Origin of the sequence: Pseudomonas sp. ADAK7, from assembly GCF_012935675.1 — a bacterium.
GTDB lineage: Bacteria > Pseudomonadota > Gammaproteobacteria > Pseudomonadales > Pseudomonadaceae > Aquipseudomonas.
The window spans coordinates 1,481,241-1,537,577 of the sequence record NZ_CP052861.1 but is presented as its reverse complement, the minus strand read 5'-3'; the positions used below and the strand labels follow the sequence as shown (position 1 = coordinate 1,537,577).

Here is a 56,337-nt window from a genome sequence, read left to right as displayed (position 1 = left end):
CACCAACGTCGATTCATCAATCTGCGCAATTGAAGTCACCCCGGTCAACGTCATGGCCACGCGCATTTCCCGGGCGAAAATATCCAGCATGTTTTCCACCCCGCGCTGTCCATCCGCCGCCAGCGCATACGCCATCGAACGCCCCAGCAACACGCCTTTCGCCCCCAGCGCCAACATCCGCACCACATCCAGCCCCGAGCGAATCCCCGAGTCGACCAACACCGTCAGATCATCGCCGATGGCTTGCATGATCGCCGGCAAGGCCTTGGTGGTCGACAGCACGCCATCCAGCTGCCGCCCACCGTGGTTCGACACCACGATGCCGTCCGCGCCAAAGCTGACCGCATCTTTTGCATCCTGAGGATCGAGAATGCCTTTGATGATCATCGGACCTTCCCAGAAATCCCGAATCCACTGCAGATCGGCCCAACTGATCGACGGGTCGAAGTTCTTCGCCAGCCAGCCCATGTAGTCTTCGAGCGTGACGGCTTGGCCCAGATACGCCGAGATATTGCCCAGGTCATGCGGCCGCCCCATCAGGCCAACATTGAACGCCCAGTCCGGCCGGGTCATCGCCTGCAACATTCGCCGCGACGAAGCGAAAGGGCCGGACATGCCCGAATGCGCATCCCGATATCGCGCGCCGGGCGTGGGCATGTCGACGGTAAACACCAGGTTCTTCACCCCGGCCGCCTTCGCCCGCTCCAGGGCGTTTTTCATGAAGCCCCGGTCTTTCAACACGTACAGCTGAAACCAGATCGATTGTTGGCTTTGCGCCGAGACTTCCTCGATCGAACACACTGATACCGTGGACAGGCACAGCGGAATGCCTTTGTTCTCCGCCGCTCTCACCGCCTGCACCTCACCACGCCGGGCAAACATGCCCGTCAGGCCCACCGGTGCGAGGATGATAGGCATGGCCAGGGGTTGGTTGAAGAGGGTGGTTTCAAGGCTCAGGGTTTCAACGTTTTTCAGAATGCGCTGACGCAGGCTGATGCCCGTCAGGTCGGCACTGTTGGCCCGCAGCGTGTGCTCGGCGTAGGCGCCGCCATCGATGTAATCGAACAGGAATCGCGGAAGTTTACGGCGTGCTGCCTCGCGGTAATCGGATGCGGATGAAATGATCATGGGGCCTCGTTTTTTGGAATGGCGGGGCTGAAATGTTCATTGAGCTTAACCTGTGGCGAGTGACTTGTAGCAGCTGCCGAGGTACGAGGCTGCGTTCGGCTGCGAAGCAGTCGTAAAACCTGAGCACTCGATCTTCCTGAAACACCGCGCCGCCTGATTTCACGACTGCTTCGCAGCCGAACGCAGCCTCGTGCCTCGGCAGCTGCTACAAGCCGAACGCAGCCTCGTACCTCGGCAGCTGCTACAAGCCGAGCGCTTGCGGGCTCGGCAGTTGCTACAGAGCCCGCGCATTTCTCGGTATCAGTTCTTATCCAGATCCACGTTCTTGGTCTCGCGCAAACAAATCAACCCCACAATCAAACTCACCCCGGTAATCACCACCGGGTACCACAGTCCATAGAAGATGTCCCCGGTGTACACCACCAACGCAAACGACACCGTCGGCAGGAATCCGCCGAACCAGCCATTGCCGATGTGGTAGGGCAGGGACATCGAGGTGTAGCGGATGCGCGTCGGGAACAGTTCGACCATCAGCGCCGCCAGCGGGCCGTAGCACATGGCGGAGATGATGATCAGCACGACCATCAGCGCCACGATCATGGTTTTGTTGACCTGCTGAGTGTCGGCTTGCGACGGATAGCCCGCCAGGGTCACCGCGCCACGCAGGGCCGCTTCGTCGTAGCCATCGATTTTTACGTCGCCGATGCTGACCTGCACGGCTGCGCCAGTTGGGGCAGCGGCGCTGGTGTAAGGCAGGCCTTGCTTGACCAGGAAGGTCTTGACCTTGTCGCACGGGCTATCAAATTTCGCCTTGCCCACCGGGTCGAACTGGAAGGTGCAAGTAGCCGGGTCGGCCATGACAGTGATCGGTGCCTGTTGGCGGGCCTGGTCGACCGCCGGGTTGGCGTAGTGGGCGATGGATTTGAAGATCGGGAAGTACAGCGCGGTGGCCAGCAGCAGGCCGATCATCAGCACCGGTTTGCGCCCGACCTTATCCGACAGCCAGCCGAAAAAGATGAAGAACGGCGCGCCGATAATCACGCTGACAATCAGCAAACTATTCGCCAGCGCCGGGTCCATTTTCAGGAACTGGGTGAGGAAGAACAGCACGTAGAACTGCGCGGCGTAAAAGGTCACCGCTTGCCCGGCGTTGATGCTGAACAGGGCGATCAACACGACTTTGAGGTTTTCCCATTTACCGAAGGAATCGCGCAGCGGCTGCTTGCACAGCTTGCCTTCTTCTTTCATTTTCACGAAGGCCGGCGACTCGTGCAGGCTCAGGCGAATCCAGGTGGAGATGCCCAGCAGCACGATGGAAAACAGAAACGGAATACGCCAGCCCCAGACTTCGAACTGGTCGCCGGTGAAGTAGCGACAACCGAGTACCACCAGCAGCGACAGCAGCAGGCCGAGGGTGGCGGTGGATTGAATCCAGCTGGTGTGGAAGCCGCGTTTGCCCATCGGCGCATGTTCCGCCACATAGGTCGCGGCGCCGCCGTATTCGCCGCCGAGGGCCAGGCCCTGGAGCATGCGCAGCACCACAAGGATGATCGGCGCGGCGATGCCGATGCTGGCGTAGGTCGGCAGCAACCCGACACAGAACGTCGCCAGGCCCATGAGCACGATGGTCGCGAGGAAGGTGTATTTACGCCCGATCATGTCCCCCAACCGACCGAACACCAACGCACCAAACGGCCGCACGATGAAGCCGGCGGCAAACGCCATGAGCGCGAAGATAAACGCCGTGGTGTCGTTGACCCCGGCAAAGAACTGCTTGCTGATCACCGCCGCGAGGGCGCCATAGAGGAAAAAGTCATACCACTCGAACACCGTCCCCAGAGACGAAGCGAAGATGACTTTCTTGGTGCCGCTGCTGACGCCCGCGCTGCGCGTGGCTTCCAGGGGCTGAACGTGTTCTGACATATCGGTATCCCTCACAGTGATTGTTTTTGTTGTTCCACTGTCGGCGCCAGCCTTGTGGGCGGGTGCCGCGTTTATCCATAAAGCGGGGTGTACTCGTTCCCTGTAGGAGCAAAGCTTGCTCGCGATGGCGCCTCTGAAATCGCCATCGCGGGCAAGCCATGCTCCTACAGGTGTGTGATTCAGGCGTTACTTAACAGTTCCTTCTCCGGGGCGAAGCTCCTGGTGTCAGGGTCAAGGATCAACTGCGCAGCCTTCTCGGCAATCATCAGCGTAGGCGAGCAGGTATTGCCCGAGGTAATACGCGGCATGATCGAGGCATCGGCGATACGCAATCCAGGGATGCCACGGACATTCAACTGTGCATCCACCACCGCATCCGCGTCGTTACCCATCCGGCAAGTCCCCACCGGATGAAAAATCGTCGTGCCAATCCGCGCCGCCGCTTCATGCAATTCTTCTTCGCTCTGCAAACTGTCCCCCGGCAAATACTCGACCGGTTTGAACGCCGCCAGCGCCGGCGCGGCAACGATGCGCCGGGTCAGGCGAATCGCATCCGCCGCCACCCGCAGATCCTCAGGATGACTCAAATAGTTGGGCTGAATCAGTGGCGCCTCCTGCGGATCAGCACTGCGAATCTCAACCCGACCACGGCTCTGCGGCCGCAAATCACACACCGACGCCGTAAACGCAGGAAACGCATGCAGCGGCTCGCCAAAACGCTCCAGCGACAGCGGTTGCACGTGGTATTCAAGATTCGCTGAAGTTTGCTCCGGCCCCGAGCGGGCAAACGCCCCCAGCTGGCTCGGCGCCATGGACAGTGGCCCACTTCGGTCATACAGATAACGCAGGCCCATGCCCATCTTGCCCCACACGGTGCCGGCGATTTGATTGAGGGTGCGGGCGTTTTCCAGTTTGTAGATCAGCCGCAGTTGCAGGTGATCCTGCAGGTTACCGCCAACACCCGGCAGCTCATGCACCACGCCGATCCCCAGGCGTTGCAGCAGCGGACGCGGGCCGATCCCGGAGCGTTGCAGAATGCTTGGCGAACCAACGGAGCCGGCACACAGGACGATTTCCTTGCGTGCCTTGAAGGTTTTCGCCTGGCCCTGCCAGCGGGTGACGACCGCTGAAGCACGACCGTTTTCCAGCAACACGCGGTCCACTTCAACCTCAGTCAAAACCGTGAGATTGGCGCGATTTCGGATCGGTTTGAGAAACGCCTTGGCCGCGTTCCAGCGAATCCCGGCCTTTTGATTGACCTGGAAGTAACCACAGCCTTCGTTATCGCCCTGGTTGAAGTCATCGATGCTGGCGATGCCGCTTTGCTCGGCGGCGCTGCGGAAGGCATCGAGAATCGGCCATGACAGCCTTTGACGTTCAACCCGCCATTGCCCGGTGGCACCATGAAATTCCGAGTCGCCGGCAAAATGGTTTTCGCTTTGCTTGAACAGCGGCAGCACGTCTTTCCACGCCCAACCGGGATTACCATCCGCCGCCCAGCCATCGTAATCGCCAGCCTGGCCACGCATGTAAATCATGCCGTTAATCGAGGAACAGCCACCGAGCACTTTGCCCCGAGGGTAGCTCAGCGTGCGGTCTTGCAAACCGGGTTGCGCCTCAGTCTTGAAGCACCAGTCGGTGCGCGGATTACCGATGCAGAACAGGTAACCGACCGGAATATGAATCCACGGATAGTTATCGCGCCCGCCGGCTTCGAGCAGCAGCACCCGATGTTGCGGGTTGGCGGACAATCGATTGGCCAGCAAACACCCGGCCGGCCCGGCGCCGACCACGATGTAATCGAATTCATCCTGAGAGGTCTGCATCCCTTACCTCGTCTTGTTTTTGTTGTTGGGCTTCATCCTAGTTGTTAGCTTTCGTATAAAGAATGTTAGTTTTTGCGCAGCCGCTGTGCGTTTTCAGACAGCGTAGCCCTAAGGAAGCATGATGTTCGATTGGAATGACCTGCGGTTTTTTCTCGAATTGCAGCGCAGCGGCCGCTTGCTCACCGCCGCCCGCCGCTTGAACACCACCCACGCCACCGTGGCCCGGCACATCGAGGCGATTGAAAAGAGCCTCGGCACCGCGCTGTTCGTGCAGCACGCCCAGGGCTATCAACTGACCCCGGCCGGCGAGGCGCTGCTCAAACACGCCGAAGCCATGGAAAACGTCGCGCTGCTGGCCCAGGAAGAAATCACCCAATCCACCGCGCCGCTCGGCAAAATCCGCGTCGGTGTGACGGAAGGGCTGGGCATCATGTTCCTTGCCAGCCGCATGAACGGCTTGTTCGAACGCTACCCAGGCCTGGAAGTGGAACTGGTGGCCGTGCCGCGCTTCGTCAGCATCCTCAACCGCGAAGCCGAAATCAGCATCCACCTCGAACGCCCGGCCGCCGACATGCTCGTCACGCGCAAACTCACCGACTATCGCCTGGCGCTCTACGCCAGCCAGGCCTACCTCGACAAGGCACCGCCGCTCAACAGCCGCGAAGACCTCGGCCGCCATGCGTGGATCGGCTACGTCGACGACCTGTTGTTCAGCCAGGAACTGATGTTCCTCAACAGCTTCTGCCGCAACCCCCAAGTCGTGTTCCACAGCACCAGCGTCATCGCCCAACAACAAGCGGCGCGGTCGGGGCTGGGGATTGCGGTGTTGCCTTGTTACATGGCCAGTGCCGATCCGGAACTGGTGCCGTTGTTGCCGGATGAGAGCATTCAGCGCAGCTATTGGATTAGTACGCGGCGGGAGTTGCACAAGTCGGTGAGGTTGCGGGTGTTGTGGGATTACGTGGTGGAGTTGTGTGAGCGCGAGCAAGCCTTATTGCTAGGCGCAACCTGATCGGTGCGCCCGCTCACACCTCAAAACGTTCCGACGCTCTTTGCAGTAAAAGCCAACTTAACGACGTTGTTGGCACCGCCCTGCAACGTTGGCGCTTTGGTCGAGTCAGTGTCGTCGCGCACAATGCACTTCCACTCCACATCTTTGCTGTCGTCCGCGCCGGGGAAAAGTACTTTTCCGGTCCATGTGGAGCCAGCATTGTTGAGCTTTATGGCCTTGGTCGGGTCCCAGTTCCCCGGGTTTGGATGGTTGCCGACGACATACACGCTGGAGCCCGACTGCGCGACAGCGTTGTCACATTGGAAGGTCACTTCGTCTCGTATGGGCGTCCACTGGCCGGCGTGGGCATCGTGGAACACCGGCAGCATCGCCAACAAGAGAACGCCCAGTGGCAACAGGTAACGATCGTGAGACACGATGAACACCTCAATTCATTCCAGCGCTCGCAGCTTATTCCAGGCTGAATTGGAAGTTACCTGTCATAAATGACAGTTGTTTAGAACGCTTCGCGATAATTTCGATGGTTGCTTATTAGCAGGGTTCGTTACGCGCCATTTCAGTCAAAAAGGGACGATGAAGTAAACTCCAGCACCAGCCGTTTATCGGAAAATCACGCAGACCTGTAATTTCTGACAGTAGTCAACCTTTCCTGATCGAGCGCTTGATACCCCCATGGTCGCGGGTTATCACATCGACAGGAGCACACCATGAGTCAGCCATCCAACCCAACGAACGCACCGGGCCTTCTCGCACTGGACTTTCTCACCATTCCCGGCTCGGTATCCCCGATTCAGCCCCCGGGCCTGGCTTTCTTGGGGGTCCCGATTCGCGTCGCTGAACCGCCGAGCCCCACCCTGGGCATGCTATGCGTCATCGACCCATGGCCGGATAGCGTATTCGCGGTGTTGGCGACTTTTGATACGGTCAGCCTCCACGTCAATGGCAGTGCTCTGGCCGTGGACAGCAAAACCATCCTTCCAGGGGAGGAGATTCAACGAATTTCTCTCTACGTGCCCGTAGGCACACTGCGCGATGGGGTCAACCAAATTCAGTACAAGGTTCAGCGCATCAGTGGTAACCATGACGAATCGCTCCCGATGGATGTGCTGTTCTATCGCCCGGGGCCCTCGGGTTTGCGCCTGGTCTTGCCCGCCGATGTGGTGAGGGATGGCGTCAATGCCGCACGCGCTGCGCAAGGAGTTGTGTGCGAATGCCATTTCACCCCAGTGCATCTTTATGACAAGGTCGTGCTCACCGGCAATAGCGCCAATGTCGACGTACCGGAGCGGCAAACCTCCCCCCTGTTGATAACGCTGAAAACCGATTTTTTCCGTCGGGCCGGCGACAACCCGAGAGCCGAGTTCTTTTTCACCGCCACGGATCAGCTGGGCAATCAAGCGCGTTCCTCTTCCGTTTTCATCGATATTCACGTCGGTCGCGTGGACCTGGACTTGCGCCCGCCGGTCGTACTAGAAGCGAAGGAAGCCAGTGGTGCACGTTTGAACTTCCAGAAAGATTTCTACGAAGCGGATTTCGCTACTGTGACGGTCAATTACACCGGTTCCGCGCCCGGGCAAACCGTGAAGGTGTACGCCATTGGCCGCGCCAATACCTACGGTTCGGGCATCCAGACCGTTCAAGTCACCGGGCAAACTTTGACCTTCAGGGTTCCGCGACTGGAAGTGGTTGACTCCATTGGGGCGCGCATGACGTTCTACTACACCGTCAGGCTGCCGGGCACGAGTGAGGACTTGCCCTCCAGATCGCTGGAGATCAGCGTCACCGGTCAACCTCTTCACCTTCCCGAACCAACACTTAATGGCAGCAGGAACAATGCCCGGGTGTATTACCCAACATTGGTTGGCGAATACAGAGTGCGGCTCCGGTTATACGGTGTTGTTATCAGGGATTCCGACGAAATCTATATCAATCGGCCCAATTACATGGATGTCGCCATCCCGTCAAACTGGCTGACGGAAAACATGAGCAGGGACGTTATCTTCAATTACACGCTGAGAAAAACCGGTACGAATGAACTTATCCAGTTTTCCTGGTGTTTGAGAGTGCGCCTGTAACGCGGCATCTAAAAATCAACTTACGCCCTTCTAATAAAACTTGAATACGGCGGGTCTTCGAACGTCGTGTTCAGGCAAGGACTTGTCATGCGCAAAATAATTGCACTGTTATTAGTGGCATTAATGGCCGGTTGCGCCCAGCAACCTGTTATTGACACAACTGCTCCGATCACGTCATTGAGTCAGACATTATCCGGCCCGGAAATAGCGGCTCAACTGAACACGTTGTATGGTCGTCGATTTCCCAATTGCAATAATTCGAACTCGCAACCGGCATTTCTGTGTTCTGGCGTGACCTTGCGTGTCACCGTCAAAGACCCGGCCAATAAATATAAAGTCTGGGACCCCAGCCCGACGTCGGTGGCCAGCGGTGGTGTTTCATTCTCCTACTTGCGTGCTGATTCCAATTTTGGGCAATTGGCCTGGGGTAATACCAACGGGTTGATCTTTTATCCGATCTTCGAAGCGCCGAACGACAAAATTGACGTGGAGTATTTGTGTGCGTACCCCATGGATGGCTGGAATTGGTACCGGACCTCGCCGTGTGGCATCTACGCCCCATACCCTGACAGCGGGGCCTGTCACAACGCGGGGGTTACCACCGCCGAACAATGGCTAGCCAAGTGGAACGGTTGGGCATCGGACAAGAACCGCCACCAGTGCAGTTTCGATATCCGGGATGAAAGAAATGCCCTGGCTGGCCCCGCGTTCTACCAATTTGTGCGGGCCAAGGGGCTGCTAGGCACTGTGGGGTTCCGTGAGCAAAACGAGATTGTGGTCAAAACCTGGACCGCCGGTCGGCCTAACACACTGCCGTTGATGGCGTTCTTTTACGTGCAGGGGGGGCCTAATACCGCACTGGCCGATGCCCGATACAATCAACAGGATTTCTACAACTCCACCAACCCGCACATCACCGTGCCGATTATTCGTCTGACCTTGCCTGCCTCGTCGACGGGGACCGCGAACTTTTCATATGTCGCGGCCGATCAGGTGCTGGCTCCATGAACCCGCATCGGAAGGAGAGCAGGGCGATCTCCCGGTGGACCCGGTGGCGTATCCAAGCAAACAAGCTGCTGGCGGTACTCGGGTTCAGTGTAGTGGTTGGGTGCAGCCAGACGTCCTCACCACCTGACAATGTGCTGGTCGGCGGCTTGACGACCAGCACGGGATCCGCCGTTGCGGCGAGGCTCCAGGCCCTCTACAACGATAAAAAGGCGTATTGCGGCGTGACGTCTGCACCGGCGTTCTTGTGCTCCGGCGTGACGCTAAGAGTCACCCGTCAGGACAACAACTATCACGTTTGGGACCCCAGTCCCACGTCCGTCAGAACCGGAGGTGTCCATGTGTCCTACCTCAGGGCGGATTCCAATTTCAGCAAAATGGCCTGGAGCAATCCAAAGGAAAACAGCAACGGTTACATCCTGTACCCCTTTCTAGAACAGCCTGCAGGGAAACTCCATTTGCATTATCTCTGCGCGTTTCCCGTTGATGCTTGGGGCTGGTATCGCCAGGCACCCGGTTGCGGCCCCAGCAGTAACTATCCAACACAGAGCAGGGCCTGCAATACGATTGGCATTACCACGGGCGAAAGATGGCTACAGCACTGGAACACGCCAGGTGTGAGCCCCAGTTTGTATCAATGCGGTTTCGATACTCGCGACGCGATGAACGTCCAGGGTGCACAAGGTTTTATTGAGTCCTTGCGCGCAAAAATCCTGCTGGGAAACCGGGGGTTTACCGAGCAGAACGACTTGATCATAGCGACCTGGGCACAGGGCCAGCAAAACGTGCTGCCGATCATGGCATTTTTCTACATCGCCGGTAGCCCACCCGTTGGGCTGACAGATGCTCGGTGGAATCAACGCGACTTGTACAACTGGACCAATCCGCGAATCGTGGTGCCAATCATAAGAGTGACGCTGCCAACCACGGCCAATGAAAAAGCCCGGTTTGAATACATCGATGCAGACCAGATTCACCGATAGAAGAGTCACATCCCCGTAGGCGCGAAGCCTGCTCGCGAAGGCATCAAGTCTGGTTACCCGCGTTATCGTTTTTCGCGAGTAAGCCGAAACGCCGCACCGCTCGCTCCTGCGGGGATTGCATTTCAGGGAACAAATAGAGAAGTTAAGCAAAAAAGGAGTTTGCACCATGACCGATGATTCAAAAACAAAAGGCCCGGCGTCGTATTTCCCCTCGATTGAAAAAAAGTATGGCCAACCCATCGACCACTGGCTGAGTCTGCTCGGAACCGTGAGCGACAAGAAGCATATGGAATTGGTGGCGTGGCTGAAGGCTGAGCATGGAATGGGGCATGGCCATGCGAATGCGTTGGTGGCGCATTATTTGGCGGGCGCTAAATCGTGAACTCTATGTAAGCGGCATGCCGTTAGATGGATGCCGGATGTGCCGACGTCTTCGCGGGCAAGCCTCGCTCCTACAACACAAATCAATGCTCCCAATTCGAGCAAAGCATGATGCTGCACAGATTGGTGCGCTGAAACCCCGGATCCTTGAACGCCAGGAAGTCATCGTTGAAGGTCCCGAATGTACTGGCAGGCCTGTGTTTCATCCCGAGGTAAAACTCGTCGATCATCTTGTGCGCGAAATCGGGCTCGCGGGGATATTCGGTGATCACCGCTTCACGCTGTTTTTCGGTGAATTGCTCAAACCCACGGCCCGCGACGTCCATGCCCGCACCAGCCTGCAACAACGCAATCTCTGGATGCATGTGCTCTGGAATGCCCGGTGTCGTGTGCAGCGCGATGGCATTCCAAACCCTCTCTAAATCCCCCTCGCCAATCCCCCGAGCGCGCAGAAAATCACGCGCGGCATTTGCACCATCCACCTCAAAGCGAAGTTGGCTGTTGTGGTAGGCGCAAGTCAGGCCGATGTCATGGAACATGGAGGCCGCGTAGAGCAGTTCGGGGTCAACTATCAGTTCTTTCCGTTTGCCGATCAGGGCGGCCCAAAAGTAGACACGCGTGGAGTGGGCAAACAGCAATTCACTTTCGGTGTCGCGAATGAGCTGAGTCACCTCGCGGGCTAATGAGCTGTCGGGAATGCTGACGCCGAAAAGATCGTTAACTGCCATGATTCTTTATCCCAATCATTTGAGGTATTAGACGTTGAATACCCTACGGGGCGTCTGTGTGGTGATGAAGTGCAATTTTCATAAGATGAAAATGCATGCGCTGCATTTTGATAACAAATCAGGCCTGCCTATCCGCCACATGCTGTGCCGAGTCAGCCAGCCTGTTACGCAGCCATTCGTGCCCGGAATCATGAGCATGCCGCTCATGCCAGACCATCTGCATGGCGCGTGGAGGAGAGTGCCAGGGCAGCTCCGAGGCGCACGCTGTTCCTGATTGCTGGAAAACCTTCGCCAGTGCGGCCGGCACAATCGCGGCCATCTCTGTGCCGTTCAACAGGCTGGGAATGGCCAGAAAATGCGGTTGGACGAGCTTGAAGTCTGGCGCCTTGCCAATCGAGTTGAACGCGGACTTCAACGCCGCGCGATCAAACATTTCAGTGCGCCGCGTCAACCCGCGCTCGGACAGCAAACCCTCCTCCGAACCGCCAGTCGATACGGTCAGCAACGGCAGGCGGGAAAGGGCTTCCAGTCCAATGTCGGTGCCGGCGAGCGAGTGATTCGGGGCGACCACCAGCATGTCCCGCTCCTCGAATAGCACTTGTTCGCGCAGCCGATGAGGAATGCTGGAAAAAGAACCCAGGGCGATGTCCACGCGCCCGACATCGATCTGCATGCTCAGGTCGATCCTGCTGGCAGGCAGGACGGTAACGCTGGCATGGGGTGCGTCGATGGACAGGGTCCGCAGAAAATGTGGCAGTACCACCGCCGTCATATAGTCGGTCGCGGCGATACAGAATTGGCGGTCAGTGACGCCAGGATCGAATTGATGAGGCCCCAGTGCACGCTCGATGGTGACCAGTGCATCGCGCACCAATGGCGCCATCTCCAGCGCCCGGACGGTCGGCTCCATCCCCGCGACTGTACGCACAAACAACTCGTCCTTGAGCAATGCCCGCAGTCGCGAAAGCGCATGGCTGACGGCTGAAGGGCTGAGACTGATGGCTTCGCCGGCGCGCAGCACATTCTTTTCGCGGATGACGGCGTCGAACACCCGCAGCAGATTCAGATCCAGATTTTTCATTGCGCGTCACCACGAGGCTGAAAGCAGCATCATGACATGCACGCCATGCATTCATCAGCGCTTCAACCTGCGGGTGGCGGTTCCCGGGTGGTTCGCTGCAACGGGTCATGTGGCTGGCCGTCGGGAATCGACAGCGTCGCGCGCAACCCGCCTTCCGGCCGATTCACCAGTGTGATCCGCCCTCCCAGGCGCGTCGCAATGGTGTTGACGATCGTCAGCCCCAGCCCAGCCCCTTGCGCATTGCCGCGACTGTAAAAGCGTTCGAACAAGCGCCCGCGATCCGCTTCGTCGATGCCCGGTCCCTGGTCCTCGACACTCAGGCAATAGAACCCGTCCACCTGACTTAACTGCACGGTAATCACGCCCTGTTCGGGGGAAAAGTTCGCTGCGTTGCTGATCAGATTGTTCAGCGCTATGTCGATCGCGGCGGCGTCAGCGACGATGTTGAAGGGGCGGTCGCTGACATCAAACGCCAGCTCCAGATTCTTGCTCAGCAGCCACGGCGTCAGCTGAACCAGGCTGTCGCGTACGGTTTCGGCCAGGTCGATGCGATGCAGCACCGGCGCCACGGCTTTGGGTTCGAGGCGAGCCATGGTCAGCAGTTGATTGACCAGCCGAGTGGTGCGGTCCACTCCCGAAATCAGGAACTCCAGAGACTCGCGGCGCTCCTGCTCGGTGCCGGCCTCCAGCAGGTTTTGCGCATGCACCCGCAACACCGCCAGGGGCGTGCGCATTTCGTGGGCGGCGTCGGCGATAAAGCGGCGTTCGCGGCCCAGCACTTCCTGAATCTGCGCGAGCATGCGGTTGAGCGCCGCTTGCATCGGTTCCAGCTCGCTGGGCAGGGGCGCCAATTGCAAGGGCTCCAGGGAACCGCTGTGCCGCGCCCGCAAGGTCGCCGCCATATTCGCCAGCGGCTTGAGCCCCCAGCCAATCGCCAGCCAGACCATGGCCGCCAGAATCAGGCTGCCCAGAATATTGGGCCATAAGGTATGGCGCACGATCCGGTCCACCAGGTCGGAACGCACGTCATCGCGTTCGCCCACCCAGATGCGCAAGTTGTTCTGTTTGTCTTCGAGCATGAACGCGCGCCAATGGCGGTTGTTCAGGTCCACCACATCGCTGAACCCTGGTGTGGTCGGTGGGGTACTGAAGGTGGGCGCGCTCGCGGTGTGCACCAGAACTTCGCCCTTGGGGTTCCACACCTGAAAGGCAATCTTGCTCTCATAGGGATGACCGTCGACTCGTGGCACCGCTTCGCTCAGGGCTTGATTGAACGCCTGATACAGCTCGGCGTGTTCCTTGCTGGCCAGCGGCATGCGCATCACGCCCTGCAGCAGTCGGGCGTTCTGCGCCAGTTGGGCGTCGTAGACTTCGGCGATTTCGTGGTTGCTGTCATGCAAGTTGAACACGCTGATGATCGCCAGCCCGGCCAGTAACAGGCCGATGATCAGCGTCAAGGTGCGGCGCCGGATCGACGTCATCGACGCTCCTCCACCAGGTAGCCGACGCCGCGAATCGTGCGGATCAGCTCGCTGGAGAACTTTTTGCGCAGATGATGGATATGCACTTCCAGGGTGTTGCTTTCCGCTTCCTCGTTCCAGCCGTAGAGCAACTGCATCAAGTGATCGCGGGTCATGACCCGGCCCGGTGGCGAGAGCAATTCATGAAGGAGTTGATATTCCTTGGGCGTCAGGGCCACCGGTTCGCCCTGATAGCTGACTTGCTGGGTGCCGGGGTTCAGGCTGATGCCGGCGTGTTCGATCAACACTTGGGCGCGGCCGGCGCTGCGCCGCAACAGGGCGCGCAAACGGGCCTTCAACTCGGCCAGGTCGAAGGGCTTGATCAGATAGTCATCGGCCCCGGCATCGAGCCCGGCGATCCGGTCTTCGGTGGCATCCCGGGCCGTGAGGATCAGCACCGGCAGGTTGGAGCCGCTGTCGCGCAGGCGGCGCAACACCTCCAAACCGTCCATGCGCGGCAGGCCGAGGTCGAGCACCGCCAAATCAAAGGTTTCGCTGAGCAGCGCATGCAAGGCGCTGCTGCCGTCCTGCAACCAGTCGACGGTGTAGCCCTCACGCCCCAACGCCTGATGGATACCTTCGCCAAGGGCCACGTCATCCTCGATCAGTAATAAGCGCACACGGACTCCTGTCAGTCGAGTTTCTTGTTCACGTCCACCAGCAATGTTTCGATCTCTTTGCGCCGTCCCGCGTCAGCGACTTCCCGGCCGGGGCGCGGGGCGGCTTGCAGGGCTTTTTGCAGGGCGTCTTTGGCTTCGCTGTAACGTTTTTGACGGTAGAGGTGATCGCCCCAGAAGTACAGACTATCGATGCCGTTCGGGTTCAGTTGCAAGGCCTGCTTGAGCAACTGTTCGGCCTTGTCCGAGTCGCCGAAGCCGATGGGCCAGCCAGGCACGCGGTCATACAGCGCGGCGAGGCTGGTGTAGGCCGAGCCTTGCAAGGCCTTGGGGTCCAGGGTCAGGGCTTTCTCCAGGTCGGCCTTCGCCGCTTTTGCCTTGCTCAAGGCGCCGAGACCGCCCTGGGCGCCGGCCCAACTGCTGGTGACAATCCCGGACCAGATCCAGGCTTCGGCCACCGCCGGCCGTTGCTGGGTGAACGCCGATGTTTGGGCCGCGAGCTGCTCGAAAGCAGCGGTGCGTTGCTCGGCGGCGACTTCGTACTGAATGTGCCCCCAATTTTGCTGGATCCCGGTCAAGCGTTGCTGGTCGGCGGCGTCCAGCGCCCAAACGCTCTGGCTCAATGTACCCAGCAGCAGGCAAGCGATCATTTTTTTCATGGCTTGAAGTTCTCGTTATCAGGCTTGTGACTGAGGCGGCGGATCAGCGGCAATTGCTTGCGCAGTCCCTTGTCCACCAGGTGCGGCAGCAGGCTGTTGAGGCGCACGAAAAAGCGCTCCGGCCAGCCCAGGTACAAATCGCGGCGGTCACCGGCAATCGCGTGCATGACCGCCGATGCGACGGTTTGCGGGTCGTCGACATTGGCTTTCAGCGCATCATTCAAGGCCTGCGCAGCCGCGCTGTTCATCGTCGTACGCGTAGCGCGTGGCGCGACATAGAGCACGCCGACCCGGGTGTCCGCCAGCTCCCGGCGCAGCGCTTCGGAAAAGCCGCGCAGGGCAAACTTGGTCGCGCAATAACTGGCGTAACCGGCATAACCGATGGAGCCATAAGTCGAACCGACGTTCACCACCATGGCGCTGTCGGCTTGCTTGAGCAGCGGCAGCAGCAGTTTGGTCAGGCAGATCGGTGCGCTGATATTCACCGCCAGCATGGCGTTGATCTCACTGTCGTCGAGCTGTTCCAGCATGGCGAAGTGATTGACCCCGGCCGCATTGATCAGCAAGTTGACGCCGCCGATGGCCTCGGCGGCGGCCAGGACCTTGCGGCGATCGGCGAGAAACGTCAGGTCGGCCGCGACCCAGCCCAGCTGCTGCGGATAGCGCGCAAGTAACGGCTCCAACACCTCACTGTGGCGGGCCACGGCCAATACCCGCGCCCCACTGGCGCACAGGGCGCTGGCGATCGCCAGACCAATGCCGCCGCTGGCGCCGGTCAACACCACGCGAGCCTCAGACAGGCGCATGCAGGTTCTCCCCGTCGCGCGGCAGGCCGCGGAACATGTCGGCGTAAAGCCTGTAGACGACTTTCGAGGCGTGAATGACGGCCGCCTGGTCGGCCGGGTCGTCGAGGGTGTTCATCAGTCGGCGATAGGTTTGCATGTGCTCCACATCCAACGAGCCATGAGAACTGAGGTAGCTGAAGGCGCTTTCCGGCAACACCAGGCGCTCACGAATGCTGCCCGCCGCGTGGGTGGCCAGGGCGATGCTGGTGCCTTCCAGCACGTTGACCATGCCGAACAATCCCACCGGGTTGTCCCGGGCAATCAGGTCGTAGAGGAAACTGACCATCAGCTCAATCGGCAACGACGGACGCCCGTCGCGCACGGCTTCCTTGTCACCGCCGCAGGCCTCGATGTCATCGAGCACCCACTGTTCGTGGCCGTATTCGTCCTCGATGTATTCGCAGACGGCTTTGCGCAACCATTCCAGGCGCGACGGTAGACGAGCGCCACACGCCATCATCAACGGCACGGTGTGGCGTACGTGGTAATAGGCTTGCGCGAGGAAGGCGCGGTAGCTGTCCAGGCTGACGTTGCCTTCGAGGGCGTCGCGAATGATCGGCAGGTTGAACAGCGCGTGGCGTTCCTGCTGGGTGGCTTCTTGCAGCGTGTCAAAAAAGGTCATGATGCGGATTCCTGCGCGAAAACAGATTCAGTGAGTGGCGCTCGGTAACGCTCAACGATGGCGTCCCGGCGCGGTCGGCCATTGGCGGTGAGCAAGCCGTTGGCGGGTGAGAAGGGTTGATCCAGGCGCGTCCAGTGATGGACCTGGGCGTAATCGGGCAAGGCCTCGTTGGCTTCGGCCACGGCAGCGGCCAGGTCGGCGTCGGTGCAGTCCGGGCGATGGGGCCAGAGCAAGGCGTGGTTGCGCGGCATCGCTTCGCCGTAGACGAAAGCCTGGGCGATGTGCCGACGCTGAGTCAGTTCGGCCTCGACCCATTCGGGATTGACGTTGCGCCCGAAACTGGTGACGAACTGATGCTTCTTGCGACCCTTGAGGTAGAGAAAACCCTCGGGGTCGAACTCGCCGAGATCGCCGCTGGGCCACCATTCATCACCGTGTGGCGCCTCGCCCAGATAGCCAAGCAGGGTCGAGTCCTTGATCAGCACTTCACCGTCTTCCGCCAGGCGAATCTCCACGTGGGGCAGGGGCCGGCCAACGCTGCCGGGGCGGCGTGCGCCGGGCCGGTTCAGGCACACCACCGACGCGCATTCCGACAGCCCGTAGCCTTCGTAGATCGGCAAGCCTGCACGTTGCGCGCGGTGCAACAGTTCCTCGGACACCCGTGCACCGCCGACCGCCGCGAAGCGTAGCGAATGTGGGCTGAAGGCTTTTTGCTCGGCGGCGCTGACCAGTAGCAACAGCAATTGCGGCACCAGGATCAGACTCTCGGGCGCACGGCTGGCCAGGCAACCGAGCAGCTTCGGCAGGTCGACGCCGCTGGCGCCCTGGATGCCCAGGGTTTTTTGACTCGGCACGCTCAACGTTGCACCGGCATACAACGCGGCGTAACAGCCGATGTTTTCCAGCAGGATCGCCAGGGGCAGCAGCGCCAGGTGATGCTGCGGATCGGTCGGTTTACTGGCCTGATCCAATTCGCGCGCAACCCGCAATATGCTTTCGGCGCTCAGGCAAACACCCTTGGGCGTGCCGGTGGTGCCTGAAGTAAAGGTCAGCTTGGCGGTGCCTTCGTGCATCGGGTTTGGGCCATTGAAGGTGCGACGCCAGAACTCTCCGCTTTTTTCATACCCGGCGGCTTGCAGTTCGACTTCCAGATCCGGCCCGGCAATCACCCGTTCGGCCTGGCTTTGCTCCAGGCAATGCTTGCGTTGCGCGGGGCTGAAAAACGGCGGCAGCGTCAGGCAGGTCAAGCCTTCGAACAGCGCGGCGAGGTCCCAGAGCATCGCTTCGGTGCCATTGTCCAGCGCCAGTGCGACAACCTTGACGTGTTGGTCACGCAGACGCTGCTGGCGATAGATCACTTCAGCGTAGAGCGTGGCGTAGTCCACTTTCAGTTGATCACCCCACAAGGCGATGGCGTGTCCCTTGCGTTCGGCATGACTGCGCAAGGTCTGTTTGAAGCGCTCGACTTCAGGCGACATGACTGGATTCCTCCAGGGACGACGGCAACCCCAGGCGATTGAACATCCCGATGTTGCGCAAATGAATGAACCCGGCGCGGATGTTGCCGACGTGGACCCAAGGCTTGCTTTCGTAATAACTGCCCCAGTTGTGCCGGTCATCGCCCAGCCGCTCGGGATCGGCGGCGCAGAGGGTGACCGGTTTCAAACCGAGGCGATGGAAGCTGTTCACCAGGCCGATATTGCCGGTGAACGCCACCCATTCCAGGCCGCCCATGGCCAGCAGGTAGGTGATGGCGATGATGCTCAGGCGCGCGCTGCCGGTGTCGCTGGCGGCCAGGTTGCCCACCTCGACGATGCCGGCGCGATCCACCGGGCGGTCGGCGGCGGCACTGATCAGCGGATCGATGGATTCGTCCAGGTAGCGCTCCAGAAACAGCGGCTCTTCATCTGCCCGACGTACACCGGCCACGGCGCAGAGCTCCCCGTCCGCGTTGCTCATGCCGAACAGCTCCGGCATGAAATGGCGGATATCGGCCCCGTGGGCCTTGCGAAAACGTTGCTGGATATAGGCCTCGAAAACAGCGCGCTGAGGCCCATCCGGCAATGCTCTGGCCAGACTCATCGGCGGGGTTTCGGCTTGGCCGAAGTGCAGCGGCAAGGGGATGTTCCAGTCGAAGTCAGGCATTGAATGGCGCCTCCCGGGATAAGTTTGGGAGGAGTATCAGAGGCATTTCTTAACGGAGTCTGAAGGTGGCGCAAGGAGGTTGCCCAGGCACCTTCAGATTGCCTTAAGGCGGGGCGGGCAGGGTGGCGTCGGTCGAACCAGGCTGCGCGAATGAGTCGCCAGCCACTGTGAATTCATGAGGCCCGTTATGACCCGCGATTCAACTGCTCATCGCTATGGAAAACTGTCGATCACCCTGCATTGGCTGATGCTGGCGTTGTGTTTTTCGTGGGCCAGTCGGATCACCGCGCCGCTCGCTCCTGCGAAGGCGGGCGTTTAATGGTGCGTTTAACGACACTCGGTGTTACGTCATAAGCGGCTACAACGCCTTGCGCCGTTGCCTACGCGTACGCCAGAATCCGCCGGCTTGTGCGGCTTTGGGGCGGGCTATATCGTTTCCCGGTCACTGAAAAACAGTGATCGGGTTTGGTAGCCCGCCTCGAAACCGTCGCATGGCGACACCTTATGCAGTCTCTTTTTGGGGACTCAGCTTTATATGGTGGGCATGCGTGGGGCTCCTTGTGAGCGCCGGGTTTCCCGTTTCGACCGGTCTACCAACCCACGTATGGCCGCCACCCTTCGTTTGGTAGCGAGGGTGATGGCTCCTTAATTTTCGAAACCGGAGCTTCATCTATGTTCAAAGTAACGCCCAACCCCCCAGATACTGATCCAGTACCCTACGACGCTTCTTTTGATCTTGATCCCCAAAAGCTGAAAGCGTCGGCAGACCGCGCACTCAACTACTACCTCAACCCCGGGGCGACGAAAACGCAGATACCGCCCTGCAAATCCGGCACCTTTTTCACCATCGACGCAGCGGTGGATGACGAAACGTTGCTGGTTGAGGTCTACGAATCGTTGTCATCGGCCCGCAAGATGGTCAACGATCTCGTTGAGCTGACGGACGGCCCGCGACGCCACACGATGCTGGTGCTGCACCGGACGCTGCTGATGGGTGAGCTGGCGGTCAATCGCGTACTGGATAACCACAAGCCCGGCTAATCACCGGGCCCTGTAGGAGCGAAGCTTGCTCGCGATGGCGTCAGGTCTGACACACCGCGTTATCGTTCATCGCGAGCAAGCCTCGCTCCTACGGGGATCGTATTTCAGGGGAGGATTTCAAATGAGGTACTGGCCAGCCGTTCGCCGTTGACCATGATGTGCACGGCATGTTCGCCCGCGTAATGCCGGCGTGTGGTTAGTTCCTTGATTTGCTGCCCACGGCTCACGTGTTCGCTGGCATGGCCGGTCAGGGTCAGTGCTTTGAGCTTGAACACCTTCGCGGAAGTGCTGCCGTTGGCTTTGACGTAATCAATCGCATAGTCGATCACCAGCCGCTGACTGTCCGGCACTGTGGATTTCACAGTAAAAGAGAGCGTGATTTTCTCCCCAAGCCGAATAACCTTCGGTTCCACTTTCACATCAATGATCTCAACCTCAGGCTTCCCACCCGCCCCAATCACCGCCAATGCCCGCTGATTCCCCTGTTTGATCAAACTGCGCAATGCATGCTTGGCAATCCACGCCGTGTGCTTGTTCTCCAGCGACCAGCCCTCAATCAAATCCAGCACCCAATCGGGATGATCCTTGGTGATGTCATTCAGGTGATTGGCCACGGACTTGCGCACGTAAAGGCTTTCATCAGCCTTGAGATTATCGAGAATCGCCGCCGCCAACGTCGGATCCGCCTGAATCGGTTCCAGGCGAAACGACCACGGCAAGCGCGGCCGACTGCCTTCACTCGCCAGACGCCGAACGTGTTCGTTTTCATCCAGCGACCACACCTGCATCAACGCCAGCGAGCGCTCAAGATCGCCGCGCAGAAAATGCCGGATCGCGAATTCGGAAGATCCGAACGAGGTGAAAAACTTGAGCGCTTCCATCGACTGTTCAAAGTCATGAGCGCCATACATAGCGACGTAATTCGGCAACGAGATGCTGACAAATCCGCTGTTCAGCCGAGGGGCGAGGGCGCGCAACACGTCGAGGGATTCTGCGTAATCCAGCGGCAACACCGCATGCAGACACTCACTGACCCGTGCCATGCGCTGCATGATCGACAGTTCAGCGAGGCCTTCATTGGCCATCTTCAGGAAGGCCTTGGCGTTGAACGCCGGGTAAACCGCCGTCATTTCGGTCGCGATGTGCTTGAGGCGCTCGGCGTTGAAGATTTCCTTCAGCGCCGGGGCGGATTGTTCAGCGGCAGTCATGGGCGAATCCGTGAAGAAGGGCGGCTCAGGTTATCGGGGTAGCGATGAACGCCTCAAGCTTTTCCGCCTGCGCGGTGAAATGAGCGATGTGCGGGAAGCGTGCGGCATCGACCTGATCCGGGACTACCAGATTGGTGAAGCTCCAGGCGACCGCGACGGTAATGCCGTCCTGGGCAATCTCGGAATCATTCAACAGCGGCTGCTTCGCTAGCTCCCGCTCCAGCGCCGAATAGGCCGCCGCGAGTTGCCCTTCAACCCGCTCAACCCACGGCTGATACTGAATATCCGCCGGTCGCAGATTCCGCTCGTAGTAAAGCTGCACCGACTTCTCGCACGCCGCCAATGCCAGACCAATCACCCGCAACGAACGCAAGCGTTGCTTCAGATCGCTCGACATCAAGCTTTTCGACGGGCCGGCAAGGGCTTCGAGATAGTCGATGATCAGCGTCGAATCCATCAACACTTCGCCATCATCCAGCACCAGCGTCGGCGCCTTGACCACCGGGTTGATCTGCTGGAATTGCTCGAAGTGGCGGAACACCGACACCGATTCATGTTCCAGGTCGATGCCCAACAACCGGGCGGAAATAGCCGCCCGACGCACATAGGGCGAATCCAGCATGCCGATCAGTTTCATCAACGTTCTCCTGTAAACGCTTTGATGTCAGTCCTCAAACCCCACCTGTTCGTGAATCTCATCCACCTTCAATTCCAACCGATACGCCACCGCAATAAACAACGCCTGGCACAAACACAACGTCGCACTCAACGACCGAAACGCAAACGAACTGCCTTCATTGACCAACAACACCGTGCTCGCCCGTTTGGCCAAGGGTGAGAGGTTGCTGTCAGTGATGATCAACGTTTTCGCCTGATGATGCTGGGCGATGCGCAGGCAGTGCTGGGTCTCCTTGCCGTAGGGCGTGAAGCTGATGGCGATCACCAAATCATTGGCGCGCACGCTGCGCATCTGCTCGCGGTAGCTGCCGCCGAGCCCGGACACCAGGTGAATGCGCTTGTTGGTGTGTTGCAGGTTGTAGACCAGATAGTCGGCCACGGCGAACGAACGACGCACGCCGACCACGTAGATGTTGTCGGCATTCACCACCAGATCGACGGCTTTGTCGAAGGCGACATCGTCGAGTTCCATGCCCAAGCGTTCGATGCCCGACAGCGTGGCGTCGATGCACTCACGCGCCAGATCGCCGCCGCTGGCCTTCTGCGACTTGTTGGCGATCATGCTGCGGATGCGCTGCTGGTAGTTCTGCACCGGCGTGGTCTTGTGCGTGTACGCCTCGCGGAACAACGCCTGCATCTCGCTGAAACCGCTGAAACCAAAGCGCTGGGAGAACCGCACGATGGCCGACGGGTGCACTTCGCACTCACGGGCAATGTCGCTGATGCGGTCGACCATGATCCGGTCGCTCTGCTGGCTCATGTAGGTGGCGATGCGTTTGAGCTGGCGCGGCAGGCTTTCGTATTCGTTGGTGATCAGCTGCAGCAAACGCTCGGCATTGATCGGTGGGCTCTCAAGATCGCTCTCGGGCGTGCTCTCGGTCGTGGCCGGCTGATCGGTGCGGGACATAAAGGATCCTTCTGGCTTGTTCTTATAGGAATGACGAATCGGTCATCCCCTGACAATAGGTTGGCTGTGCGCAGTCTACAGGGTAGGCCGGAATAAAATCTTGAGCTTGCCGTCGGCATACATGCTGCTGAAACGATGCACTGTGCTCTGGAACGCTCGTACCGGAGTTTATTGGAAAAAATATTCCACGTAAAAAATATATAGAATAAATATTGATTGTTCGGTCCCGGTCGTTTTAGTCTGCATCCACCAAGAGTGTTCGGCACGTCCATCGTCCCGAACGCAGGCTGATAAAAATAACAGGAGCCAGCATGGGCCAGACTCGTTTTGCCAGTGGGCGTCAATTGGATCTGATTTGCCTGGGGCGCCTTGGCGTCGACCTTTATGCGCAGCAAGTCGGGGCGCGGTTGGAAGATGTTTCAAGCTTCGCCAAGTACCTCGGTGGGTCGTCCGCCAACATCGCGTTCGGCACCGCCAGGCTGGGCCTCAAGTCGGCGATGCTGAGCCGGGTAGGGGACGACCACATGGGCCGTTTCCTGCTCGAATCCCTGGCTCGCGAAGGGTGCGATGTCAGCGGTATCAAGGTCGATCCGGAACGCCTGACGGCCATGGTCCTGCTGGGCCTCAAGGATCGCGAAACCTTTCCGCTAGTCTTCTACCGCGAGAACTGCGCCGACATGGCGCTGCGGGCCGAAGACATCAGCGAAGCCTTTATTGCCTCCAGCAAAGCCTTGCTGATCACCGGCACCCACTTCTCCACTGACGGCGTCTACAAGGCGAGCATCCAGGCCCTGGACTATGCCGAGAAGCACAACGTCAAACGCATTCTGGACATCGACTATCGCCCCGTACTGTGGGGCCTGGCGGGTAAGGCCGACGGTGAAACCCGATTCGTCGCCGATCAGAATGTCAGCCAGCACGTGCAGAAAATCCTCCCGCGTTTTGACTTGATCGTCGGCACTGAAGAAGAGTTTTTGATTGCCGGCGGCTCCGAGGATTTGCTCACCGCTTTGCGCAATGTGCGGCGCCTGAGTGACGCGACGTTGGTGGTCAAGCTTGGGCCGCAAGGTTGCACGGTGATTCACGGGGTGATTCCGGTGCGTCTCGAAGACGGTGCGATCTACCCGGGCGTGCGGGTCGAAGTACTCAACGTCTTGGGCGCAGGCGATGCCTTCATGTCCGGGTTCCTCGCCGGTTGGCTGGAAGACGCCAGCGACGAGCGCTGCTGCCAGTTGGCCAATGCCTGCGGTGGGTTGGTGGTGTCGCGCCACGCCTGCGCCCCGGCGATGCCGACCCGCGCCGAACTCGACTATTTATTCAACAGCCCGGTACCGATCACCCGGCCGGATCAGGACGCCACGCTGCAACGTTTGCATCAGGTCAGCGTGCCGCGCAAACAGTGGAAGCAACTGTTCATCTTCGCGTTCGACCACCGCGGGCAACTGGTGGAACTGGCGCACAAGGGCGGACGCGACCTCAACGCGATCTGCGAACTCAAGCAACTCTTTATAAAGGCTGTGGAACGGGTTGAAGCCGATTTGCGCGAGCAGGGCATCGAGGCTGATGTCGGCTTGCTGGCCGATCAACGCTTCGGCCAGGACTCGCTGAATGCCGCCACCGGGCGTGGTTGGTGGGTGGCGCGGCCGGTGGAAGTGCAAGGTTCGCGGCCCTTGGCCTTTGAACACGGGCGCTCGATTGGCAGCAACCTGATTGCCTGGCCACAAGAGCAAATCATCAAGTGCCTGGTGCAATTTCATCCGGACGACGAGCCGCTGTTGCGCTTGGAACAGGAAGCGCAGATCAAGGGTTTGTATCAGGCGTCCCAGGTCAGCGGGCATGAACTGCTGCTGGAAATCATCCCGCCCAAGGATCACCCGTCGGCGCACCCGGACGTGTTGTATCGCGCGCTGAAACGCCTCTACAACCTGGGTGTTTACCCGGCGTGGTGGAAGATCGAAGCGCAAAGCGCCGAGGAATGGAAACAGCTGGATGAGTTGATTCAGGAACGTGATCCGTACTGCCGTGGGGTCGTGTTGCTCGGCCTGAATGCCCCGGCGGCTGCCTTGGCCGAGGGCTTTCAGCAAGCCAGACAGAGCCAGACCTGTCGCGGGTTTGCCGTGGGCCGGACGATTTTCCAGGAGCCGAGCCGGGCGTGGATGGCCGGTGAAATCGACGATGAAACGTTGATCCGCCAGGTGCAGGGCACGTTTGTCGAGTTGATTGATGCCTGGCGTAGCGCCCGCAACTGAATAAATTGCCTGAGTGGTCGTGCTTTTTGTGGCGAGGGAGCTTGCTCCCGCTGGACTGCGAAGCAGTCCCAACTCAAACAACCCAGTGTTTCAGGTAAACCGCATCCACAGGTTTACGGCTGCTTCGCAGCCGAGCGGGAGCAAGCTCCCTCGCCACAAGTGATCGGTTGAACATTTTAGAAAAAACAATAAAAGGTGCAGCCATGCCCGCTATTCGAATTGGCATCAACCCGATCTCCTGGAGCAACGACGACCTGCCGTCCCTCGGTGGCGAGACGCCGCTGAGCACCGCGTTGAGCGAAGGCAAGGAAATCGGCTACGAAGGTTTCGAACTCAACGGTAAATTCCCCAAGGATGCCAAAGGCGTCGGTGACGTGCTGCGGCCTTACGATCTGGCGTTGGTCTCCGGCTGGTATTCCAGCCGTCTGGCCCGCCGTTCCGTGGCCGAGGAAATCGACGCCATCGGCAGCCATGTCGAGCTGCTGGCGAAGAACGGCGCCACGGTGCTGGTCTACGGCGAAGTCGCGGACTCCATTCAAGGCCAGCGCATTCCACTGGTCGAACGCCCGCGCTTCCACACCGAACAGGCGTGGCAGGAATACGCCGACAAACTCACCGAACTGGCGCGCTTCACCCTGTCCCAGGGCGTGCGCCTGGCGTATCACCACCACATGGGCGCTTACGTCGAATCCCCGGCGGACATCGACAAGTTGATGGCCCTGACCGGCAGCGAAGTCGGCCTGTTGTTCGACTCGGGCCATTGCTACATGGGCGGCGGCGAACCGTTGCAGGTGTTGCGCAAACACATCGAACGCATCTGCCACGTGCATTTCAAGGACGTGCGCAAACCGGTGGTGCAATTGGCGCGCAACAACCTGTGGAGTTTCCCGGACTGCATCATCAACGGCACCTTCACGGTGCCGGGGGATGGCGATATCGACTTCGGCGCGTTGCTCGACGTGTTGCTGGGCGCCGATTACCACGGCTGGTTGGTGGTTGAAGCCGAGCAGGATCCGGCGGTCGCGCCGAGCTACATCTACGCCAAGAAAGGCTACGACACCTTGCGTACCTTGCTCGACGAGAGGATTGCATTATGAGCCTGCTGGTCAAAAGCAATGCCCGTGGCCGGACCATGGTCGAGTTGGGCAATGGTGAGCTGGAATACGTTGGTTTCGCCGCCTACCGCTTGAGTCTCGGCGAAACCTTGCCGGTGTCGGCGGGCGATAAAGAATTGTGCCTGGTGCTGCTCAGCGGTCGCGTCAGCATCAAGGGCGAAGCGCCGGGGCAGGGCGCGTTTGACTGGGACAATATCGGCGATCGGCAATCGGTATTCGAAGACAAATCCCCCTTCGCCGCTTACTTGCCAAGCGGCAGTCAAGCGCAAGTGGTCGCACTCAGCGACGTGCAAATCGCCGTCTGCGCTGCGCCCGGTTCATCCGCCGACAACCTCGGCCCGCGTCTGATCAAACCCGAGACCATGAAACGCAGCGTGCGCGGTAAGGGCGCCAACACTCGCTACGTCTGCGACATCCTGCCAGACACCGAACCCGCCCATTCGCTGCTGGTGGTGGAAGTGCGCACGCCGTCCGGGCATTCGTCGAGCTACCCACCGCACAAGCACGACACCGACGACCTGCCGCACCAGAGCTTTCTCGAAGAAACCTATTACCACCAGATCAACCCGCCCCAGGGCTTCGTGTTCCAGCGGGTCTACACCGACGACCGCAGCATCGACCAGGCCATGGCCGTGGAAAACAGCGACCTGGTCGTGGTGCCCAAGGGTTACCACCCGGTCAGCGTGCCGTACGGCTACGAGTCGTACTACCTGAACGTGATGGCCGGGCCGAAACGCGTCTGGCAGTTCCATAACGATCCGCAGCACAGTTGGCTGCTGGATCTTTGAACTGAAAAGCCTGAATTCCAACCTTTGCACGGAGAACAAGAACAATGAGCAACGCCCCGGTTTTAGGCCATTACATCAACGGCCAGGTGCAAGACAGCGGCAGCGAACGCTTCAGCAACGTGTTCAATCCAGCCACCGGTGCGGTGCAGGCGCGGGTCGGATTGGCCAACGAGAAGACCGTCGACGAAGCGGTTTCCTCGGCACTAAAAGCCTTCCCGGCCTGGTCCGAGCAATCGTCTCTGCGTCGCTCCCGGGTGATGTTCAAGTTCAAGGAACTGCTCGACCGTCACCACGACGAACTGGCAGAAATCATCAGCCGCGAACACGGCAAGGTGTTCTCCGACGCTAAGGGCGAAGTGACTCGCGGCATCGAAATCGTCGAATACGCCTGCGGTGCACCGAACCTGCTGAAAACCGAATTCAGCGACAACATTGGCGGCGGCATCGACAACTGGAACCTGCGTCAGCCACTGGGCGTTTGCGCCGGGGTCACGCCGTTCAACTTCCCGGTGATGGTGCCGCTGTGGATGATCCCGCTGGCACTGGTCACCGGTAACTGCTTCATCCTTAAACCGTCCGAGCGTGATCCGTCGGCCAGTTTGCTCATGGCCCGTTTGCTCACCGAAGCCGGATTGCCGGACGGCGTGTTCAACGTGGTCCAGGGCGACAAAGTGGCGGTGGATGCCTTGCTGCAACACCCGGACATCGAGGCGATTTCCTTTGTCGGTTCGACGCCGATTGCCGAGTACATCCACCAGCAAGGCACCGCTCGCGGCAAGCGTGTGCAGGCGCTGGGCGGGGCGAAGAACCACATGATCGTCATGCCCGACGCGGATCTGGACCAGGCTGCCGACGCCTTGATCGGCGCGGCTTACGGCTCGGCGGGTGAGCGCTGCATGGCGATTTCGATTGCTGTGGCGGTGGGCGATGTCGGCGACCAATTGATCGCCAAGTTGCTACCACGCATCGACCAATTGAAAGTCGGCAACGGCATGCAGGGCGACAGTGACATGGGGCCGCTGGTCACCGCCGAGCACAAGGCCAAGGTCGAAGGCTTTATCGGCGAAGGCGTGGCCCAAGGCGCACAACTGATCGTCGATGGCCGCAACTTCAAGGTGCCGGGGGCCGAGAATGGTTTCTTCGTCGGCGCCACGTTGTTCGATAACGTCACGACCGAGATGAGCATCTACCAGCAAGAGATTTTCGGTCCGGTGCTGGGCATCGTCCGCGTCCCGGATTTCGCCAGCGCCGTGGCGTTGATCAACGCCCATGAGTTCGGCAACGGCGTGTCCTGCTTCACCAGTGACGGCGGCATCGCCCGCGCGTTTGCCCGCACCATCAAGGTCGGCATGGTCGGCATCAACGTGCCGATTCCGGTGCCGATGGCCTGGCACTCATTCGGCGGCTGGAAGCGCTCGTTGTTCGGCGACCACCATGCCTACGGCGAAGAAGGCATTCGTTTCTACAGCCGCTACAAAAATGTGATGCAACGCTGGCCCGACAGCATCGCCAAAGGCCCCGAATTCAGCATGCCAACCGCCAAATAATTCACCTGCGGAGAACAACAATAATGAGCAAGCCCCTGCGTTTCGCCCTGAACCGTATGGTCGCCCCACGTTTGTCCCTGCCGGCGTTCATTGAGCTGGCGGTGACTCTCAAGGCCGACGCCATCGAGATCCGCAACGACCTTAAAGGCGTTGAGATTGAAGACGGCACCGCGCCGGAACGCGTGCGTGAATTGTGCGCGGCCAAAGGCATCACCGTGCTGTCGATCAATGCGCTGTACCCGTTTGATGTGTGGAATGACGAGCGCCGCGCGCAAGCCTTGAAGCTTGCCGCGTATGCCCGGGATTGCGGCGTGCAAGGCTTGGTCATGTGCCCGTTGAATGATCGCGCCGATAAGCGCAATGAAGCCGAACGCGCTTCGGGGTTGCGCACGGCGTTGACTGAGTTGGCGCCGATCCTGCGCGATCACGGCATTCTCGGTTTCATTGAACCGCTGGGGTTTGAAGAGTGCTCGCTGCGGCGTAAACGCCCGGCGGTGGATGCGATCAAGGCCATCGGTGGTTTGGATGTGTTCCGGCTGGTGCACGACACCTTTCACCATCACCTCGCCAGTGAACAGGAGTTTTTCCCTGAGCTGACCGGGTTGGTGCACATCTCCGGGGTCGAGGAGGCCGAAGCACCGCTCAACAGCATCCGCGACGGCCATCGAGTGCTGGTGGGCGCGGGCGACATTCTTGGTAACGCGGCGCAGATCGAGACGTTGCTGGGTAGCGGTTACAGCGGCTACCTGTCGTTCGAGCCGTTTGCCGACAGCGTCCATGGCCTGGCGGACATAGAACAGGCGATCGGCGCGAGCATGAACCACCTGCAAAAATCCTTGGCCTGAAAGGGGCGCACATGACCACTACAAGACTGACCATGGCCCAGGCCCTGGTGAAATTCCTCGATAACCAGTACATCGAGGTCGATGGGGTCCAGAGCAAATTCGTCGCCGGGGTCTTCACCATTTTCGGCCACGGCAATGTGCTCGGTCTGGGCCAGGCCCTTGAGCAGGACAGCGGCGACCTGATCGTCCATCAGGGTCGCAACGAACAAGGCATGGCCCACGCCGCCATCGGTTTCGCCAAGCAACACCTGCGGCGCAAGATTTACGCCTGCTCCTCATCGGTCGGCCCCGGCGCCGCGAACATGATCACCGCTGCCGCCACCGCCACGGCCAACCGCATCCCGTTGTTGCTGCTGCCCGGCGATGTCTACGCCTGCCGTCAACCGGACCCGGTGCTGCAACAGATCGAACAGTTTCACGACCTGAGCATCAGCACCAACGATGCGTTCAAAGCCGTGAGCAAATACTGGGATCGCATCAACCGTCCCGAGCAACTGATGACCGCGGCGATCCACGCCATGCGCGTGCTCACCGACCCCGCCGAAACCGGCGCCGTGACCCTGGCCTTGCCGCAAGACGTGCAGGCCGAGGCCTACGACTACCCGGATTACTTCCTGCAAAAACGCGTGCACCGTATCGAACGGCGTCCGGCCACCGAAGCGATGCTTGGCGATGCGTTGGCGCTGTTCAAGGGCAAGCGCAAGCCGCTGATCATTTGTGGTGGCGGGGTGCGTTACTCCGGGGCCAATGCCGCGTTGCAGGCTTTTGCCGAACGCTTCGACATTCCCTTCGCGGAAACCCAGGCCGGCAAGAGCGCGGTGGTGTCCAGCCATCCGCTCAATGTCGGTGGCATCGGCGAAACCGGTTGCCTGGCGGCGAATCTGCTGGCCAAGGATGCTGATCTGATCATCGGCATCGGCACCCGCTACAGCGACTTCACCACGGCGTCGAAGTCGTTGTTCCAGCAACCGGACGTGCAATTCCTCAACCTCAATATCAGCCCTTGCGATGCGTTGAAACTCGACGGCGTGCAACTACTGGCCGACGCCAAAACCGCTCTGCTGGCACTGGCCGACGCACTGGGCGATTACCGCTCCAGCTGGGGCGATCAACCGCGCCAGGCCAAGGCGCAACTGGATGAGGAAGTTGATCGAATCTATCAGGTCGACTACCAGGCCAAGGATTTCGTCCCGGAAATCAACGACCACATGGATCCGGCCGTGCTGCGTGAATTCATCGAACTGACCGGTTCCTGCCTGACCCAGAGCCGCGTGCTCGGCGTGCTCAACGAAACCCTGGCCGACGACGCGGTGATCGTCGCCGCCGCCGGCAGCTTGCCCGGCGACTTGCAGCGCAGTTGGCGCAGCAAGGGCGTGAACACTTACCACGTCGAGTATGGCTATTCCTGCATGGGTTACGAGGTCAACGCCGCGCTGGGCGTGAAGCTGGCCGAGCCGGATCGCGAGGTCTACGCACTGGTCGGCGACGGCTCCTACATGATGCTGCACTCGGAGCTGGCGACCTCGATTCAGGAGCGGCGCAAGATCAACGTGGTGCTGCTGGACAACATGACCTTCGGTTGCATCAACAACCTGCAGATGGAACACGGCATGGACAGCTTCGGCACCGAGTTCCGTTTCCGTAATCCTGAAACCGGCAAGCTCGATGGCGGCTTCGTCCCGGTGGATTTCGCCATGAGCGCGGCGGCCTATGGCTGCAAGACTTACAAAGTGAACACCGTTGAACAGCTGCAAGCGGCGCTGGCCGATGCTCGGTTGCAGAGCGTTTCGACGCTGATCGATATCAAGGTTCTGCCCAAGACGATGATTCACAAATACCTGTCGTGGTGGCGGGTCGGCGTGGCGCAAGTCTCCACCAGTGCGCGCACCGATGCCGTGGCCAAGACCCTGAACGAACGACTGGCGAAGGCTCGTCAGTACTGATTGCCCTCAATCCAATAAGCGGGAGTGTTTATATGTCTTTGAAGATCGGCGTCATCGGCACCGGGGCCATCGGCCAGGACCATATTCGTCGTTGCAGCCAGACCTTGCTCAATAGCCAGGTCGTCGCGGTCACCGACATCAATTTGCAGCAAGCGGCGAAAGTCGTGTCCGACCTGAAGCTGACCGCCGAGGTCTACCCCGATGGCCACGCGCTGATCAAGGCGCCGGAAGTCGAGGCGATCCTCGTCACCTCCTGGGGTCCGAGCCACGAAGAGTTTGTGCTGGCGGCGATTGCTGCGGGTAAACCGGTGTTCTGCGAGAAGCCCCTGGCGGTCACCGCCGAGGGCTGCCGCAAGATCGTCGAAGCCGAAGTGGCCCACGGCAAGCGCCTGGTGCAGGTCGGTTTCATGCGCCCGTACGACGAAGGTTATCGCGCCCTCAAAGCGGTAATCGACAGCGGCCAGATCGGCGAACCGCTGATGCTGCACTGTGCGCACCGCAACCCGACCGTGGGCGAAAACTACAAGACCGACATGGCCATCACCGACACGCTGATCCATGAACTGGACGTGTTGCGCTGGTTGCTCGACGACGATTACGTCTCGGTACAAGTGGTGTTCCCGCGCAAATCCAGCAAAGCCCTCGCACATTTGAAAGATCCGCAAATCGTCCTGCTGGAAACCGCCAAGGGCACGCGGATCGACGTGGAGGTTTTCGTCAATTGCCAGTATGGCTACGACATCCAGTGCGAAGTAGTGGGGGAGACCGGCATCGCCAAACTGCCGGAGCCGCAACAGGTGCAATTGCGCAGCGGCGCGAAATTGTCGAATGCGATTCTGATGGACTGGAAGGATCGGTTTATTGCCGCGTATGACGTTGAACTTCAGGCCTTCATTGATGGCGTTCGCGCGGGCCAGGTGGGCGGTCCATCAGCATGGGACGGTTTCGCCGCTGCAGTAGCCGCAGACGCCTGCATCGAAGCGCAAAACAACGGCCAGATCGTCAAAGTCAGCCTGCCGGACCGTCCACACTTCTACGGCTAACCGCTGATCGTTCCCACGCTCCGCGTGGGAATGCATCCCGGGACGCTCCGCGTCCCAAGAGCGGACGCAGAGCGTCCATGGCGGCATTCCCACGCAGAGCGTGGGAACGATCAGCGTCAGGTGAAGGAGAACAAGAACATGCGCATCGCACTAGACCCCTACATGTACCGCAGCCTGTCCCTGGGCAAGATGGTCGATAAGGTCGCCGAACTCGGTTACGAGCACATCGAGCTGTCACCCCGCGAAGACTTCCTGCCGTTCTACAAGGCCCCGCGCGTCGACAAGGCGCGGATCAAGGAGTTTCGCAAAGCCTTGAGCGATACCGGGGTCAAACTCTCTTCCTTATTACCGATGTACCACTGGGCTGCCGCCGATGAAGGCCTGCGGGTCGCTGCCGTGCGCAACTGGAAGCGCGCGATCCAGATTGCCGTGGAGATGGACTGCGAACTGGTGAACACCGAGTTCACCGGCCAGTCGGACAACCCGCTGGTCTGCGAAAACCAGTTCATGCGCTCCATGGACGAGCTGATCCCCGAGTTCGAACGCGAAGGCATCAAGCTCGACATTCAGGCTCACCCGTACGATTTCTGCGAGCGCAACAACGAGTCGGTGGACATCATTCGTGGGCTGGATCGCGACTGGATCAACTACCTCTACGCCGCGCCGCACACGTTTTTCTATGACGACGGTGTCGGTGATATCGCCTCGATGCTCAAGTACGCCGGCTCCAAGCTGAGCCACCTGATCATCGCCGACACCTACAACCACAAGGCGTCGTCGGGGTTGCGCTACATCGTCAACCCGCCGGGCGTCGTTGCCACCGTGCATCAGCACCTGGACATCGGGCAGGGTGAGGTCAATTGGGAGGCGTTTTTCAGCACGTTGCGCGAGATTCAATTCGATGGGATTGCCACGGTCTCGGTGTTTGCGTGGGAAGACCGGCCGGATGAGTCCAACCGGATGATGCTTGAACGGGTCAAAAGCGAACTCTGCCGCTAACGACCACCGCATTACCCTGTAACTGATCGCTCCCACGCTCCGCGTGGGAATGCAGCCCGGGACGCTCCGCGTCCCAAAAGCGGACGCAGAGCGTCCATTGATGCATTCCCACGCAGAGCGTGGGAACGATCAAGAAGGAGTTGAATCATGCGTATCGGACTTGTCGGTTACGGCCATGGCGGCCGGTTTTTCCATGCTCCGCTGCTCAGCAGCTTGCCGGGCGCCACGTTTGTTGGCGTGGTCACTCGCTCCCCGGAGCGCCGCCAGTTGCTGGCCACCGAACACCCCAACGTGCCGGCCTTCGACAGCATCGGCCAACTGGTGGAAGCCGGGATCGACGTGCTGGTGGTGTCCACGCCGCTCAAAGGTCGCCCGGCGCTGGTGCTCGATGGCATCGAGCACGGGGTGGCGGTGGTCAGCGACAAACCGTTCGCCGCCGATGCGCAACAGGCGCAAACCCTGATCACCATGGCCGAGCGCCAGGGCGTGCGGCTCAGCGTCTACCAGAACCGGCGCTGGGATTCGGACTTCCTCACCGTGCGCAAACTCATTGAGTCTGGCGCGCTGGGGCAGGTCACGCGTTTCGAATCCCGGGTCGAACGCTATTCGCCGCAAGCGGTGAACAATGGCAGCGGCGGTGGTTTCCTGCGGGATTTGGGCAGCCATCTGGTGGATCAGGCGTTGTTGCTGTTCGGCCCGGTCACCAAGGTCTACGCCGAATTGGAATACCTGGAAAAAGACCAGACCTACGACAACGGTTTCTTTATGTCCCTGACCCACGCCAACGGCGTGACCTCGCACCTGGGCGGCAGTTGCCTGCAAAACACTCCCGGGCCGCGTTTCCGGGTCACCGGCACCCAGGGCTGCTACAGCGTCGATGGCCTGGACGGGCAGGAGGCGTCGGCGCTGGCCGGGCGCTCGCCAAAAACCGAAGGCGAGCGCTGGGGCGTGGAAGAACACCGGCGCTGGGGCTGGTTCGAACAGGGCGAAGTGCGCGAGCGAGTTCCGTCCGAACGAGGCTGCTGGAACCAGTTCTATTTACAGCTACAAACCGCGTTACAGAGCGGTGGCCCACTGCCGGTGGAGGCCCGTGATGCACTGGCGACCACCCGTGTTCTGGACGCTGCGCGCTTGAGTGCCGAGCGCCGGCAAGTGGTGGATTTGGGCCAGTTTGATCACCGTGGAATAAAATCAGAATAAAATTCTAAAATGAGTTGATATAGAAATTATATTCCAATAGAGTCATTTCCAGCGACCTGCCTCGCGACCCGTTTTACTCTTTTCCCGCTTACTGAAATCGTCACGCCATATCCATAAAACCAACAAGAATGTGGAGAAAGACTTTTCATGAAGACCAAGATCCGTTTCACCGCACTTGCCTTGTCCCTGATGTTCGCCAGCGGCGCTGCACTGGCCGATATGAAGATCGGCGTGAGCATGTCCCAGTTCGATGACACCTGGCTGACCTACCTGCGCGAATCCATGGACAAGAAAGCCAAGACCTACCCTGAAGGCGTGCAGCTGCAATTCGAAGATGCCCGCAGCGACGTGGTCAAGCAGCTCAGCCAGGTCGAAAGCTTCATCAGCCAGAAAGTCGATGCCATCGTGGTCAACCCGGTGGACACCGCCGCCACCCGTAAAATCACCGAAGCCGCGGTCAAGGCTGGCATTCCGCTGGTCTACGTCAACCGCCGTCCGGATGACCTGAAGCTGCCCAAAGGCGTGGTAACCGTGGCCTCCAACGACCTGGAGGCCGGTGAAATGCAGATGCAATACCTGGCCGACAAAATGGGCGGCAAGGGCGACATCGTGATTCTGCTCGGCGACCTCGCCAACAACTCCACCACCAACCGCACCAAGGGCGTGAAAGAGGTGCTGGCCAAGTACCCGAACATCAAGATCGAGCAAGAACAGACCGGTATCTGGCTGCGGGATAAAGGCATGACCCTGGTCAACGACTGGCTGACCCAGGGCCGCAAATTCGATGCGGTGGTGGCCAACAACGACGAAATGGCGATTGGTGCTGCGATGGCCCTGAGTCAGGCCGGCGTCGACAAAGGCACCGTGCTGATCGCCGGGGTCGACGGTACGCCGGATGGCTTGAACGCGATCAAGAAAGGCAACATGGCGGTCTCGGTGTTCCAGGACGCCAAGGGGCAAGCCGACGGTTCCATCGACACCGCCGTGAAAATGGCCAAGAACGAAACGGTGGAACAGAACGTCTGGGTGCCATACCGCCTGATCACCCCGCAAAACGTCGACACGTTCAAATAGCCCGTCCGCTCAATAACAACAATAAGCACGCAAGGCCGCCACCGCGACCTTGCTGATGGAGTACCTGATCATGTTCGCTTCAGCGACTGCTTCGAGCACCACCCCGTTGGTGGGTATCCAGCCAACCGCAACACCTGTCGATGAGCCGTACCTGCTGGAGATCATCAACGTCAGCAAGGGTTTTCCCGGTGTCGTGGCCTTGTCCGATGTGCAACTGCGAGTGCGCCCCGGCTCGGTACTGGCCCTGATGGGCGAGAACGGCGCGGGCAAATCGACCCTGATGAAAATCATCGCCGGCATCTACCAGCCGGACGCCGGTGAAATTCGCCTGCGGGGCAAACCCGTGGTGTTCGAAACGCCGTTGTCGGCACTCCAGGCCGGGATCGCGATGATCCACCAGGAACTCAACCTGATGCCGCACATGAGCATCGCCGAGAACATCTGGATCGGCCGCGAGCAACTCAACGGCCTGCACATGATCGATCACCGCGAGATGCACCGCTGCACCGCCGCTCTACTGGAACGCCTGCGGATCAACCTCGATCCTGAAGAACAGGTCGGCAACCTGAGCATCGCCGAACGGCAGATGGTCGAGATCGCCAAAGCCGTGTCCTATGACTCGGACGTCCTGATCATGGACGAACCGACCTCGGCCATCACCGACAAGGAAGTCGCCCACCTGTTCTCGATCATTGCCGACCTGAAAAGCCAGGGCAAAGGCATCATCTACATCACCCACAAAATGAACGAAGTGTTCGCCATCGCCGATGAAGTGGCGGTGTTCCGTGACGGCGCCTACATCGGCCTGCAACGGGCCGACAGCATGGACGGCGACAGCCTGATTTCGATGATGGTCGGTCGCGAGCTGAGCCAGTTGTTCCCGGTGCGCGAGAAGCCGATTGGCGATCTGCTGCTGTCGGTGCGCGACCTGAAACTGGACGGGATTTTCAAAGGTGTGTCCTTTGACTTGCATGCCGGGGAAATCCTCGGGCTCGCCGGGTTGATGGGCTCCGGGCGGACCAACGTCGCCGAAGCGATTTTCGGCATCACCCCGAGTGACGGCGGCGAGATTCGCCTCGATGGCCAGGTGGTGCGCATCAGCGATCCGCACATGGCGATCGAGAAGGGCTTCGCGCTGTTGACCGAGGATCGCAAGCTCAGCGGCCTGTTCCCGTGCCTGTCGGTGCTGGAAAACATGGAAATGGCGGTGCTGCCGCATTACGCCGGTCACGGCTTTATCCAGCAGAAAGCCCTGCGGGTGTTGTGCGAAGACATGTGCAAGAAGCTGCGGGTCAAGACCCCGTCGCTGGAGCAGTGCATCGACACCTTGTCCGGCGGCAACCAGCAGAAAGCCTTGCTCGCGCGCTGGCTGATGACCAATCCACGGATCCTGATTCTCGACGAACCGACCCGTGGCATCGATGTCGGCGCCAAGGCCGAGATCTATCGGCTGATCTCCTACCTCGCCAGCGAAGGCATGGCGGTGATCATGATTTCCTCGGAACTGCCGGAAGTGCTCGGCATGAGCGACCGGGTGATGGTCATGCACGAGGGCGACCTGATGGGCACCCTCGACCGCAGTGAAGCGACCCAGGAACGGGTGATGCAATTGGCCTCGGGTATGTCCGCGGTTCACTAATTGATGCCGGCGCTGGCTGCGGCCAGCGCGGGCGACGCGATAGAAGGGTGAGTGGTTATGAACGCGATACTGGAAAACAAGCCAGCAACGGCACCGGCCAAGAGTCGTCGGCGCTTTCCGACCGAGTTGAGCATCTTTCTGGTGCTGATCGGCATCGGCCTGGTCTTTGAAGTGTTTGGCTGGATCGTGCGCGACCAGAGCTTCCTGATGAACTCCCAGCGTCTGGTGCTGATGATCCTGCAAGTATCGATCATCGGCCTGCTAGCCATCGGCGTGACCCAGGTGATCATTACCACCGGTATCGACCTGTCTTCCGGCTCGGTGCTGGCGCTGTCGGCGATGATTGCCGCCAGCCTGGCCCAGACGTCGGACTTCGCCCGGGCGGTGTTTCCATCGCTGACCGACTTGCCGGTGTGGATCCCGGTGATTGCCGGGCTCGGGGTCGGGTTGCTGGCGGGGGCGATCAACGGCAGCATCATCGCCATCACCGGCATCCCGCCATTTATTGCCACCCTCGGCATGATGGTCTCGGCCCGTGGCCTGGCGCGCTATTACACCGAAGGCCAACCGGTGAGCATGTTGTCCGATTCCTACACCGCTATTGGCCACGGCGCGATGCCGGTGATCATCTTCCTGGTGGTGGCGGTGATCTTCCACATCGCCCTGCGCTACACCAAATACGGCAAGTACACCTACGCCATCGGCGGCAACATGCAGGCGGCGCGGACCTCCGGAATCAACGTCAAACGGCATCTGGTGATCGTCTACAGCATCGCCGGGCTGCTCGCAGGCCTGGCTGGCGTGGTGGCCTCGGCCCGTGCCGCGACCGGCCAGGCCGGGATGGGCATGTCCTATGAACTGGATGCGATTGCCGCGGCCGTCATCGGCGGCACCAGCCTGGCGGGTGGCGTCGGGCGCATCACCGGCACGGTGATCGGCGCGCTCATCCTCGGGGTGATGGCCAGCGGCTTTACCTTTGTCGGGGTCGATGCCTATATCCAGGACATCATCAAGGGCTTGATTATTGTGGTGGCGGTGGTCATCGACCAGTACCGCAACAAGCGCAAACTCAAGCGCTGAAGCCGAAACAAACCGCAAAATGCGCCACGCCTGACCCGCGTGGCGCAGCCGTTTGTCTTCTATATACAGCCGCTGGACTGAATTTCTTGCTATAAACGCACTCCGATAACCACCACAACGACTGCCATAGAGCACTTTCCGGGTGTTGTCGGACAAATTCGCTGTCTTTTCAGTTGCTGAGGTCTCAAGTCGGCCTTAGACTGCCGCCCCTCGTAAATTGAGTGCCGGGTGGCGCTTGGAATAAATGGCGCCTTTGCGACGGACGAACGAGGTCCGGCGCAACGCTCCCTAATTCGCCTTAATGCACGTTTTTTTATAGAGATATCAATGACAAAGGACAAGTTGCTGGCCATGCCGGCGGATGACTACATGAATGCCGAGCAACATGCTTTTTTCTCCGAGCTGTTGCAGAACATGAAAGTCGAAACCCACGAGCGTATCGAACAGAATCGCATCGCCATCGAAAGCCTGGACACCCCGGCTGACCCGGCCGACGCAGCTTCCGTTGAAGAAGAGCGCACCTGGCTGGTCAACGCGATCGATCGCGACCAGCGCATGCTGCCTCAGTTGGAACAGGCTCTGGAACGCATCAAAGAAGACAGCTTCGGCTGGTGCGACGACAGCGGCGAGGCCATTGGCCTGAAACGCCTGCTGATCAGCCCGACCACCAAGTACTGCATCGAAGCTCAAGAGCGTCACGAACAGATCGACAAGCACCAGCGTCAGGCCTGATTCCGTAGCGCCCCCATCGCGGGCGAGCCTTGCTCCTACAGGAGCGGGGCTTGCCCGCGATGCTTTTTGCCGTCTGCGAAACCTCTGCACTTCTATTGATCTGCTGCAACATCCACGACTAACGGACCATAGATAATGGCTCATTAGTGGCGTTTAATGCAGTCACAACAAATAGAAGACGCATGGGGTGACGAAGATGACGAGAGACGGATCTCTGGTTGGGCATGTGCCTGCACCAGTGCTTGCGCCGAAAGCCCTTTGGCTGACGCCGACCTTGCAAAGCATCGCCCTGGTGCTATTGCTCTGCGGCATGTCCCTGGGCGGTGCATCGCTTTATATCGGCCTGCCGGTGGCCGTGCTGATCATCTGGCTGCCGCGCCTGCGTTCACGGGCGATCCCCGATACGACCCCGGCGGACAACGCCAGTGCGATCGCCGAGCTGACTCGCGACCTTTCCTACACCACCAGTCACAACGCACTGTCTGCAGCGGGCGTGGCCTTTTCGGTCAAGCAGCTGGCGGAGAAGGTGCAATCACAACTCGACGCGGCCAAGCGAATCGTCAGCAACGCCGAAGTGATGATCAGCACCGAACAGGCGACATCGTCACTCAGTCGCGAAGCCTTGGGCGCCGCCAGCGAAGCCCATCAGAGCAGTGCCGTCGGGCGTACCGAGTTGATTGAATCGATCTCGCGCATGCATCAGCTCAGCCAGCGCGCCAGTGCCAGCCGTGAACTGATCGAAGCCCTGAGCCTGCGCAGTGACGACATCCAGCGGGTGACCCTGGTGATCCAGTCCATTGCCAGTCAGACCAATCTGTTGGCGCTGAACGCCGCCATCGAAGCCGCGCGGGCCGGGGAACACGGTCGCGGGTTTGCCGTGGTGGCGGATGAGGTTCGTGGTCTGGCTGCGCGCACGGCGACGGCCACCGGCGAAGTCGGGGAGATGGTCGCCGACATCCAGCAACGCACCGCGCAAGTGGTGGAGCAGATCCGCCAACTCTCCAGCGACCTGGACATTGGCGTCAAGCAGGTCGAACACACCGGCCAGCATCTGGAAAACATTGCGCGGCTGTCTGCCGGTGTGGAACTGCAGGTCGGGGAAATCGCCCGTGGCGCCGACACCAACCGCGAACAACTGGATAGCCTGTTTCATGCCATCGAGCAGATGCGCAGCGACCTGGCGATCAGCGACCAGCAAACCCAGCGTCTGGCTCAGGCGGCGGTGCAGATGGAAGGCCAGGCCGAAACCATCAGCGAACGCCTGGCCGAAGTCGGGCTGGACGATTACCACCAGCGGATTTATGACCTGGCCCGCGAAGGCGCCAGTCAGATTGCCGCGCGCTTCGAAGCGGATATCGACCAGGGCCGGGTCAGCCTCGATGACCTGTTCGATCGCAATTACCAGGCGATTGCCAACACCAGCCCGGCCAAGTTCCAGACCCGTTTCGACCGTTACACCGATCAGGTATTGCCGGCGATCCAGGAACCGTTGCTACCGCGTCATGAAGGTTTGGTGTTTGCCATCGCCTGCACCCAGCAGGGCTATGTGCCGACCCATAACACGGTGTTCAGCCAGCCGCTGACTGGCGATGCTCAGGTTGATGCCGTGCAAAACCGGACCAAGCGCAAGTTTGCCGATCGCACGGGGATTCGCTGTGGCAGCCATCAGCAGCCGGTGTTGTTGCAGACCTATACGCGGGATACGGGCGAGTTGATGCACGATCTGTCGGTGCCGATCATGGTGAAGGGGCGGCATTGGGGTGGGTTGCGGTTGGGCTACAAACCCGAAAAACCAAGGGGACCTATGTAGCAGCTGCCGAGGTACGAGGCTGCGTTCGGCTGCGAAGCAGTCGTGAAATCAGGCGATGCGGTGTATCAGGAAGACCGCGTGCAGCCGAACGCAGCCTCGTACCTCGGCAGCTGCTACAACGCCAGTTGCTACATGGTGCGTGTTTCGTCTAGTGAACCTGATGCATCCGCAGGTTCAAATCATCGACCACCCGCGCCCAATCAGCGTCTTCACGCAGTTGTTCTTTCAGGAAACCGGCTTGTTGCGGGGTCCAGAACTCGGCGTCGATCAGTTTCTTGTCATCGGGAAGCGGTGAGTGGCTGGCGATGAAATCGTCGATGGCCTTCTGGCCGGAGTCCAGGCCGAGCTGGTCGAACAAGCCTTTCAAATCGTGTGTAGGTGAATCCATGTTCATCTCCTTGCGGGTCGCGTCGAGTGCGAGGTCTGAGGTGCGGTCTCACTGCATCTGAGGGAGCCGCGCTTCAGGAGTTCGATTGCGATGGTCGAAAGCAGGAGAGAGCATAGACGGCAAAGCGGGATCAGGCTTTCAACGCGCCGCCATCAACTGCCAGCTTCAGGGCCTTGGCGGCTTCCTGAGCGGCGATGGCCGCAACGTCGGAGGTCTTGAACCAACGATCCTTCTCGACCTGGTGGTAGGTCACGGTGGTCAAGGGAGGTTTGGCACGCATGACAATGACAGCCTGGAATTCGCCTTCGACCTCTCTGGCTTCGCCCCGGATAAAAAATTCACCGATATCAAATTCCGTCACGTAGCTGCCTTCCCTTGGAAATGTTCTGTCGTATTGAACGCCGTCCACCGAGGGGCCGGGATTCATGGGTCGTGCAGTATGGCAGTAGTTGTCGGCCGACGGCTGAGTTAAGTCGTCGGCGTGACGAAACGTCATTGGAGATAAAGGCAATGGTCGACCTCAGGTACGCGCCGCCAGTGAGCGGGCGAGGGCGCAGGCTTCGTTGTGATCGGTGCGGAAACCTCTGACACGACCGGTGGAAGTTTCCTTGATATGAAAGAAAGACTTGCCCGCCGGTACCACCTGAAAGCGCGGCAAGGCCAGCGTCTGATGGGGCAGGGCATAAGTCTGGAGCACCGCCGGATGCACGGGCGCGGGGTTGTTTGAGTGACGTGTGGAGAGATTTGCAAAGTGGGTCATCGTGCACATAAGAAGTCCTTTTCGTGTGTTTACCGACGTGTGTCCGTCGTTTTGAGTAGTCTCGATGAGCATCGCTGCTCTAGAATCGCCATCACTGGTTGGCGATCGCTTCCATCTAAAGCAATTTTTTACGGGCGATATGTCGGAAAAGTGCTTTTCTTAGAGAGAATTTTCCCTAAAGTTAGTAGTCCGCTTTTTCTGGCCGCGAGAAGGGCGTTTTCCTTCAACGTCTGGCGAATGTCAGGGGGGACGGCGCGAGTGACAATCCAGTAATCTCATTTACCTCGCAATGGATGAGCGCTCAGCTCAGTTCAGGATTCAACCCGGCTCATTCGGCAACACTTTCGCCATGGCCTTTTTTCTGCTGTGCGTTTTTCCTGCGTACGGCATCATTTTCAGATGTGGGGATGTTTCCTTGGCAGTAAGTAATCTTGATATGCACGCGTTATTCGTCCTGGGTGATTTGCGTGCGAAGTTGGTTAAGCAGTTTCAGTCCCGCTTTGTCTATGTCACCGAACAGAACGCTGAAGGCATCTACATTGCCGAAATCGATACCGAAGAAGCGCTGGTGGTGGATGACAAGCCTGGCCTGAAGCTCAAGGTCGGCGATCATTTCAGCGCTTCGGTATTGCCCAGTCGCGAAGGCGGCAAGCTGGACATCAAGTTCCGTGAAATCAAACTGACGGTCTACGGCCTGGGCGATTACGCCTTCGTCACCACGGCGGACGGTCACGGCATCGTGTTCAAGGAAGGTCATAGCGTGGTGATGGTGTTCGCCGCCCACCAACAGTTGCAGGAAGGCCTGACCAAAACCCTGAAAGCCGTGACGGCCAAGGCCGCCAAGTGGCGCAAGGGTGAACTGGTCACCTTCAAGGCCAGCGAGTAATGCCGCTGACCCGCGCGGATTTCCATGTGCAGAACCTCGCCAGTGCACAGGTCGAGGCCCAGCGCCTGTTCGATCAGAAAGCGATTCTGCAAGGCGGTTGGCTGACCTGGGTGGCGTCACAGATCTACACCTTGCGTCCGGCGGAGTACGCCAGCATGGTGCGAAGGGAACTGGCGCGCTTGCAGCAACCTTCGGAAAAGTAATCCTCGCACCTCGTAACCTCTAAAAAGCAGGAACCTCTACTACAGTCAGTGGACTGAGTATTCAGAGGCTTGCGGTCTTGTCTGTCAGGCCATCCTGCTATTGCTGTGAAAGCACGAGGTGCAAAAGCATGAAAGGACTTCGACGGTTACTGGCCGCTACCCTGGCCACGCTCGGCTTGTTGGCTGCGCCGGTCCCGGTGTTCGCCGCCCAGGCCCCGATCCACTTCGCCGACCTGAACTGGGAAAGCGGCAGTCTGATCACCGATATCCTGCGGATCATTGTCGAGAAGGGCTACGGCTTGCCCACCGACACGTTGCCGGGCACCACCATCACCCTGGAAACCGCCCTGGCCAACAATGACATCCAGGTCATTGGTGAAGAGTGGGCCGGTCGCAGTCCGGTGTGGGTCAAGGCCGAGGCCGAAGGCAAGGTCGTGAGCCTGGGCGACACGGTCAAGGGCGCCACCGAAGGCTGGTGGGTGCCGGAATACGTGGTCAAGGGCGACCCCGCCAAAGGCATCAAGCCCCTGGCGCCGGACCTGCGCAGTGTCAGCGACCTGCCGCGCTACAAGGATGTGTTCAGCGACCCGGAAAGTCCGGGCAAGGGCCGCTTCCTCAATAGCCCGATTGGCTGGACCTCGGAAGTGGTCAATAAGCAGAAACTCACGGCCTATGGCTTGAACGACAGCTACGTGAACTTCCGCAGCGGCTCCGGCGCGGCGCTGGATGCGGAAATCGCCTCGTCGATCCGTCGTGGCAAACCGGTGTTGTTCTATTACTGGTCCCCGACACCGTTGCTCGGGCGCTTCAAACTGATCCAGCTGGAAGAGCCTCCATTTGACGCTGAGGCCTGGAAAACCCTGACCGACGCCGATAATCCGAATCCGAAACCCACCCGTTCCCTGGCGTCGAAATTGTCTATTGGCGTGTCCACGCCGTTCCAGAAGCAGTACCCACAGATCGCGGCGTTCTTCACCAAGGTCGATTTGCCGATCGGGCCGTTGAACAAGGCGCTGGCGGATATGAGTGAGAAGCACACGGCACCGCGCCAGGCGGCCGAGGCCTTCATGAAGGCACATCCGGACGTGTGGCAGGCATGGCTGCCGAAGGATGTGGCGGATAAGGTCAGTGCCTCACTGAACTGACCGGATGCCCTGTAGGCGCAAGGCTTGCCCGCGATGGCGATCTCACGGACGTCATCGCGGGCAAGCCTTGCTCCTACAGGAGGAGGGGTTAGAACCTTGTCTGTACGGCTAACTCAAACGTGCGCGGCGTCCCCAGGTAATACGCCGGCGAAACATGCGCAAACTCGGCATACACCTCGTTGGTCAGGTTGCGCACCCGGCCGGTGACGGTGGTGTGTTGGTCAACCTTGTAGCTCAAGAAACTGCCGAACAGCGTGTACGACGGCACGGTCATGGTGTTGGCGCTGTCAGCAAACACCGACGCCACGTACCGCGCATCGACACCGCCTTGCCATTGCGGCGCAAAGTCATAGGTCAACCACAGGTTACCCACCCGATCCGGCACGTTGGTCGGCGTGTTGCCCTTGCGGGAAACCACTGTACCCGCCGCGTTCTTCTCGGTGAACTCGTCGTATTGCGCATCGACCCAGGCGAAGTTGCCCTCAGCCAACAGCTTGTCGGTGATCCGGAAAGACGTGGCCAACTCGATGCCTTTCGACGTCTGCTGACCCACCGGGATGCTTTGGGTCGGGTCCAGCGGATCGGTCACAGCGAAATCCTTGCGTTCGATCGTGTACGCCGCCAGCGTCGCCGAACCGCGACCGTCCAGGTAATCGAACTTGCTGCCCACTTCCCACTGCTTGCCGGTGGACACATCAAAGTCCTGAGTACCATTGGGCTGTTCGGCGGCGGTGCTGTATTGCACGTAGACATTGGCCGAGGGAATGAACTGGTAGGTCAGGCCCACCCGGCCGGTGACCGGCTCCCAACTGCGCTTGAGGTGCCGCGGATTGCTGGCAGTTACTGCCCGGTGGTTGGTCACGTCGAGGTCGATGTCGTCGTATCGCAGGCCGGTCAACAGCGCCAGTTTGTCGGTCAACGCCAAACGGTTCTCGACGAACAGCGCCTTGGTGGTGACCTCGTTGGTCTTGTCGCTGATCAGCTTCGGATTAGTGCCAGGAATGTCATAGAAATGCCCCGGCTGGAAGTTGTTCGGATTGACGCTGCTCGCACCTTTGACATTCAGCGGCGAGTTGGTGGTCTGGTTGACCTTGTACTCGAAGCCGCCGGACCAGGTAGCGTCCAGCCCAAACACTGTGTTGTCGTGACGCAGTTCGAACTGGTTGCCGTTCTGCTCACCCTGATGCCGTACCTGATACGCCGTGGAGCGGTTCACCGCGCTGTTGTCGGCGTTGTACTGGTAGGTTTCCAGATTGCGGTAATCGCGCTGGCTGTCGAGGTGATAGAGGGTGTTGCGCAGAGTGGTGCTGTCGTTGATCCGGTAATCAATGATCGAGCGGACCCAGATCGTGCGCTGCTCGTAGCGGCCATCCTCGACGTTGTAGTTATTGAAGCGATTGTGTTTGTCGACCTTTAGCTCGCCAGCCTTGGGGTTGAGCACTGGCGTGCCCCAGTATGGGCTGTCCTCGTGCTCGTCCTGGTATTCCAGGGCCAAGGTGTGGGACAGATTGGGCGTCAAGTCGCTGAGCAGCGAGAACGCCACGCTCCAGGCATCGCGCTCCTGGCGGTCGATGTAGCCGTTGCTGGTGTTGTGGCTGACGTCGAGTCGCGCGTAATGCTGCACGTCCGCCCCGGCTTCGCTGAGGGCGTGGTTGAGGCCGAATGCGGTCTCGGTGGTGTCGTAGCTGCCGTAGCTGATCCGGCCTTCGACGGCTTGCTCTTCGCGGGTCGCCAGTTTGGTCACATAGTTCAGCGAACCGCCCACAGAGCCGGCGCCATTGATCAATGACGATGGGCCGCCAACCAGTTCGACCCGATCATAAATCCACGCGTCCACCGGTCGTGCCAGACCGCCCGATACGTTGATGCCGTTGAACATCTGGGTGATCTGGCTGCTGGTGAAACCGCGATACGACACGAATCCGCCGAATCCCGGCGGTGCACTGGCGTTGACACCGGGTAAGGTGTTGGCGGCGTCCTGGAAGTTTTGCGCGCCGTGGCGCTCGATATCGTTGCGGTTGGCGATGGCCACCGAGGCCGGCGTGTCCCGCACGCTGAGCCCCAGGCGCGAGGCCATGCCGCTGGATTGATCGAGGCTCAGGCCGGGTTCGTTGCCGGCCTCACCGTCAATGGTGATCGGCGCCAGATCGACCGTGGATTGCGCCCAGGCGCTAACGGACAGGCAGCCAACCAGGCTCGCCAGTAAAGGGATGTGTTTCATCGATTGAATCCTGAATTCTTGTCTAGGAAACAGCGCACAGGCAAACGTCACGCGTTAGCGCAGCGGGCTGATCGGTAAAGGCGAAGAAAGTCAGGCCAAAGGTGGGGCGCGGGGATTGGCCGAAGGCCAGGTGTAGCGGGCAGGCAGGTCAATGCTGGCGACGACGGCCAATGGTGGGCTGTGTTGTTGCGGGAGAATCGCCAGGGTCAGGCTGGAATTGAGCGCCGGACCCATGCCGCCAGTGGAGCACAGCGGGCAGCCGAAGGCCTTGGACAGGGTCGGCAACTTCTCTTCGGAGGTGTTTGACGAGGCGGGTGCCTGGGTCGCGGGGTCCACGGCGCAGAACTGGCCGCCAAGACCGTTGAGCTGCATCCCGACCATCTGCCCGTGACCGATACTGCAGGCGAACACATTGAACAGGACGCAGCAATAAAGCATCCAGGCCATCAATGTGCGATCAGTTCGGGCGAATTTCATGGGGCGGCACTTTACCACCGTCGATACATTTGCCCTTACAAAAATGCGCGAGGAAGTTCATCCTGCTGCGACATTTAACGCTGGATGTCTGAATATGAGCCTAATGGTCGCGCAATGGATGGCTGCAATCTTCCTGTTGATCAGCCTGATTCACGTGTATTGGGCGGCAGGTGGAAAGCTCGGAAGCGAGGCGGCGGTGCCGCGCGTGCCTGGGGAGGGCGGTGGAGAATCAAGGCCGGCGTTCAAGCCTTCGGGCTTTACCACGTTGCTGGTCGCGGTGGGCTTGCTGCTGATTGCGATGCTGGTGTGTTTGCGGGTCGGCCTGTATCTGCCGACGGTGCAGCATTGGTCGCTGCAATGGGCGATCAGTGCCATTGCGATGCTGATGTTTGCCCGGGCGATTGGTGATTCGAACTTGATGGGGTTCTTCAAGCAGGTCAAGGGCTCGAAGTTTGCCCGGCTCGATACCTGGGCGTATTCGCCGTTGTGTGTGGTGTTGGGGGCGGGGTTGTTGGCGGTAGCCTGGATCTAAAAGCTTCGCGGGCAAGCCTCGCTCCTACAGGATTCGTGTTGAATCACACATTTGTGAACAACCCAAACCTGTAGGAGCGAGGCTTGCCCGCGAAGAAGCCCGCCCAAACACAGCGAGACTCTGAACTTAACCCTCGATTTCGGTGTGGCGACTACTCACCTCAGCCGGCACATCATCCCCCGCCATGCGCTTGCGAAACAACGCCGCCCGCGCCAGCAGCAGCGTGGTCACCGGCACCGTGATCGCCAACAGAATCGGTATCAGCCAGGCATGCAGCACCGGCGCGGACTTGAGTGCTGAAAAGTAGATGATCGACGCCAACGCCACGCACCACGCGCCCAAAGTCGAGGCCAGGGCCGGCGGGTGCATGCGCTGGAAGTAATCCTTCATCCGCACTAGCCCCACCGCGCCGATCAGCGCAAACAGACTGCTGAGCACCAGCAGGATCGCGACCGGAATCTCGATCCACAACGACAGTTCGCCAGTCATTCGATCACCTCGCCACGCAGCAGGAATTTGGCCAGGGCAAACGAGCCGACGAAGCCGAACAGGGCGATCAGCAGCGCTGCCTCAAAGTAAGTGTCACTGGCATAACGAATGCCCAGGGTCAGCATCATCAGCATGGCGATGATGTACAGGTAATCCAGCGCCAGAACCCGGTCCTGCGCCGATGGGCCCTTGAACAGCCGGATCAGCGTCAGCACCATCGCCAGGGAAAAAATGAACAGGCTCAGCAGGATCGCGTTCGACAGCAAGGCGCTCATTCGAAAATCTCCATCAAGGGCCGCTCGTAGGTCGTCTTGAAGTGTTCGATGAACGACGCTTCGTCATCCAGATCGAACACGTGCAGCAACAAAATGCTGCGGTCCAGCGACAGTTCCGACCACACCGTGCCGGGCACCACCGTGCAGATCATCGACAGCGCGGCGAGGCCATTGGCGTCGCGCAAGTCCAGCGGGACCTTGATGAACGCTGAGCGCGGTAGCCGGCGACCGGCATTCAAAACGCCCCAGGCGACCGCAAGGTTGGACACCACCACGTCGCGACCGACCAGGAAAAACAAGCTGACAATCACCCCCGGCCGCCGAATGCGGATCGGCAGCGGCCGCAATTTGCGCATCATCAACGGTGCGCAAAACCCTAAGGCTGCGCCCAGCAGCAGGTTGCCGGGGCTCAGCGACAGGTTCAGCAGCAGCCATAACAGCCACAGAGCCAGGGACAACCACGGTGCGGGAAACAGGCGCTTCATGGTTGCACCTCCGCCATCGCAGCCTTGGCTTCAGGGCTGGGAACCGCGCGGGTGCCGAGCACCGCCATGACGTATTGCTGCGGGTTGTTCAACGCGTCCGCAGCCGCCTGGGTGTAACGCAGCAGCGGTTCGGCCTTGAAAGTCAGGGCAATGCTCAGCCCCAGCAGGACAATGATCGGCACGCATTCAAAACGTCGCAGCAGCGGCGACGGCCGTTCTTCCGGGGTCCAGAAACGCTGGATACCCAGGCGCGAGAACGCAATCAGCGAGGCCAGCCCGGACAGGATCAGCAACGCCAGCAAGCCCCAGGCCGCGTTCGAGATCGGCACGTCGCCGCTGTTGCCAATGCCCAACGGGTTGAGCAGCGCGCTGAGCAAACCCAGCTTGCCGATAAATCCTGAGAGCGGCGGCATGCCGACGATCAGCAGCGAGCAGGCAATGAAACTCAAACCGAGGAAGGCCATGGTCCAGGGAATCACCTGGCCGACCACGGCTTTCTGTTCGTCGTCGAGGTTGATGCCTTTGGGCGGTTGCAGGGATTCCATCGGTCGTGGCAGCAGGTCACCGTCGTCGTACAGCGGCATCTCATTGACCGAACGGGAGCGCTCGATCAACTCGGCCAACAGGAACAGCGCGCTCAGCGCCAGGGTCGAGCTGACCAGATAGAACAACGCCGCACCAATCAGGTTCGGCTGGGCGAAACCGATGGCCGACAGCAGAATCCCCGCCGACACCAGAATGCTCAGGCTGGCCATGCGTTCCAGGCGTTGCGCCGCCAGGATCGCCACCGCAGCGCAGACGATGGTTGCCATGCCGCCGTAGATCAGCCAGTCGCCGCCAAAGTACGCGGACGCCCCGGCCTGACCGGAGAACAGCAGCGTCCACAACCGCAATAAGGTGTAGACGCCGACCTTGGTCATGATCGCGAACATTGCCGCCACCGGCGCACTGGCGGCGGAATAGGCCGGCACCAGCCAGAAGTTCAGCGGCCACATCCCGGCCTTCGCCAGGAACGCCACCGCCAGAATCGCCGCGCCGGCATGCAGCAGGCCGCGATCGGCTTCCGGCACCAGCGGGATTTTCAGCGCCAGGTCGGCCATGTTCAAGGTGCCGGTGACGCCATAGATCAGCGCCGCGCCAATCAGGAACAGCGACGAAGCCAGCAGGTTGATCGAGATGTAATGCAGCCCCGACGACACCCGCGCCCGACCCGAACCGTGCAACATCAGGCCGTAAGAGGCGGCCAGCAGCACTTCGAAGAACACGAACAGGTTGAACAGATCGGCGGTCAGGAAGGCGCCGTAAAGGCCCATCATCTGAATCTGGAACAACGCGTGGAAGCTTGAACCGGCACCATCCCAGCGGGCCATGGCGAACAGCAGGGCGCTGACGCCGATGACACCGGTCAGCACCAGCATCATCGCCGACAAACGATCGACCACCAGCACAATGCCGAACGGCACCTGCCAGTTACCCGGCAGGTACACGCCGATGGAGCCAGGCACGCCGGTGCTTTGTGTCCATTGCAGCAGCATCACGGAAATGCCCAGCCCGACCAGGCTGGAGAACAGGTTGATCTTGGCTTTCAGCGGCCGGTGTTTCTCGCCGAGCATCAACATGATCGCGGCGGTCAGCAGCGGCAGCAGAATCGGTGCGGCGATCAGGTGCGTCATCGCATTCATTCTTTAGGCTCCCGGCCATCCACATGGTCGGTGCCGGTCAGGCCCCGGGAGGCCAGCAGCACCACCAGGAACAACGCGGTCATGGCGAAGCTGATGACGATCGCGGTCAACACCAGCGCTTGCGGCAGCGGATCGGTGTAATGCAGCAAATCCTGGGGCACGCCGTCCTTGATGATCGGCTCCTTGCCGATAAACAGGCTGCCCATGCTGAAGATGAACAGGTTGACGCCGTAGGACAGCAGGCACAGGCCCATGACCACCTGGAACGTCCGTGGCCGCAGGATCAGCCAGACACCCGACGCGGCCAGGACGCCGATGGCGATTGCGATGACTTCTTCCATCAGACGGCTCCTTTGGCGGCAACGGATCGGGGCAGGGCAGCAGATTTCGGTTGCGCTGCCGTTTTGTGACCCCGGACCGATTGGTGGGCAATGGCGGTGAGCATCAACAGGGTTGAGCCGACCACCACCGCGTACACGCCGATGTCGAAGAACAGCGCGCTGGCGATGTGAATGTCGCCCAGCACCGGCAATGAGAAATGCAAGGTGTGGGTGGTCAGGAACGGATACCCGGCCGCCATCGCCCCCAGTCCGGTGACCGTGGCGAACAGCAGCCCGGTACCCATCCAGCGCAGTGGCCGCAGGCTCATTTGCGCCTCGACCCACTGCGTGCCGGCGACCATGTATTGCAGGATAAAGGCGACCGACATCACCAACCCGGCAACAAAACCGCCGCCCGGTTGGTTGTGACCACGCATGAACAGGTAGAACGACACCACCACGGCAATCGGCAGCAACAGGCGCACCAGCACCGCCGGCACCATCATGAAACCGAGGGCGGTGTCGCTCGCCTGGCGCGGGTTGACCAGGTCGGTGACTACGTCCGGCGCGAGCAACCGCTGCTGGGCCGGCAGTTGCAGGCTTTCTTTCGGTGGGCGGAAACGACGGAGCAGGGCGAACACGGTCAGCGCCACGGCCACCAGCACGGTGATTTCACCGAGGGTGTCGAAGCCGCGGAAGTCCACGAGCATCACGTTGACCACGTTGCTGCCGCCGCCTTCTGGCAGGGCGCGGCTGAGGTAGAACGAGGAAATGTCGTTCGGTGTCTGCCGCGTCAGCATCGCGTAGGCCAGCAACGCCATGCCGCCACCGACCACGGTCGACAGCAGCAAGTCACGGATACGGCGGATGCGCGCTTTGCGCAGGCTGCTCGGCAACGGTGACACCTCTTCGATTCGCCGCGGCAACCAGCGCAGGCCCAGCAGGATCAGGACCGTGGTCACCACTTCGACCACCAGTTGCGTCAGGGCCAGGTCCGGCGCCGAGAACCAGACGAAGGTCACGCAGGTCATCAGCCCGCACACGCTGACCATGGTCAGGGCGGCGAGACGGTGATACTTGGCCTGCCACGCCGCGCCGAGGGCGCAGGCAATCGCCAGCAGCCAGAGGATCACGAACACGATCGAGCCCGGAATCTTCGGCCGGTCGCCCCAGCTCAGGCTGCTGTGGAGCATCGGGATCAGCCCGGCCAGCACAGCGGCGAGTACCACCAGGAACAGCTGGGTTTGCAGGCGTTTGGTACTGATCCGCCGCTCCAGGCGCCGGGCCAGGCGCATCATCACCACCAGGCTACGCTCGAACAGGCGCTTGCCGTTGAAGCGGCCAATGATGGGCGGGTACTTGAAGCGGCCGCGCTTGAGTTGATTACGCAGCAACAGGTAGAGCACGATGCCGCACGACATGGCGACCAGGCTCATGATCATCGGCGCGTTCCAGCCGTGCCAGATCGCCAGGCTGTACTCAGGCAACGTGCCGCCGACCACGGGCAGGGCCGCCGCCGCGAGCAATGGGCCGACCACTTGCGCCGGGAAAATGCCGACGATCAGGCAAGTGAACACCAGCAACTCCACCGGCGCGCGCATCCAGCGTGGCGGTTCGTGCGGGGTGTGCGGCAGGTCGGTCGCGGGTGGGCCGAAGAACACGTCGACGGTGAAACGCAGGGAGTAGGCGACGCTGAAGGTGCCGGCGATGGTCGCCACGATCGGCAAGGTCATTTCGACCCAGGCCGTGGCGTTGATGAACACGGTTTCGGCGAAGAACATCTCTTTGGAAAGGAAACCGTTGAGCAACGGCACGCCGGCCATCGAGGCGCTGGCGACCATCGCCAATGTGGCGGTGAACGGAATCAGCTTGATCAGGCCGCTGAGTTTGCGAATGTCCCGGGTGCCACTCTCGTGGTCGATGATCCCGGCGGCCATGAACAGCGAGGCCTTGAAGGTGGCGTGGTTGAGGATGTGGAACACCGCGGCCACGGCCGCCAGCGGACTGTTCAGGCCCAGCAGCAGGGTGATCAGGCCCAGATGGCTGATGGTCGAGTAGGCCAGCAGGCCCTTGAGATCGTTCTGGAACATCGCGCAATACGCGCCGAGCAACAGGGTGCAGGCCCCGGCCCCGCCGACGATGTAGAACCATTCTTCACTGCCGGACAGCGACGGCCATAGCCGTGCCAAAAGGAAAACCCCGGCCTTGACCATGGTCGCCGAGTGCAGATAAGCCGAAACCGGAGTCGGCGCCGCCATCGCGTGGGGCAGCCAGAAGTGGAAGGGGAATTGCGCGCTTTTGCTTAAGGCGCCGATCAGGATCAGGGGGAGCAGGATAGGGTAGAGGGCATGTGCGCGAATCAGATCGCCGGCGGCCAGGACCTTGTCCAGGTCATAGCTGCCGACCACATGGCCGAGCAGCATGACCCCCGCCAGCAGGCACAAACCCCCGGCACCGGTGACCATCAGCGCCATATAGGCGCCGCGCCGAGCATCGGCACGGTGGTGCCAGTAGCCGATCAACAGGAACGAAAAGAGGCTGGTCAGCTCCCAGAAAAACACGATCTGGATCAGGTTGCCGGAGATCACCAGCCCGAGCATGGCGCCCATGAACGCCAGGAAAAACGCGAAGAACCGCGGCACCGGATCGTCCGGCGACATGTAGTAGCGGGCGTACAACGACACCAGCGTACCGATGCCCAACACCAGCAGCGAGAACAGCCAGGCAAACCCGTCCATGCGCAAGACGAAGTTCAGCCCCAGGCTCGGTAGCCAGAAGAACTCTTCGCGGATCACGCCGCCATGGGCGATTTGCGGGTACAGGAGGGCGACCTGGATGGTGCCAATCAAAGCCACCAGGCCAGCCAACAGCGATTCGGTGTTACGCGCGTTGTGTGGCAGCAAAGCCGCGACACAGCTGCCGATAAAAGGCAGAAGCAGTAGAACTATCAGGGACATAGGCTTCTAATCTGCGGAAGTTTGTGAAGCATCATACGTGCCAGCTCTCGGATCGCAAAACGCCAACGTGTGGCAGGATCCTACAAGGTAGGCGGGATAGCCTGATTGTGCTCGTTCCCATGCTTTGTGTGGGAATGCCTCATTAGACGCTCTGCGTCAGCTTTTGGGACGCGGAGCGTCCGGGGCTGCATTCCCACGCCGGAGCGTGGGAACGATCAGTGCTCTGTTTCGCGCTTCAGATCATCCTCAACCTCAGCGACTGCCTTACCCTTGGTCTTCAACTCACTGACAATCACCGCCGCCACAATCAACCCCGCCCCCAGCAACGCAATCGCTGGCAAACGCTCCCCGGCCAGACGCCCGACAATCCCGGCCCACACCGGCTCACCGGCATAGATCAATGTCGCCCGGGTTGGTGAAACACTCTTCTGCGCCCAGTTCATCGCCACCTGGATCGCCGCACTGGCCGCACCCAGGCCCAGGGCGCTGCCCAACAACAGCCAGGAGAAGTGCGGGATCGCTTCCTGCGTAGGAACCACCATCAGAAACGCCAGCATCGAGGTGACCGCCAATTGCACCACCGTCACCCGACGCACATCGACCTGGCCCGCATACGTGCTGATCAGAATGATTTCAGCGGCAATCGCCACGGTGCTGATCAGCGTGGCGATTTCGCCGGGGCTGAAATCCAGCGAAGCACCGGAAGGCCCGGACAGCATCATCAACCCGGTGAAGGCCAGCATGATGCCAATGCTTGGCATCAATCCTGGACGCTTGCCGAAGACCATCCATTGCAGCAACGGCACAAACGGTACGTACAACGCGGTAATAAAAGCCGACTGACTGCTGGGAATCGTCTGCAACCCCACGGTCTGCAAGCCGTAACCGAGCATGATCGCCACACCAATAAAAGACCCGGCCTTGAGCTCCAGCAACGTCAACGCCCGCAGGCTGCGCCAGGAAAACAGCGAGACAATGCACGCCGCCGCAGCAAAGCGCAGGCCGACGAAAAACATCGGGCCACTGACGGTCATCGCATGCTGCACCAGCAAGAACGTCCCGCCCCAAACCATGGTAATCAGCACCAGCACGCACTCGGCCTTGCTGAACCGCGAAAAACGAGAAGAAGCCTGGGGGGAATTCACCGACGTCATGACCTTGCGCGCTACCTGAGGTGGACGCACAATGCGCCCGAAGTTGCGCAGTATACTGCCCAACCCCATCGAGTGAGCAATATAGTGCACAAAGATTCTCCGCCCCGGGCTTCGGTCCTCCAGCACGTCAGCCAGAACGTCAAACGGCTGCGCCACGCCGCCGACATGAGCCAGACCGCCCTGGCCGAAAAGTCCGGGGTCAGCCGGCGCATGCTGGTGGCCATTGAGGCCGGCGAGAAAAACGTCAGCCTGACCACCCTCGACCGCGTGGCCGAAGCGCTGGAGGTGGCGTTCAGCGACCTGATCCAGGCCCCGGACGCCCGCGACCCGAGTCGCATCAACGAAGTGGCTTGGGCCGGGACCATCCCCGGCAGCAAAGCCGTTCTACTCTCCAAAGCCACCGCCACCCGCGAGGTGGAACAATGGGAATGGTGCCTGCAACCAGGAGAGATTTATCCATCGCAACCGGATGCCGACGGCTGGAGCGAGCAGCTCTACGTGTTCGAGGGCTGCCTGACCCTTATGCTGGGCGACACGCCCCACGAAATTGCCGCTGGCGAGTTTTATATGTTTGCCAGCAACCAGCCTCATACCTATCGCAATGACGGGAAAGTGGCGGCGCGGTTTGTGCGTAATGTGGTGATCTGACTGTTTCCAGGCCAACAGTGGATGAACACTTTGCTGTTTTTAAGCTTCAAGTTTTTCTTGGATGGCTATGCAAGGCATTGAAATAAAAGGTTTTTAATATCAGGCACGACTCCTGCAAAAGGTCTTGGGTATTCACCCGGAACCACGGAGTCGGCCCCATGACCACCTCACCCAACACCGCCCATGTCATCCGCTCGGACGCCGAAGCCATCGCCGTCGCGCACAGACTCGCAGCACGTTTCGCCGTCGAGGCCAGCGTTCGCGACCGCGAGCGACGCCTGCCGGTGGCTGAGCTGGACGAATTCTCCGCCAGTGGCCTGTGGGGCATCACCATTCCCAAGGCATACGGCGGCGCCGGCGTGTCCTACGTGACCGTCGCCGAGGTAATCAGGATCATTTCCGCCGCCGATTCGTCCCTCGGCCAGATCCCGCAGAATCATCTCGGCGTGCTCGACATCCTGCTGCAAACCGCCACCGAAGAGCAGAAGCGCTACTACTTCGGCAAAGTCCTGCAGGGCTACCGTTTCGGAAACGCCTTTTCCGAATCCAAAAGCAAAAACGCCGGGGCGTTTGAAACCCGCATTCGTTTCGATCAGGACACCGCGCAACTCGACGGCGAGAAGTTCTACTGCACCGGCGCGTTGTTTGCGCACATTGTGCCGGCGGTGGCGGTGGATGAAGACAACAAGGCGTTCATCGCCTTCATCGAGCGCGACAACCCGGGCCTGACGGTGATCGACAGCTGGGACGGTTTCGGCCAGCGCACCACCGCCAGCGGTGGCGTCACGTTGAACGCGGTGAAAGTCCCGCGCAGCGCGGTCATCCCGGCGCACAAAGCCTTCGACGAACCCACCGCCGACGGCCCGATCTCGCAAATCATCCAGGCCGCCGTCGACACCGGCATCGCTGTCGGTGCTCTGGAAGAAACCAAGCGTTACGCCCGCGAATCCCGGCCGTGGATCGACAGCGGTAACGATCACGGCTGGCAGGACCCGTTCAGCATCGCCGCCATCGGCGACCTCGAATGGCGGGTCCACGGCACCGAAGCCATTCTGAAAAAGGCCGGCCAGGCCATCGACCAGGCCTTGATCAGCCCCAACGAAGACACGGTCGCCCACGCCTCAGTGGTGGTGGCCCAGGCCAAAGTCCTGTCCGCCGAAATCGCCTTGCTCGCCAGCAGCAAACTCTTCGAACTGGCCGGCACCCGCTCGGTGCTCGGCAAGTACAACCTCGACCGCCACTGGCGCAACGCCCGGACCCACACCCT

At 60.2% G+C, this 56,337-nt stretch carries 54 protein-coding genes and 1 pseudogene (2 of these 55 running past the window's edge); 27 read left to right on the top strand and 28 right to left on the bottom strand.

Annotation, left to right across the window (positions count from 1 at the left end; all coding sequences use genetic code 11):
• The 3 genes from lldD to HKK53_RS07010 form a co-directional block, all read right to left on the bottom strand.
• Window positions 1-1,128, bottom strand: partial view of an FMN-dependent L-lactate dehydrogenase LldD gene (gene lldD, locus HKK53_RS07020; protein WP_169370177.1) — the 5' portion only. 15 nt of this gene lie to the left of the window's left edge; the window shows 1,128 of its 1,143 coding nt (coding positions 1-1,128); its start codon is at window positions 1,126-1,128; its stop codon lies off the left edge, out of view.
• A gap of 300 nt (window positions 1,129-1,428) precedes the next feature.
• Entirely contained in the window at window positions 1,429-3,051 is a 1,623-nt protein-coding gene (locus HKK53_RS07015) for an MFS transporter (RefSeq protein ID WP_169370176.1), read from the bottom strand.
• Window positions 3,052-3,230: 179 nt separating this feature from the next.
• Window positions 3,231-4,877, bottom strand: a complete 1,647-nt coding sequence (locus tag HKK53_RS07010; RefSeq protein WP_169370175.1) for a GMC family oxidoreductase — start codon at window positions 4,875-4,877, stop codon at window positions 3,231-3,233.
• 121 nt (window positions 4,878-4,998) lie between these two features.
• Between HKK53_RS07010 and HKK53_RS07005 the strand changes: the two genes are divergently transcribed.
• Entirely contained in the window at window positions 4,999-5,889 is an 891-nt protein-coding gene (locus HKK53_RS07005; protein ID WP_169370174.1) for a LysR family transcriptional regulator, read from the top strand.
• Window positions 5,890-5,909: 20 nt separating this feature from the next.
• Here the strand turns inward: HKK53_RS07005 and HKK53_RS07000 are convergent, their stop codons facing one another.
• On the bottom strand, window positions 5,910-6,305 hold the full coding sequence (locus tag HKK53_RS07000; RefSeq protein WP_237150721.1) for a carbohydrate-binding module family 20 domain-containing protein: 396 nt from the start codon (window positions 6,303-6,305) through the stop codon (window positions 5,910-5,912).
• Window positions 6,306-6,596: 291 nt separating this feature from the next.
• On the opposite strand from HKK53_RS07000, the gene HKK53_RS06995 reads away from it, so the two are divergent.
• The 4 genes from HKK53_RS06995 (at window position 6,597) to HKK53_RS06980 (ending at window position 10,334) form a co-directional block, all read left to right on the top strand.
• Complete coding sequence (locus tag HKK53_RS06995) at window positions 6,597-7,964, top strand: hypothetical protein (RefSeq protein ID WP_169370172.1); 1,368 nt, start codon at window positions 6,597-6,599, stop codon at window positions 7,962-7,964.
• A gap of 87 nt (window positions 7,965-8,051) precedes the next feature.
• On the top strand, window positions 8,052-8,972 hold the full coding sequence (locus HKK53_RS06990) for a halovibrin HvnC (RefSeq protein ID WP_169370171.1): 921 nt from the start codon (window positions 8,052-8,054) through the stop codon (window positions 8,970-8,972).
• Window positions 8,969-9,952 carry a halovibrin HvnC gene (locus tag HKK53_RS06985; protein WP_237150719.1) on the top strand — a complete coding sequence of 328 codons (984 nt, stop codon included), beginning with the start codon at window positions 8,969-8,971 and terminating at the stop codon, window positions 9,950-9,952. Before HKK53_RS06990 ends, HKK53_RS06985 begins: the two co-directional genes overlap by 4 nt.
• 166 nt (window positions 9,953-10,118) lie before the next feature.
• Window positions 10,119-10,334, top strand: coding sequence for a DUF4287 domain-containing protein (locus HKK53_RS06980; RefSeq protein ID WP_169370170.1), 216 nt, complete (start codon window positions 10,119-10,121; stop codon window positions 10,332-10,334).
• Window positions 10,335-10,416: 82 nt separating this feature from the next.
• On the opposite strand, the gene HKK53_RS06975 is transcribed toward HKK53_RS06980, so the two are convergent.
• The 9 genes from HKK53_RS06975 to HKK53_RS06935 all read right to left on the bottom strand — a co-directional run bounded on the left by HKK53_RS06975 (window position 10,417) and on the right by HKK53_RS06935 (window position 18,550).
• Window positions 10,417-11,061 carry an HD domain-containing protein gene (locus HKK53_RS06975; protein ID WP_169370169.1) on the bottom strand — a complete coding sequence of 215 codons (645 nt, stop codon included), beginning with the start codon at window positions 11,059-11,061 and terminating at the stop codon, window positions 10,417-10,419.
• 118 nt (window positions 11,062-11,179) lie between these two features.
• Complete coding sequence (locus HKK53_RS06970) at window positions 11,180-12,142, bottom strand: LysR family transcriptional regulator (protein WP_169370168.1); 963 nt, start codon at window positions 12,140-12,142, stop codon at window positions 11,180-11,182.
• A gap of 62 nt (window positions 12,143-12,204) precedes the next feature.
• Complete coding sequence (locus tag HKK53_RS06965) at window positions 12,205-13,623, bottom strand: ATP-binding protein (protein WP_169370167.1); 1,419 nt, start codon at window positions 13,621-13,623, stop codon at window positions 12,205-12,207.
• The gene (locus tag HKK53_RS06960) at window positions 13,620-14,282 is read right to left on the bottom strand and encodes a response regulator (RefSeq protein WP_169370166.1); all 663 of its coding nucleotides are present in this window, start codon (window positions 14,280-14,282) and stop codon (window positions 13,620-13,622) included. Before HKK53_RS06960 ends, HKK53_RS06965 begins: the two co-directional genes overlap by 4 nt.
• An 11-nt stretch (window positions 14,283-14,293) precedes the next feature.
• A complete protein-coding gene (locus HKK53_RS06955; protein WP_169370165.1) occupies window positions 14,294-14,938 on the bottom strand; it encodes a tetratricopeptide repeat protein in 645 nt (214 codons plus the stop codon).
• Window positions 14,935-15,744 (bottom strand): SDR family oxidoreductase, encoded by an 810-nt coding sequence (locus HKK53_RS06950; protein ID WP_169370164.1) that lies wholly within the window; start codon window positions 15,742-15,744, stop codon window positions 14,935-14,937. The genes HKK53_RS06955 and HKK53_RS06950 overlap by 4 nt, the downstream gene beginning before the upstream one ends.
• Window positions 15,731-16,405 carry a TenA family transcriptional regulator gene (locus HKK53_RS06945; RefSeq protein WP_169370163.1) on the bottom strand — a complete coding sequence of 225 codons (675 nt, stop codon included), beginning with the start codon at window positions 16,403-16,405 and terminating at the stop codon, window positions 15,731-15,733. The genes HKK53_RS06950 and HKK53_RS06945 overlap by 14 nt, the downstream gene beginning before the upstream one ends.
• Window positions 16,402-17,883, bottom strand: coding sequence for an AMP-binding protein (locus HKK53_RS06940; RefSeq protein WP_169370162.1), 1,482 nt, complete (start codon window positions 17,881-17,883; stop codon window positions 16,402-16,404). Before HKK53_RS06940 ends, HKK53_RS06945 begins: the two co-directional genes overlap by 4 nt.
• Entirely contained in the window at window positions 17,873-18,550 is a 678-nt protein-coding gene (locus tag HKK53_RS06935) for a thermostable hemolysin (RefSeq protein WP_169370161.1), read from the bottom strand. The genes HKK53_RS06940 and HKK53_RS06935 overlap by 11 nt, the downstream gene beginning before the upstream one ends.
• A 187-nt stretch (window positions 18,551-18,737) precedes the next feature.
• On the opposite strand from HKK53_RS06935, the pseudogene HKK53_RS32855 reads away from it, so the two are divergent.
• Window positions 18,738-18,809: pseudogene (locus tag HKK53_RS32855) on the top strand (cytochrome B); the annotation flags it as partial.
• Window positions 18,810-19,222: 413 nt separating this feature from the next.
• A complete protein-coding gene (locus tag HKK53_RS06925) occupies window positions 19,223-19,591 on the top strand; it encodes a DUF6124 family protein (RefSeq protein WP_169370160.1) in 369 nt (122 codons plus the stop codon).
• A gap of 104 nt (window positions 19,592-19,695) precedes the next feature.
• On the opposite strand, the gene HKK53_RS06920 is transcribed toward HKK53_RS06925, so the two are convergent.
• From HKK53_RS06920 to HKK53_RS06910, 3 genes are read right to left on the bottom strand one after another with little or no spacing between them, the layout of a single operon-like run.
• Window positions 19,696-20,799, bottom strand: coding sequence for a DNA alkylation repair protein (locus HKK53_RS06920; RefSeq protein ID WP_169370159.1), 1,104 nt, complete (start codon window positions 20,797-20,799; stop codon window positions 19,696-19,698).
• 25 nt (window positions 20,800-20,824) lie between these two features.
• Complete coding sequence (locus tag HKK53_RS06915) at window positions 20,825-21,436, bottom strand: glutathione S-transferase (protein ID WP_169370158.1); 612 nt, start codon at window positions 21,434-21,436, stop codon at window positions 20,825-20,827.
• 27 nt (window positions 21,437-21,463) lie between these two features.
• Window positions 21,464-22,384: a MurR/RpiR family transcriptional regulator gene (locus HKK53_RS06910; RefSeq protein WP_169370157.1), complete on the bottom strand. Its 921-nt coding sequence runs from the start codon at window positions 22,382-22,384 to the stop codon at window positions 21,464-21,466.
• A 311-nt stretch (window positions 22,385-22,695) separates the two neighbouring features.
• Between HKK53_RS06910 and HKK53_RS06905 the strand changes: the two genes are divergently transcribed.
• The 14 genes from HKK53_RS06905 (at window position 22,696) to HKK53_RS06840 (ending at window position 40,448) form a co-directional block, all read left to right on the top strand.
• Window positions 22,696-24,633: a bifunctional 5-dehydro-2-deoxygluconokinase/5-dehydro-2-deoxyphosphogluconate aldolase gene (locus HKK53_RS06905; RefSeq protein WP_169370156.1), complete on the top strand. Its 1,938-nt coding sequence runs from the start codon at window positions 22,696-22,698 to the stop codon at window positions 24,631-24,633.
• Window positions 24,634-24,836: 203 nt separating this feature from the next.
• Window positions 24,837-25,730: a myo-inosose-2 dehydratase gene (iolE, locus tag HKK53_RS06900; RefSeq protein ID WP_169370155.1), complete on the top strand. Its 894-nt coding sequence runs from the start codon at window positions 24,837-24,839 to the stop codon at window positions 25,728-25,730.
• Entirely contained in the window at window positions 25,727-26,536 is an 810-nt protein-coding gene (gene iolB, locus HKK53_RS06895; RefSeq protein ID WP_169370154.1) for a 5-deoxy-glucuronate isomerase, read from the top strand. Before iolE ends, iolB begins: the two co-directional genes overlap by 4 nt.
• A gap of 44 nt (window positions 26,537-26,580) precedes the next feature.
• Entirely contained in the window at window positions 26,581-28,083 is a 1,503-nt protein-coding gene (locus HKK53_RS06890) for a CoA-acylating methylmalonate-semialdehyde dehydrogenase (RefSeq protein ID WP_169370153.1), read from the top strand.
• A 23-nt stretch (window positions 28,084-28,106) separates the two neighbouring features.
• Window positions 28,107-28,928 (top strand): TIM barrel protein, encoded by an 822-nt coding sequence (locus HKK53_RS06885; RefSeq protein ID WP_169370152.1) that lies wholly within the window; start codon window positions 28,107-28,109, stop codon window positions 28,926-28,928.
• Between the two features lie 11 nt (window positions 28,929-28,939).
• Window positions 28,940-30,871 (top strand): 3D-(3,5/4)-trihydroxycyclohexane-1,2-dione acylhydrolase (decyclizing), encoded by a 1,932-nt coding sequence (gene iolD, locus HKK53_RS06880; RefSeq protein ID WP_169370151.1) that lies wholly within the window; start codon window positions 28,940-28,942, stop codon window positions 30,869-30,871.
• A gap of 32 nt (window positions 30,872-30,903) precedes the next feature.
• Window positions 30,904-31,914, top strand: a complete 1,011-nt coding sequence (locus tag HKK53_RS06875) for a Gfo/Idh/MocA family protein (RefSeq protein WP_169370150.1) — start codon at window positions 30,904-30,906, stop codon at window positions 31,912-31,914.
• Window positions 31,915-32,052: 138 nt separating this feature from the next.
• The gene (locus HKK53_RS06870; protein WP_169370149.1) at window positions 32,053-32,913 is read left to right on the top strand and encodes a sugar phosphate isomerase/epimerase family protein; all 861 of its coding nucleotides are present in this window, start codon (window positions 32,053-32,055) and stop codon (window positions 32,911-32,913) included.
• 147 nt (window positions 32,914-33,060) lie between these two features.
• Entirely contained in the window at window positions 33,061-34,113 is a 1,053-nt protein-coding gene (locus HKK53_RS06865) for a Gfo/Idh/MocA family protein (RefSeq protein WP_169370148.1), read from the top strand.
• A 147-nt stretch (window positions 34,114-34,260) separates the two neighbouring features.
• Entirely contained in the window at window positions 34,261-35,187 is a 927-nt protein-coding gene (locus HKK53_RS06860) for a sugar ABC transporter substrate-binding protein (RefSeq protein ID WP_169370147.1), read from the top strand.
• A 70-nt stretch (window positions 35,188-35,257) separates the two neighbouring features.
• Window positions 35,258-36,826 (top strand): sugar ABC transporter ATP-binding protein, encoded by a 1,569-nt coding sequence (locus HKK53_RS06855; RefSeq protein WP_169370146.1) that lies wholly within the window; start codon window positions 35,258-35,260, stop codon window positions 36,824-36,826.
• Window positions 36,827-36,883: 57 nt separating this feature from the next.
• A complete protein-coding gene (locus HKK53_RS06850; RefSeq protein ID WP_169370145.1) occupies window positions 36,884-37,906 on the top strand; it encodes an ABC transporter permease in 1,023 nt (340 codons plus the stop codon).
• A 327-nt stretch (window positions 37,907-38,233) separates the two neighbouring features.
• Entirely contained in the window at window positions 38,234-38,638 is a 405-nt protein-coding gene (locus HKK53_RS06845) for a TraR/DksA family transcriptional regulator (protein WP_007907888.1), read from the top strand.
• Window positions 38,639-38,834: 196 nt separating this feature from the next.
• A complete protein-coding gene (locus HKK53_RS06840; RefSeq protein ID WP_169370144.1) occupies window positions 38,835-40,448 on the top strand; it encodes a methyl-accepting chemotaxis protein in 1,614 nt (537 codons plus the stop codon).
• A 148-nt stretch (window positions 40,449-40,596) separates the two neighbouring features.
• On the opposite strand, the gene HKK53_RS06835 is transcribed toward HKK53_RS06840, so the two are convergent.
• The 3 genes from HKK53_RS06835 to HKK53_RS06825 all read right to left on the bottom strand — a co-directional run bounded on the left by HKK53_RS06835 (window position 40,597) and on the right by HKK53_RS06825 (window position 41,605).
• Complete coding sequence (locus HKK53_RS06835) at window positions 40,597-40,836, bottom strand: DUF2789 domain-containing protein (protein WP_169370143.1); 240 nt, start codon at window positions 40,834-40,836, stop codon at window positions 40,597-40,599.
• 130 nt (window positions 40,837-40,966) lie between these two features.
• Window positions 40,967-41,197: a hypothetical protein gene (locus HKK53_RS06830; RefSeq protein WP_169374194.1), complete on the bottom strand. Its 231-nt coding sequence runs from the start codon at window positions 41,195-41,197 to the stop codon at window positions 40,967-40,969.
• Between the two features lie 159 nt (window positions 41,198-41,356).
• On the bottom strand, window positions 41,357-41,605 hold the full coding sequence (locus HKK53_RS06825; protein WP_169374193.1) for a hypothetical protein: 249 nt from the start codon (window positions 41,603-41,605) through the stop codon (window positions 41,357-41,359).
• A gap of 406 nt (window positions 41,606-42,011) precedes the next feature.
• Between HKK53_RS06825 and HKK53_RS06820 the strand changes: the two genes are divergently transcribed.
• The 3 genes from HKK53_RS06820 to HKK53_RS06810 all read left to right on the top strand — a co-directional run bounded on the left by HKK53_RS06820 (window position 42,012) and on the right by HKK53_RS06810 (window position 43,830).
• Entirely contained in the window at window positions 42,012-42,482 is a 471-nt protein-coding gene (locus HKK53_RS06820; protein ID WP_054052821.1) for a hypothetical protein, read from the top strand.
• Entirely contained in the window at window positions 42,482-42,685 is a 204-nt protein-coding gene (locus tag HKK53_RS06815) for a hypothetical protein (RefSeq protein ID WP_149658377.1), read from the top strand. The genes HKK53_RS06820 and HKK53_RS06815 overlap by 1 nt, the downstream gene beginning before the upstream one ends.
• Before the next feature lie 128 nt (window positions 42,686-42,813).
• The gene (locus HKK53_RS06810) at window positions 42,814-43,830 is read left to right on the top strand and encodes an ABC transporter substrate-binding protein (protein ID WP_169370142.1); all 1,017 of its coding nucleotides are present in this window, start codon (window positions 42,814-42,816) and stop codon (window positions 43,828-43,830) included.
• Window positions 43,831-43,918: 88 nt separating this feature from the next.
• On the opposite strand, the gene HKK53_RS06805 is transcribed toward HKK53_RS06810, so the two are convergent.
• Entirely contained in the window at window positions 43,919-46,051 is a 2,133-nt protein-coding gene (locus HKK53_RS06805; RefSeq protein ID WP_169370141.1) for a TonB-dependent receptor, read from the bottom strand.
• A 90-nt stretch (window positions 46,052-46,141) separates the two neighbouring features.
• Window positions 46,142-46,528 carry a DUF2946 domain-containing protein gene (locus HKK53_RS06800; protein ID WP_169370140.1) on the bottom strand — a complete coding sequence of 129 codons (387 nt, stop codon included), beginning with the start codon at window positions 46,526-46,528 and terminating at the stop codon, window positions 46,142-46,144.
• Between the two features lie 94 nt (window positions 46,529-46,622).
• On the opposite strand from HKK53_RS06800, the gene HKK53_RS06795 reads away from it, so the two are divergent.
• Entirely contained in the window at window positions 46,623-47,060 is a 438-nt protein-coding gene (locus HKK53_RS06795) for a DUF3995 domain-containing protein (RefSeq protein ID WP_169370139.1), read from the top strand.
• Between the two features lie 126 nt (window positions 47,061-47,186).
• On the opposite strand, the gene HKK53_RS06790 is transcribed toward HKK53_RS06795, so the two are convergent.
• The 7 genes from HKK53_RS06790 to HKK53_RS06760 form a co-directional block, all read right to left on the bottom strand.
• A complete protein-coding gene (locus HKK53_RS06790) occupies window positions 47,187-47,549 on the bottom strand; it encodes a Na+/H+ antiporter subunit G (protein ID WP_169370138.1) in 363 nt (120 codons plus the stop codon).
• A complete protein-coding gene (locus tag HKK53_RS06785) occupies window positions 47,546-47,824 on the bottom strand; it encodes a K+/H+ antiporter subunit F (protein ID WP_133836076.1) in 279 nt (92 codons plus the stop codon). Before HKK53_RS06785 ends, HKK53_RS06790 begins: the two co-directional genes overlap by 4 nt.
• Window positions 47,821-48,309 carry a Na+/H+ antiporter subunit E gene (locus HKK53_RS06780; protein WP_169370137.1) on the bottom strand — a complete coding sequence of 163 codons (489 nt, stop codon included), beginning with the start codon at window positions 48,307-48,309 and terminating at the stop codon, window positions 47,821-47,823. Before HKK53_RS06780 ends, HKK53_RS06785 begins: the two co-directional genes overlap by 4 nt.
• On the bottom strand, window positions 48,306-49,991 hold the full coding sequence (locus HKK53_RS06775) for a monovalent cation/H+ antiporter subunit D (protein ID WP_169370136.1): 1,686 nt from the start codon (window positions 49,989-49,991) through the stop codon (window positions 48,306-48,308). The genes HKK53_RS06780 and HKK53_RS06775 overlap by 4 nt, the downstream gene beginning before the upstream one ends.
• Complete coding sequence (locus HKK53_RS06770) at window positions 49,988-50,332, bottom strand: Na+/H+ antiporter subunit C (RefSeq protein ID WP_007986256.1); 345 nt, start codon at window positions 50,330-50,332, stop codon at window positions 49,988-49,990. Before HKK53_RS06770 ends, HKK53_RS06775 begins: the two co-directional genes overlap by 4 nt.
• A complete protein-coding gene (locus HKK53_RS06765) occupies window positions 50,332-53,268 on the bottom strand; it encodes a monovalent cation/H+ antiporter subunit A (RefSeq protein WP_169370135.1) in 2,937 nt (978 codons plus the stop codon). The genes HKK53_RS06770 and HKK53_RS06765 overlap by 1 nt, the downstream gene beginning before the upstream one ends.
• Before the next feature lie 215 nt (window positions 53,269-53,483).
• On the bottom strand, window positions 53,484-54,491 hold the full coding sequence (locus HKK53_RS06760; RefSeq protein ID WP_178117481.1) for a DMT family transporter: 1,008 nt from the start codon (window positions 54,489-54,491) through the stop codon (window positions 53,484-53,486).
• Between the two features lie 15 nt (window positions 54,492-54,506).
• Between HKK53_RS06760 and HKK53_RS06755 the strand changes: the two genes are divergently transcribed.
• Together HKK53_RS06755 and HKK53_RS06750 are read left to right on the top strand one after the other, a co-directional pair.
• Window positions 54,507-55,070, top strand: a complete 564-nt coding sequence (locus HKK53_RS06755; protein ID WP_169370133.1) for a helix-turn-helix domain-containing protein — start codon at window positions 54,507-54,509, stop codon at window positions 55,068-55,070.
• Window positions 55,071-55,228: 158 nt separating this feature from the next.
• Window positions 55,229-56,337, top strand: partial view of an SfnB family sulfur acquisition oxidoreductase gene (locus HKK53_RS06750; RefSeq protein ID WP_169370132.1) — the 5' portion only. The gene runs 85 nt beyond the window's last position; 1,109 of the gene's 1,194 nt are visible here — the first part of the coding sequence; the start codon lies at window positions 55,229-55,231; its stop codon lies off the right edge, out of view.

Bases quoted from the DNA above. Each gene is read 5' to 3' on its own strand.
- HKK53_RS07015 (WP_169370176.1), bottom strand. From the start codon at position 3,051: ATGTCAGAACACGTTCAGCCCCTGGAAGCCACGCGCAGCGCGGGCGTC.
- HKK53_RS07010 (WP_169370175.1), bottom strand. From the start codon at position 4,877: ATGCAGACCTCTCAGGATGAATTCGATTACATCGTGGTCGGCGCCGGG.
- HKK53_RS07005 (WP_169370174.1), top strand. From the start codon at position 4,999: ATGTTCGATTGGAATGACCTGCGGTTTTTTCTCGAATTGCAGCGCAGC.
- HKK53_RS06995 (WP_169370172.1), top strand. From the start codon at position 6,597: ATGAGTCAGCCATCCAACCCAACGAACGCACCGGGCCTTCTCGCACTG.
- HKK53_RS06990 (WP_169370171.1), top strand. From the start codon at position 8,052: ATGCGCAAAATAATTGCACTGTTATTAGTGGCATTAATGGCCGGTTGC.
- HKK53_RS06985 (WP_237150719.1), top strand. From the start codon at position 8,969: ATGAACCCGCATCGGAAGGAGAGCAGGGCGATCTCCCGGTGGACCCGG.
- HKK53_RS06980 (WP_169370170.1), top strand. From the start codon at position 10,119: ATGACCGATGATTCAAAAACAAAAGGCCCGGCGTCGTATTTCCCCTCG.
- HKK53_RS06975 (WP_169370169.1), bottom strand. From the start codon at position 11,061: ATGGCAGTTAACGATCTTTTCGGCGTCAGCATTCCCGACAGCTCATTA.
- HKK53_RS06970 (WP_169370168.1), bottom strand. From the start codon at position 12,142: ATGAAAAATCTGGATCTGAATCTGCTGCGGGTGTTCGACGCCGTCATC.
- HKK53_RS06965 (WP_169370167.1), bottom strand. From the start codon at position 13,623: ATGACGTCGATCCGGCGCCGCACCTTGACGCTGATCATCGGCCTGTTA.
- HKK53_RS06955 (WP_169370165.1), bottom strand. From the start codon at position 14,938: ATGAAAAAAATGATCGCTTGCCTGCTGCTGGGTACATTGAGCCAGAGC.
- HKK53_RS06950 (WP_169370164.1), bottom strand. From the start codon at position 15,744: ATGCGCCTGTCTGAGGCTCGCGTGGTGTTGACCGGCGCCAGCGGCGGC.
- HKK53_RS06945 (WP_169370163.1), bottom strand. From the start codon at position 16,405: ATGACCTTTTTTGACACGCTGCAAGAAGCCACCCAGCAGGAACGCCAC.
- HKK53_RS06940 (WP_169370162.1), bottom strand. From the start codon at position 17,883: ATGTCGCCTGAAGTCGAGCGCTTCAAACAGACCTTGCGCAGTCATGCC.
- HKK53_RS06935 (WP_169370161.1), bottom strand. From the start codon at position 18,550: ATGCCTGACTTCGACTGGAACATCCCCTTGCCGCTGCACTTCGGCCAA.
- HKK53_RS06925 (WP_169370160.1), top strand. From the start codon at position 19,223: ATGTTCAAAGTAACGCCCAACCCCCCAGATACTGATCCAGTACCCTAC.
- HKK53_RS06920 (WP_169370159.1), bottom strand. From the start codon at position 20,799: ATGACTGCCGCTGAACAATCCGCCCCGGCGCTGAAGGAAATCTTCAAC.
- HKK53_RS06915 (WP_169370158.1), bottom strand. From the start codon at position 21,436: ATGAAACTGATCGGCATGCTGGATTCGCCCTATGTGCGTCGGGCGGCT.
- HKK53_RS06910 (WP_169370157.1), bottom strand. From the start codon at position 22,384: ATGTCCCGCACCGATCAGCCGGCCACGACCGAGAGCACGCCCGAGAGC.
- HKK53_RS06905 (WP_169370156.1), top strand. From the start codon at position 22,696: ATGGGCCAGACTCGTTTTGCCAGTGGGCGTCAATTGGATCTGATTTGC.
- iolE (WP_169370155.1), top strand. From the start codon at position 24,837: ATGCCCGCTATTCGAATTGGCATCAACCCGATCTCCTGGAGCAACGAC.
- iolB (WP_169370154.1), top strand. From the start codon at position 25,727: ATGAGCCTGCTGGTCAAAAGCAATGCCCGTGGCCGGACCATGGTCGAG.
- HKK53_RS06890 (WP_169370153.1), top strand. From the start codon at position 26,581: ATGAGCAACGCCCCGGTTTTAGGCCATTACATCAACGGCCAGGTGCAA.
- HKK53_RS06885 (WP_169370152.1), top strand. From the start codon at position 28,107: ATGAGCAAGCCCCTGCGTTTCGCCCTGAACCGTATGGTCGCCCCACGT.
- iolD (WP_169370151.1), top strand. From the start codon at position 28,940: ATGACCACTACAAGACTGACCATGGCCCAGGCCCTGGTGAAATTCCTC.
- HKK53_RS06875 (WP_169370150.1), top strand. From the start codon at position 30,904: ATGTCTTTGAAGATCGGCGTCATCGGCACCGGGGCCATCGGCCAGGAC.
- HKK53_RS06870 (WP_169370149.1), top strand. From the start codon at position 32,053: ATGCGCATCGCACTAGACCCCTACATGTACCGCAGCCTGTCCCTGGGC.
- HKK53_RS06865 (WP_169370148.1), top strand. From the start codon at position 33,061: ATGCGTATCGGACTTGTCGGTTACGGCCATGGCGGCCGGTTTTTCCAT.
- HKK53_RS06860 (WP_169370147.1), top strand. From the start codon at position 34,261: ATGAAGACCAAGATCCGTTTCACCGCACTTGCCTTGTCCCTGATGTTC.
- HKK53_RS06855 (WP_169370146.1), top strand. From the start codon at position 35,258: ATGTTCGCTTCAGCGACTGCTTCGAGCACCACCCCGTTGGTGGGTATC.
- HKK53_RS06850 (WP_169370145.1), top strand. From the start codon at position 36,884: ATGAACGCGATACTGGAAAACAAGCCAGCAACGGCACCGGCCAAGAGT.
- HKK53_RS06845 (WP_007907888.1), top strand. From the start codon at position 38,234: ATGACAAAGGACAAGTTGCTGGCCATGCCGGCGGATGACTACATGAAT.
- HKK53_RS06840 (WP_169370144.1), top strand. From the start codon at position 38,835: ATGACGAGAGACGGATCTCTGGTTGGGCATGTGCCTGCACCAGTGCTT.
- HKK53_RS06835 (WP_169370143.1), bottom strand. From the start codon at position 40,836: ATGGATTCACCTACACACGATTTGAAAGGCTTGTTCGACCAGCTCGGC.
- HKK53_RS06825 (WP_169374193.1), bottom strand. From the start codon at position 41,605: ATGTGCACGATGACCCACTTTGCAAATCTCTCCACACGTCACTCAAAC.
- HKK53_RS06815 (WP_149658377.1), top strand. From the start codon at position 42,482: ATGCCGCTGACCCGCGCGGATTTCCATGTGCAGAACCTCGCCAGTGCA.
- HKK53_RS06810 (WP_169370142.1), top strand. From the start codon at position 42,814: ATGAAAGGACTTCGACGGTTACTGGCCGCTACCCTGGCCACGCTCGGC.
- HKK53_RS06805 (WP_169370141.1), bottom strand. From the start codon at position 46,051: ATGAAACACATCCCTTTACTGGCGAGCCTGGTTGGCTGCCTGTCCGTT.
- HKK53_RS06800 (WP_169370140.1), bottom strand. From the start codon at position 46,528: ATGAAATTCGCCCGAACTGATCGCACATTGATGGCCTGGATGCTTTAT.
- HKK53_RS06795 (WP_169370139.1), top strand. From the start codon at position 46,623: ATGAGCCTAATGGTCGCGCAATGGATGGCTGCAATCTTCCTGTTGATC.
- HKK53_RS06790 (WP_169370138.1), bottom strand. From the start codon at position 47,549: ATGACTGGCGAACTGTCGTTGTGGATCGAGATTCCGGTCGCGATCCTG.
- HKK53_RS06785 (WP_133836076.1), bottom strand. From the start codon at position 47,824: ATGAGCGCCTTGCTGTCGAACGCGATCCTGCTGAGCCTGTTCATTTTT.
- HKK53_RS06780 (WP_169370137.1), bottom strand. From the start codon at position 48,309: ATGAAGCGCCTGTTTCCCGCACCGTGGTTGTCCCTGGCTCTGTGGCTG.
- HKK53_RS06775 (WP_169370136.1), bottom strand. From the start codon at position 49,991: ATGAATGCGATGACGCACCTGATCGCCGCACCGATTCTGCTGCCGCTG.
- HKK53_RS06770 (WP_007986256.1), bottom strand. From the start codon at position 50,332: ATGGAAGAAGTCATCGCAATCGCCATCGGCGTCCTGGCCGCGTCGGGT.
- HKK53_RS06765 (WP_169370135.1), bottom strand. From the start codon at position 53,268: ATGTCCCTGATAGTTCTACTGCTTCTGCCTTTTATCGGCAGCTGTGTC.
- HKK53_RS06760 (WP_178117481.1), bottom strand. From the start codon at position 54,491: ATGGGGTTGGGCAGTATACTGCGCAACTTCGGGCGCATTGTGCGTCCA.